Source organism: Caenimonas sp. SL110, assembly GCF_001044395.1.
Classification (GTDB): domain Bacteria; phylum Pseudomonadota; class Gammaproteobacteria; order Burkholderiales; family Burkholderiaceae_C; genus Ramlibacter.
Genome location: NZ_JANU01000006.1, coordinates 109147 through 166817 on the forward strand (window position 1 = coordinate 109147; position 57671 = coordinate 166817).

The following is a 57671-nucleotide window of genomic DNA, read 5'->3' on the forward strand; positions in this document are numbered from 1 at the left end:
CGGTGCCGACCTTCAGGCGCGAACTGCTGCCCTTTTCTGTGTCGACGTCGTCCTGGGTGATTTCAATCGCCTGCTCCATCGGCAGCTTGGCGTCGCTGATGACGAGGCCGGTCATGAGCTTGGTCAGGGATGCGATCGGCAGGACGGCCGAATCGTTCTTCCTGAAAAGAACTTCGCGCGTGTCCTGGTCGATGACGAGTGCCACGCTGGATTTGAGATCGAGAGGATCTTGCGACGCGTGCAGGCCGGCAAGTTGTCCGAAAGAGAGCCGGGCTGGAACAGCTGCGTGAACCACCTGCCGAGCTGAACGCTTGGCGACGATGAAGCTGCGGGAGACGCGCTTGGATTCGTACTTCTTGGCGACGGTGCCTTTGCGAGGCGCTGCCTCGGCGGCAGAGGGAACAAAGCTGATGACTACGGCGACTGTGGCCAGAGCCTGGAGAAAGCGGCTGAGCTTGAACTGCATCGCGTACGAAGCCTTTTGATACATCCGGTAGTCTCCTAAAACGCAACAACGACCGGCAGAGTTTACCCACATCGAAAAAGTTACACAAGATCAAAGACTTGTGTAACTTTCCTAAGGCGACTTCGTGGGCTGTAGGGTATTTCCTACCCCTGAGCAGCAACCCGATCAGCTTTGCTTTGCAACTTGTTGAGTGCGCTTAAATAAGCCTTGGCCGAGGCGACGACGATGTCCGGGTCTGAGCCCACGCCGTTCACAACCCTGCCGGAGTTTTGAAGCCGGACAGTGACTTCGCCCTGGCTTTCCGTCGAGCCACTGATGGCATTGACCGAATACAGCACCATCTCCGCCCCGCTCTTCACATGCGACTCGATGGCCTTGAGCGACGCATCGACTGGACCGTTGCCGTCGGACTCCCCGCGCACTTCCTTGCCATCTACCGTGAAGACAACAGCCGCGTGTGGGCGCTCGCCGGTTTCACTGTGCTGGGCCAGCGATACGAAGCCGTACTGCTCGTTGTCGTGCACGACGCTCTCGTCGGCCACCAGCGCGAGGATGTCCTCATCGAAGATGTCGCTCTTGCGATCCGCAAGTTCCTTGAACCGCGCAAACGCCGAGTTCACGTCCGCTTCGCTTTCCATGGCCACACCGAGCTCCTGCAGACGTGCCTTGAATGCATTGCGTCCTGACAGCTTGCCCAGCACGATCTTGTTCGCGCTCCAGCCCACGTCTTCGGCCCGCATGATCTCGTAGGTGTCGCGAGCCTTGAGCACGCCGTCCTGATGGATTCCGCTGGCGTGTGCAAAGGCGTTTGCGCCCACGACCGCCTTGTTCGGCTGCACGACGAAGCCCGTGGTCTGGCTCACCATGCGGCTGGCCGCGACGATGTGCTTGGTGTCGATGTTCATCTCCAGGCCGAAATAATCCTTGCGCGTTTTCACGGCCATCACGATTTCTTCGAGTGAGCAATTGCCGGCTCGCTCACCCAGGCCGTTGATGGTGCACTCGACTTGCCGCGCGCCGCCGATCTTCACACCGGCCAGCGAATTGGCGACCGCCATGCCCAGGTCGTTATGGCAATGCACCGACCAGATCGCCTTGTCGGAATTGGGAATGCGCTCGCGCAGGGTCTTGATGAACTGGCCGTACAACTCGGGCACTGCGTAGCCGACCGTGTCGGGCACGTTGATGGTGGTTGCGCCTTCGGCGATCACGGTCTCGAGCACGCGGCACAAAAAATCCATCTCGCTGCGATAACCATCTTCAGGTGAAAACTCGATATCGCCGCACAGGTTGCGCGCAAAACGCACGGCCTGCTTCGCCTGCTCATGCACCTGGTCGGGCGTCATGCGCAGCTTCTTTTCCATGTGCAGCGGCGACGTGGCGATGAAGGTGTGGATACGCGCCCGTGCAGCGCCCTTGAGCGCTTCTGCTGCCCGCGAAATGTCGCGGTCATTGGCTCGCGAGAGCCCGCAGATCGTCGATTCACGGATCGCATTGGCGATCGCCTGCACGGCCTCAAAGTCGCCGTTGGAACTGGCCGGAAAGCCCGCCTCGATCACATCGACCCGGAGCCGCTCCAGCTGGCGCGCGATGCGCAGCTTCTCGTCCTTGGTCATCGAGGCGCCCGGCGATTGCTCGCCGTCGCGCAGCGTCGTGTCGAAAATGATCAGTTGGTCTGCCATGCTGCGTCCTTGTTTGCTGCCGTTGCACGCTGGAGGCCAGAAACGATGGCCTTGAGCGAAGCCGAAACGATATTCGAATCCATGCCGACGCCGAACAGGGTTCGTTCGCCGATGCGCAGTTCGAGGTAAGCCACGGCCTGTGCATTGGCACCGGAACCGATGGCGTGCTCATGGTAATCGAGCACACGGATCGATTCGCCGCTGGCCGTGGCAAGCGCCTCGACAAAGGCATCGATCGGACCGTTGCCTGCGCCCTCCACCGTCAGCCGCCGACCTGAAATTTCCACCTCGGCCTTGAGCACCACGCGCTTGCCCTTGCCGGGTTCCGCGGCTTGCACGCCCTCCACTTCCTGGAGCACCTGATGCTCGGGCGCGGCGATGCTGTGGACGCCGTACTCGCGCTCGAACAGGTCGAAGATGTCGTGGGCCGTGAGTTCCTTGCCGGTCGCATCCATCACCGATTGGACGGCCTGGCTGAATTCAATCTGGAGCCTGCGCGGCAGCTCGAGGCCGTATTCGCTTTCAAGCAGGTAGGAGATGCCGCCCTTGCCCGACTGGCTGTTCACCCGGATCACGGCTTCGTAGCTGCGGCCCAGGTCCTTGGGGTCGAGCGGCAGGTAAGGCATGTCCCAGATGTCGCCTTCCTTGCGAGCAGAGAAGGCCTTCTTGATGGCGTCCTGGTGCGAGCCTGAAAAGGAGGTGTAGACCAGATCGCCCGCGTAGGGATGGCGGGGGTGCACCGGAAGCTGGTTGCAGTGCTCGACGGTGCGGCGGATCTCGTCGATGTCGGAGAAGTCCAGGCCGGGGTCGACGCCTTGCGAATAGAGGTTCAAGGCGACGTTGACGAGGTCGAGGTTGCCGGTGCGCTCACCGTTTCCGAACAGGCAACCTTCGAGCCGGTCGGCGCCCGCCATCACCGCGAACTCGCCCGCTGCCGTGCCGGTCCCGCGATCGTTATGCGGATGCACTGAGAGCACGATGGAGTCGCGCCGCGCAAGATTGCAGTGCATCCACTCGATCATGTCAGCAAAGATGTTCGGCGTGGAATGCTCTACCGTCGAAGGCAGGTTGACGATGCACTTGCGCGACGGCGTGGGCTGCCACACATCGGTCACCGCATCCACGACCCGCTTGGAAAACGCAAGCTCGGTGCCCGAGAACATCTCCGGCGAATACTGGAAGGTCCACTGCGTACCGGGCTGCTTCGCGGCAAGTTCCGTGAACAGTCGCGCCTGGCTCGTCGCGAGTTCAACGATGCCGTCTTCATCGAGCCCCAGCACCACGCGGCGCATCACAGGCGCCGTCGCGTTGTACAGATGAACGATCGCCTTCTTCGCGCCTTCAAGCGCTTCGAACGTGCGACGGATCAGGGGCTCGCGTGCCTGCGTCAGCACCTGGATCGTCACATCGTCTGGAATGAGGCTCTCGTCGATCAGCTTGCGCACGAACTCGAACTCGACCTGTGATGCAGAAGGAAAGCCGATCTCGATTTCCTTGAAACCGATCTTCACCAGGGTCTCGAACATGCGCAGCTTGCGCGCAATATCCATAGGCTCGATCAGCGCCTGGTTGCCGTCGCGCAGGTCAACACTGCACCACACGGGTGGACGCGTCAGAACCGCGTCGGGCCAGGTTCGATTGTGAAGTCGCACCGGGGGGAAGGCGCGGTATTTGCTGGACGCTTGCTTCAACATGTTCGTGACTTTCAAGGGAGGCTTCAAAAACCAGCAGCCCAAAGCAAAACGGCCCGCTGCTGGTGCAAACGGGCCGAAGACTGGTTGGATTACTTTTGGGGTAATTGCGCGTGCGCTACCGTCTCCGCCCGTGGGGAGATAGCAGTAGTGCCAGCGAAATTCGGTTCATCTGGGCAATGTAGCACAAGGTCGCGGCAACTTGTCCTAGCGGTGCAGGCCGGTCTCTTCCGGCTCGTCGGTCGATGTGCTGATCACACTGGCGCGCTGTCCCTTGGCACGGCGCCATGCATACACCGCGTAGCCAGAGAAACCGTAAATCACAAACATGCCAAAAAGCACGATGGGCGGATGGATGTTCACGATGGCGATGCCGAGCGCGATCAGCACGACCACGGCAAACGGCACGCTCTTTTTCATCTGGATGTCCTTGAAGCTGTAGAACGGCACGTTGGTAACCATCGTGAGGCCGGCGTACAGCGCCAATGCGAAAACGAACCATGACAGCTGTGGTCCCGCAATGCCCATGTCGTTCATGACCCAGATGAAGCCGGCGAGCAAGGCAGCCGCGGCAGGTGACGGCAGGCCCTGGAAATATCGCTTGTCGACCACGGCCGTATTGACGTTGAAACGCGCGAGTCGCAGTGCTGCGCACGAGCAATACACAAAGGCTGCAATCCAGCCCCAGCGGCCCAGGTCCTTGAGCGACCAGGTGTATGCGATCAACGCCGGCGCCGCGCCGAACGACACCATGTCAGACAGCGAATCCATCTGCTCGCCGAAAGCGCTCTGCGTATTGGTCATACGCGCGACCCGGCCATCGAGGCTGTCGAGCACCATGGCGCAGAAAACGCCGACGGCCGCCTGGTCGAAGCGGCCGTCCATGGCCATCACGATTCCGTAAAAGCCGCCGAAAAGCGCGGCGAGCGTGAAGAGATTGGGCAGGATGTAGATGCCCTTGCGCCGTTTGCGCACCACGACGCCGGGCGTGGACGTGTGGTCGTGGTGATCGTTGCCGTCGTGCATGGCGACGAGTGTAAGAGCAAAAGGAAAGCCGCCCAAAGGCGGCCTGGGAAGCGGTCATCAAAGTGACCACGAAGGCTGTCGGCTTTAGTTGCGGGTCTGGTCGACCAGCTTGTTCTTCTTGATCCAGGGCATCATGGCGCGCAGCGTCTCGCCCACAGTTTCAATCTGGTGCTCGGCCATGAGGCGACGCCTGGAGATCAGGGTCGGCGCTCCGGCGCGGTTTTCCAGGATGAAGCTCTTGGCGTATTCGCCGGACTGGATGTCCTTGAGCACGCGCTTCATTTCCTTCTTGGTCTCTTCGGTCACGATGCGCGGGCCGGTGACGTACTCACCGTACTCGGCGTTGTTCGAGATCGAGTAGTTCATGTTGGCGATGCCGCCTTCATAGATCATGTCCACGATCAGCTTGAGTTCGTGCAAGCACTCGAAGTACGCCATTTCGGGCGCGTAGCCGGCTTCCACCAGCGTCTCGAAACCGGCCTTGATCAGCTCGACGGTGCCGCCGCACAGAACGGCCTGCTCGCCGAACAGGTCGGTTTCGGTTTCTTCGCGGAAATTGGTTTCGATGATGCCGGCCTTGCCGCCGCCATTGGCCATCGCGTAGCTGAGCGCGAGGTCACGCGCCTTGCCCGACTTGTCCTGGCTCACTGCGACCAGGTGGGGAACGCCGCCACCTTGCGCGTAGGTGCCGCGAACCGTGTGGCCCGGTGCCTTGGGCGCAACCATCCACACGTCGAGATCGGCGCGCGGGGTGACAAAACCGTAGTGCACGTTGAAGCCGTGCGCGAACACCAGGGACGCGCCCTGCTTGATGTTGGGCTCGACGTCGTTCTTGTAGACCTGTGCGATCTGCTCGTCGGGCAGCAGAATCATCACGACATCAGCGGACTTCACTGCGTCGGCGACTTCGGCGACCTTGAGGCCGGCCTTCTCGACCTTGGGCCAGGACGCGCCGCCCTTGCGCAGGCCGACGATGACCTTGACGCCGCTGTCGTTCAGGTTCTGGGCGTGGGCGTGGCCTTGCGAGCCGTAGCCGATGATGGCAACCGTCTTGCCCTTGATGAGGCTCAGGTCGCAGTCCTTGTCGTAATAAACCTTCATGGTCTTCTCTCTCTTCAGTTAGTCGATGGTGAATTGTTGCCGTTCGCCCTGAGCCTGTCGAAGGGCTCACTCATGCGCCCGCATTGCTGCGGGGCTTCGACAAGCTCAGCCCGAACGGACGGTGGCTAAGCCCGACACGTTCAGACCCGCAGGATGCGTTCGCCGCGGCCGATGCCGCTGGAACCCGTGCGAACGGTCTCCAGGATCGCGGTGCGGTCGATGGCTTCCAGGAAGGCGTCGTTCTTGCTCTGGTCGCCGGTGAGTTCGATGGTGTAGCTCTTCTCGGTCACGTCGATGATGCGGCCGCGAAAAATATCAGCCATGCGCTTCATCTCTTCGCGCTCCTTGCCCACGGCGCGCACCTTGACCATCATGAGTTCGCGCTCGGTGTACGAGCCTTCGGTCAGGTCGACAACCTTGACGACCTCGATGAGGCGGTTCAGGTGCTTGGTGATCTGCTCGATGACGTCATCCGACCCGGTGGTCTGTATCGTCATGCGCGACAGCGACGGGTCTTCGGTGGGCGCCACCGTGAGCGATTCGATGTTGTAGCCGCGAGCCGAGAAAAGGCCCACGACGCGGGAAAGAGCGCCGGGCTCGTTTTCCAGCAGGACGGCAATGATGTGTTTCATGTTTCTTGATTCCTCTTTTCGCCGGCCTCCCCTGCGCACGGTAATGCGCAGGCTCGCCGGACAATAGATTCGTCTGATTGGGCTGTCATGCCGGACTTGATCCGGCATCCATGAATTCAAGAAGTCATGGATTGCGGGTCAAGCCCGCAATGACAGGACTTGATTTTTACAGGTCTTCCGACCCCAGCAGCATCTCGGTAATTCCCTTGCCAGCCTTGACCATCGGGAAGACGTTCTCGGTCGGATCGGTGCGAAAGTCCATGAACACCGTACGGTCCTTGAGCTTGCGCGCTTCTTTCAGCGCAGGCTCGACGTCGCGCGGATGCTCGATCAGCATGCCCACGTGGCCATACGCTTCTGCGAGTTTCACGAAATTGGGCAATGCGTCCATGTAGCTGCTGCTGTAGCGGCCTTCGTAGTCGATCTCCTGCCACTGGCGCACCATGCCCAGGTAACGGTTGTTCAGCGACACGATCTTGATCGGCGTGTTGTATTGCAGGCAGGTCGACAGCTCCTGGATGCACATCTGCACAGACCCCTCGCCGGTCACGCAATACACCTCGCTGTCGGGTTTGGCGAGCTTGATGCCCATGGCATAGGGAATGCCCACGCCCATCGTGCCCAGGCCGCCGGAATTGATCCAGCGACGCGGCTCGTTGAACTTGTAGTACTGCGCGGCCCACATCTGGTGCTGGCCCACATCGGAGGTGATGTAGGTGTCGGCGTCTTTCGTGAGACCGTAGAGCGTCTCGAGCACGTACTGCGGCTTGATGACGTCCTTGTTGCCGCGGTCGTACTTCAGGCAATCCTTGCCGCGCCATGCATTGATGGTCTCCCACCAGGCGCCCAGCGCAGCCGCGTCGGGCTTGGTGTTGAGCTCCTTGATCATGGCGATCAGTTCGGTGAGCACGTCTTTCACGTCGCCGACGATCGGAATATCGACCTTCACCCGCTTGGAGATGCTGGACGGGTCAATGTCGATGTGGATGATCTTGCGTTCGTTTTGCGCGAAGTGCTTGGGGTTGCCGATCACGCGGTCATCAAAGCGCGCGCCCACGGCCAGCAGCACATCGCAATTTTGCATCGCGTTGTTGGCTTCGATGGTGCCGTGCATGCCCAGCATGCCCAGGAACTTGGGGTCGCTCGCCGGATACGAGCCCAGGCCCATCAGCGTGTTGGTGCAGGGGTAACCGAGCATGTCCACGAGCTGGCGCAATTCGCCGGTCGCATTGCCCAGGATCACACCGCCGCCGGTGTAGATGTAGGGCCGCTTGGCCGCCATCAGCAGTTGCAGGGCCTTGCGGATCTGACCGCCGTGACCCTTGCGCACCGGGTTGTATGAGCGCATCTCGACCTTGTCGGGATAGCCGTGATACGGGGTCTTGTTGAACGACACGTCCTTCGGGATGTCCACCACCACCGGGCCGGGACGGCCGCTGCGCGCAATATGGAACGCCTTCTTGAGCACTTCCGCCATCTGGCGAACGTCCTTGACCAGGAAGTTGTGCTTGACGATGGGACGGGTGATGCCGACGGTGTCGCACTCCTGGAATGCATCCAGGCCGATGGCGGCCACCGGGACCTGGCCCGTGATGATCACCATGGGAATGCTGTCCATGTACGCGGTCGCGATGCCAGTCACCGCATTCGTGACGCCCGGGCCCGACGTGACGAGGGCCACGCCCACATCACCCGTGGCGCGCGCGTAACCGTCGGCTGCGTGCACGGCGGCCTGCTCGTGGCGCACCAATACGTGCTGGATGGTGTCCTGCTTGTAGAACGCGTCGTAGATGTGCAGCACCGCACCGCCGGGATAGCCCCAGACGTACTTGACGTTCTCGGCCTGCAGGGCCTTGATGAGGATTTCGGCGCCGCGAAGTTCGGGCGCAGATGACGATGAAGTCGAAGTGGATGCAGCGTGGGCCGATGCGGCCGCTGCCGAGGTGAGCTCGGCCTTGGAGATTTCCATGATGAACCTTTGTGATTTTCTCTGACGAAAAACCTTGGGTGCCCCTTGCGCGCCCTTGTGAGGCCGGTGCGGGACTTAGAACCACAGACCATGGGCGCGCCTATCGCATCGCCGGATCAGGGCTCGTTTGCCTTTTGAATTGCAGCCGCATTATCGCACTGCAGCACGACAGGCCGGAAGCCACCTGAATTCACGATGCGATAATTTGCAGCTGCAGTTCCAGACATGGCGTCCGCGCCCGCAATAAAAGAGACATCCGGAGCCGTTCCAGGCGCCCCTTCCTTGGCCACAGAACTAGAACTTTCCGACTTCCTCAAGAGCGTGGAGAAGCGCGCATTCAAGCGCTCGGTCTACCACGTGCGCGATGAGGAAGCGGCGCTCGACATCGTGCAGGACAGCATGATGAAGCTCGCCGAGCATTACGGTGACAAGCCGCCCAACGAGCTTCCCATGCTCTTCCAGCGAATCCTGTCGAACTGCACCCTTGACTATTTCCGCAGGAAAAAAACCCGCAACGCGCTTTTCTCCAATCTGGGCGACTTCGAATCGGCCAATGAGGAAGGAGATTTCGACTTGCTGGAAACTTTTGCGTCCGAAGCAGGCTCACAGCAGGCAGAGAGCGCGGAAGACACCACCAGACGGGCGCAGATCTTGCGAGAAATCGAATCGCAGATACAGGAACTGCCGGCCCGTCAACGTGAAGCCTTCCTGATGCGTTACTGGGAGGAGATGGACGTGGCCGAAACGGCGGCGGCTATGGGTTGTTCGGAAGGCAGTGTCAAGACACACTGTTCCCGGGCAGTCCAGGCCCTCAGTAAAGCACTGAAGGCAAAGGGAATACAACTATGACCAACAACCAGCTCCAGACCCCGGCCCAGCTACAGGAAAGCTTTGGCCGACATGTGGCAGCCCGCCTGGCTGCCGGCGCGGCCGAATTGCCCTACGACCTGAGCGAGCGCCTTCGCGCCGCTCGCGTGCAGGCTGTATCGCGCCGCAAACTCGTTGCCGAAATTCGCTACGCACCCGCCGTCAGCATGTCAGGCGGTGCGGCTGCCCTGAATCTGGGCGATGGCGACCAGCGCCAAAGCCTGTGGAACCGGATCGCGTCGGCACTACCGCTCATCGCGCTGGCCGCAGGCCTCATCCTCATCCACAGCATCGAGAACGATCGCCGGGCGAGCGAAGTTGCCGAAGTCGACGCGGCGTTGCTGAGCGACGACCTGCCACCTGCCGCCTACGCTGATCCCGGCTTCATCCAGTTCCTCAAGACAGTAGAGCGTTGAGCGGTTGGGCCGAGCCACCCGACACCTCGTCTACCCATGAAGTCCTGCCGCAGTCTTACCCTGTTGCTGCTCGCGCCGTTGGTGCTGGCTGGTGCCGTGGCACAGACAACGCCGGCACCCCCTACGCTCCCGGCGTTGTCGCCTTCCGCACCTGCGAGTCGGGCCGCGGCACCCAGGCCCGCCAGTGCGCCCGTCAAGGCTGCGGCCAAACGCATCACCAAACCCGCGTGGACCGAGATTTCACCCGCCCAACGTGAAGTGCTCGCACCGCTGGCCGGCACCTGGGACTCGGTCAGCGAAGCGCAAAAGCGCAAATGGCTCGCACTGTCAGACAATTTCCCAAAGCTCGCTCCGGCCGAACAGGCCAAACTGCGCAGCCGCATGACCGAGTGGGTCGGCATGAGCGCGCAACAGCGCTCGCAGGCCCGTCTCAACTTCGGTGAATCCCAGAAGCTCGCACCCGACGACAAGCGGGCCAAGTGGGAGGCCTACCAGGCGCTGCCACCCGAAGAAAAGACCAAGCTCGCCGGGGCCGCAGCTGCTGCCAAGCCGCCTGCAACCGCAGCGGCAGTCAAGCCTGTGGACCCAGACAAGCTCGCCGTCGTCCCGAAATCGGGCAAACCCAAGCCGGACGTGAAGACCCCCCGGATCGCAGTGGCGCCCAACCAGGTTGACCACAACACCCTGTTGCCGCAGCAACCGGGTCCAGCTGGCGTTCCCACCAATTGATGGCGCCGCCGCTCGCCAGACGCATGGCGTGCTGGCTCTATGAAGCCATGCTGCTGTTCGGCATTGCGTTTGCCGCCACCCTCGTGTTCAGCATCGCCGGCCAGATGAAGAGCGGCATGGACGACCGCAGGCCGCTGCTCATCGGCTTTCTGGTGATCGTCTTTGGCATTTACTTCACATGGTGCTGGGCCAAAGGCCAGACCCTGGCCATGCGGACCTGGCGCATTCGCGTTGTGGATCGCAATGGTGCCGCGCCAAGCCAGCTACGCGCGCTCTTTCGATATGCCTGTAGCTGGCTGTGGGTGCTTCCGCCCATCGCGTTTGTCGCACCGCTGAAGTTGAGCGCCACCCAGGTTTCGATCGCCGTGGGCGGCTGGATCGCCGTCTGGGCATTGCTGAGCTTGCTGCATCCCCAACGCCAGTTCTGGCATGACGCGCTCGCCGGCACCCAATTGGTGCCCGTGCAAGACTGAGGCCCCTGTCCAGTCGCCCGTGGGTCACAATCAGGCCCACATCATGACCCAGGGAAACACGTGAGCCAGGCATTTTCGTTATGCGTCTATTGCGGCTCGCGCGGCCCGGCGCAGTTTGAAGGCGTTGCGCGGCAGGTCGGCACCTGGATCGGCCAGAACGGCGGACAACTTGTCTATGGCGGCGGCAACAACGGCCTCATGGGCACGCTGGCCGACGCCACGCTCGCCGCTGGAGGGAAAGTCATCGGCGTCATTCCGCGTGCGCTGGTCGAGAAGGAATACGCCAAGCGAGACTGCACCGAATTGCACATTGTCGAAAACATGCACGACAGGAAACGCATGATGGCCGAGCGGGCCGATGCGTTCCTGGCCCTTCCCGGCGGCATCGGGACGCTGGAAGAATTCTTCGAAGTCTGGACCTGGCGCCAGCTCGGATACCACGACAAACCCATCGGGCTGCTCGATTGGGGCGGTTATTACTCGCACCTGCGGGCCTTCCTGCGTACCGGCGTCGAGCAAGGATTCATGGGCGATTGGCTGATGGACCTGATTCGTGTCGAAACCGACCCGGAGGTTCTCCTGCCCGCGCTGGCAGAAGCCAGCCGGCTTGCGGTTCGCCAAAGCGCGTTGTCGCAGATCTGAACAAGGCAATCCATGCTGGCGGCCGAACGGATCAAACGCCTCAATCGCCTGTATGCCGTGGCCAGCGGCATCAATGAAGCCATCATCCGGATTCCTGGCGAGCAGCAGCTGTACATGGAAGCATGCCGGATTGCGGTTGAGCGCGGCGGCTTCCTGATGGCCTGGGTCGGGCGCAACGACGCGGCGACTCACCAGCTGGTACCGGTAGCGCGATGGGGCAAGGACAACGGCTATGTGGACTCGGTTCGCATCGTCACGGACACGTCCAGCCGCGCTGGCATGGGCCCTGGCGGCACGGCATTTCGCACGGGCGAGGCATCTGTGTGCAACGACATCGAGGCCGACACCGAGTCTTTCGCCTTTCGCAAGGAAGCCCTTCAGCATGGCTATCGCAGTTGCGGCGCGTTTCCGCTGAAGCAGGACGGCCGGCCGGTCGCTGTCTTCTTCGTCTATGCCGCCGAGCCGCTGTATTTCGACGATCACGAACTGACCCTGTTCACATCGCTGGCCGACAATTTTTCTTTTGCCATCGAGGCGCGCGAACGCGAAACCGAGCGCAACCAGATGGACGCCGCCCTGCGTGCCAGCGAGGCACGCATGAGAGCCATGATCGACAACCAGCCGGAGTGCGTCAAGATTCTGGCGCCCGACGGCTGCATCCGCGACATCAACCCGGCCGGGCTGCGCATCCTGCAGGCAGATTCAGCGGCCGAAGTGGTGGGGCGCAACGTCCTGGATTTCGTGCACGAGGAAGACAAAGAGAAGTACCTTGCGCTGCACGAGCAGGTCATGCGCGGAGAGAGCTATCACCTGCAGGCGCGCGCAGTCGGCCTGAAGGGTCGCGTCATCTGGATCGAAACCAACGCGGTCGCCCTGCGTGCGGACGCCGGGGAAATCGACGGCGTGCTCTGCGTCACTCAGGACGTGACCGAATCCCGGGCGCAGCAGCAGGAAATTTTGAGCCTCAATGCCGAACTCGAACAGCGTGTGCGCCATCGCACCGCCCAGCTCGAAGCGGCCAACCAGGAACTGCAGGCGTTTTCGTATTCAGTCGCCCATGACCTGCGCGCACCGCTGACCGCCATCGGCGGATTCAGCCAGGCGCTGGAGGCCCTGCTCTCTCCAACGGCAGACCCCAAGGCCACGCACTACCTCGCACGAATGCACGAGGGCGTGCAGCGCACATCGGAAATGATCGACGCCCTGCTGTCGCTTGCCACGGTGACGCGCACCAAGCTGCGCTGGGAACCGGTGGACCTGAGCGCGATGGCACACCGGGCATTCGAGCATTGCGAGCGCCAGTACCCGCGCCGCGTGTTCAACACGAGGATTCAGCCCGGCTTGATGGCGCAGGGCGACCCGCGACTGCTGCAGCTGGTGATGGACAACCTGATCGGCAATGCCTGCAAATTCAGCGAGAGCCGGCCGGTTGCCGATGTTGTCGTCAGCTCCATGATCGGGCCCGAAGGCGAGATCGTCTATGAAGTTTGCGACAACGGCGTCGGTTTCGACATGGCCTATGCGGGCAACCTGTTCGGTGTCTTCCAGCGGTTGCACAAATCGGCGGAATTTCCGGGCACGGGAATTGGACTGGCCAATGTGCGCCGCATCGTGGCGCGGCACTCAGGCCGGATCTGGGCCGTTGCGAAGCCCGACCAGGGGGCTTCGTTCTACTTCACGCTCGGTGGTGAAGCCGCCTGAGTTCAGACCGCCGACTCGTCGGTCTCGCCGGTACGGATGCGAACGACCCGCTCGACGCTGGTGACAAAAATCTTGCCGTCGCCAATCTTGCCGGTGCGTGCAGACTTGACGATGGCGTCGACACAGCGATCTGCGTCGTCATCCTTCACGACCACCTCCACCTTCACCTTGGGCAGGAAGTCGACCACGTATTCGGCACCGCGATAAAGCTCGGTGTGGCCCTTTTGCCGGCCGAAGCCCTTGACCTCGGTGACGGTGAGGCCGGTAACGCCGCAATCGGCCAGTGCCTCGCGGACTTCTTCGAGCTTGAACGGCTTGACGATGGCGGTGATCTGTTTCATGGGTCTCCTCGGGGACTTGCGTGGTGTTCTACGGATTCGCTCAGGCGCGAAACTTTCCGGTAATAGGATAGCGCCAATCCTTGCCGAAGCTGCGATGGCTGACCCGAATGCCCACAGGCGATTGCCGGCGTTTGTACTCGTTGATGCGAATCAGCCTCGCAACGCGCTCCACCACGGCCCTGTCGAAGCCGGCCGCGATGATCTCCTCGACGCCCTGGTCGTTTTCCATGTAGCGCTCCAGGATGGCGTCCAGGATGTCGTAAGGCGGCAGGCTGTCCTGGTCGGTCTGGTCGGGCCGCAGTTCGGCGCTGGGCGGGCGGGTGATGATGCGCTCGGGAATCGGGTCTATGCCCGTACCGTACGGATCGTGAATGTTGCGCCAGCGTGCGAGCTTGAACACCTGCGTCTTGAGCAGGTCCTTGATCACCGCGAACCCACCAGCCATGTCGCCGTACAGCGTGCAGTAGCCGGTTGCCATCTCGCTCTTGTTGCCGGTGGTGAGCACGATGCTGCCGAACTTGTTGGACAGCGCCATGAGAAACACACCGCGAATGCGCGCCTGGATGTTCTCTTCGGTCGTGTCTTCGGGCAGGCCCTTGAACTCGCCGGCCAGCGAGGCCTTGAACGCCTCGAACTCAGGCGTGATCGAAATCTCGTCGTAGCGCACACCCATGCGCGCCGCCATGTCGCGCGCGTCTATCCATGAAATATCAGCCGTGTAGGGCGAAGGCATCATCACGGCGCGCACCCTGCCCTTGCCGAGTGCATCGACAGCGATCGCCAGCACCAGCGCCGAGTCGATGCCGCCCGAAAGCCCCAGCAACACCCCCGGAAACCCGTTCTTGCCGATGTAGTCGCGCACGCCCAGCACCAGCGCATCCCAGAGGTCTGCCTCGGCAGATCGCTCGGCGACCAGCTTGCCGGTGAGCGCAAGGCTTGCCGGTTGGCCGTCCTGGCGCGTGGCCTCGATAAAGAACAGGTCCTCCTGGAATGAGGGTGCCCGCGCCACCAGTTCGCCGGCAGCGTCGACGGCAAACGAGCCGCCATCGAACACGACTTCATCCTGGCCGCCGACCAGGTGTGCATAAACGACCGGTGCCTCCAGGAAGCGCGCGCGCTCGGCCATCCGGGCGACACGCTCGACACCCTTGCCCACGTGGAACGGCGATGCGTTGAGCACCGCGATCATCTCGGCCCCTGAATTGCGCGCGAGCAGCCCGGGCTCGTCGAACCAGGCGTCTTCGCAGATGAGCAGGCCGACGTTGATGCCTTCGACCTGGAACACGCAGGCACCCTGCCCCGGCGTGAAATAGCGGCGCTCATCAAAGACCTGGTAGTTGGGCAGCTCGCGCTTGGCGTAGGTTTCGAGCACGCGTCCTTCGCTCAGCACGCTGGCCGCGTTGTAGCGGCGCTGCACGGCGACGGACTTGCTGCGCACATCGCCACCGGTCGGATGACCGACGACCACATGCAGCCCCTTTAACCCGGCCAGCTCGCGGGCAACCGTTTTCACGGCATCATCACAGGACGCGATGAATGCGGGGCGCAGGAACAGATCCTCGGCCGCATAACCGCAGATAGACAGCTCGGGCGTGAGCAGCAAGCGCGCGCCCTGCGCGTAGGCCTCGTGTGCGGCTGCAATGATTTTTTGCGCATTACCGACCGTGTCACCCACGAGGAAGTTGAGTTGGGCAATGCAGATTTTGAGAGCCATGGCAGCAGTGAAAGAAGACTCGAACGATTATGTCATCCGGGTGCACGGCTCGCCGCTGGAGCTTGATGCCGGGCAGTGGAACGCCCTGCTCGCACAGCAGGCCGAGCCCAGCCCCTTCATGCGCCACGAGTACCTTGCCGCGCTGCACGAAAGCGGTAGCGCCACTGCCAAATCAGGCTGGAAGCCGCGCTTTTTTACGTTGTCACGCGGCGATGAACTGCAAGCGGCCTGCCCGCTCTACCTGAAGAGCCACTCGTACGGCGAATACGTCTTCGACTGGGCATGGGCCAGTGCCTACGAGCAGCACGGCCTGGCCTACTACCCCAAGGCCGTCATCGCGGTTCCGTTCACGCCCGTGCCCGGCACACGCGTGCTCGCAGTGGATGAGGACGCGCGCGGCCTGCTCATCCAGGCAGCGGTGGCATGGTGCGAACAAGAGGAGGTCTCGTCCCTGCACCTGCTCTTTGGTGCGCAAGCGGACATTGAGGCCTGCGCTGCACAAGAGCTGATGCTGCGCCACACCGTTCAGTTCCACTGGACAAACAGCGGCTGGGCAGACTTTGACGCGTTCCTGGCCAGCCTCGCGCAGGAAAAGCGCAAGAAGATCCGGCAGGAGCGGCGCAAGGTCGCCGAGGCCGGCGTTGCGTTTCGCTGGTCACGCGGCAAGGACATCAGCCCTGACGACTGGGATTTTTTCTACAGCTGCTACGAGCGCACCTACTACGAACACGGCAACGCGCCCTACCTGAGCCGCGAGTTCTTCACCATGATGGCTCGCGACATGCCGGAAAACTGGCTTTTATTCATCGGCGAACGGGCCGATGAAAGCGGCATCCGCCGCCCGATTGCGTGCAGCCTGATTGCGGTTGACGACAGCGGCGCCGCCAAGGTGGCGTACGGCCGCTATTGGGGCGCGATCGAACGTGTCGATTGCCTGCACTTCGACGCTTGCTATTACCAGCCGCTGCAGTGGTGCATAGCGCACGGTTTCGATCGTTTCGAAGGCGGCGCCCAAGGCGAACACAAGATGGCGCGCGCGCTGATGCCAGTCAAGACGACCAGCGCGCACTGGCTCGCGCAGCCCGCGTTCGCCGATGCGGTCGAGCGGTTTCTGGAACGCGAAGGTGCGGGCATAGAGAACTACCTGGGCAGCCTGGAGCAACGCACACCGTTTCGCAACCGCGCGGACCAAGGTGGCCTTTGAACAGCCAAGTCATGGATGCCGGATCGAGTCCGGCATGACAGCCAAAGCACTGTCATTGCGGACTTGATCCGCAATCCATGCGGCGCCTGATCTCCCGCAGGTCGGGTATCACCCTGTACCCGCCTGCATCCTGCCCGGTTAATGTCGCGCGCAGGAGACCCCGATGAAATCACTGAGCGGCCTGGACGCGACGTTCCTGTATCTGGAAACGCCTGAAACCCCGATGCACGTGGGCTCGCTCAATCTCTATGAGTTGCCCAAAGACTTCAAGGGCAGCTTCCACCAGGTGGTGACGCAGCACATCGCAAGCCGCATGCACCTCGCGCCCATCTTCAGCAGGCGGCTGGCCTTCATGCCCCTGAACCTGGGGCACCCGACCTGGGTCGATGCCGATTCAGTGGACCTCACGTTCCACATCCGCAAAGTGCCGGGAAAGAATCTCACGGTCAGGCAAGCCGAGGCCATGGCGGCCAAACTGCACGGCCTGCTCATCGATCGCGAGCACCCCCTGTGGGAGTTCTACATCTTCGACAGCATCAAGCCCGATGCAGGCATGAAGATCGAAGGCAAGCTGGTCGGCTTCTATTCCAAGATTCACCATGCGGCGCTCGACGGAAAAGGCGGCACGGTGCTGGCCAACGCCATCCTCGACGTCAGCCCCACACCCAGGCAGGTACCGCCCCCGGACCCATCACGCAAAAAGCACACGGCCGGCGACCTGAAGATCGGCGAGATGATTGGCGCGGTGTTTTCCAACTCACTGGCGCAGTACGCCAAGCTCGCGCGCTCGCTGCCCGGCGCAGCCAGTTCGGTGGGTGCAGCCGTGATGCGCCAATCGGTCAAGGGTGATGCAGGCAGCAGCAGCCTGCGGCCCAAGTCGCCGCTCGGGCTCGCGCCGCGCACGCCGTTCAACGTCGGCATCACGCGCCACCGCGTGTTCGCCACGGCCAGCCTGCCCTTTGCGCAATCAAAGGCCATGGCCAAAGCCGTTGGCGGATCGTTCAACGACATCGTGCTGTGGATCTGCTCCACAGCCTTGCGCAAGTACCTCGCCAAGCACGCGACCATTCCGAAGAAACCGCTGATCGCCGCCATGCCCGTGAGCCTGCGCGAGGAGAGCAACAAGGAGATGAACAACCAGGCGTCGATGACCGTCGTCGACCTGGGCACGCACCTGGCCAACCCGATGAAGCGCATGAACGCCATCATGGCTTCCACCGGCAAGGTGAAAGAGGCTCTGGTCAACCTGAAATCGGTATTGCCGACCGACTACCCCGGCCTGCTCGCGCCCTGGGTTGTGGGCGGCGCCGCCAAGGCCCTGTTCAAGGGCTATGGCAAGGGCGACATCGCCGACCGGCTGCCTTCGATTGCAAACCTCGCGATCAGCAATGTGCCCGGCCCGCAAGTGCCGCTGTACCTCGCAGGCGCGCGCATGGTCACCTTCCATCCGCTGTCCATCGTGATTCACGGATTGGCGCTGAACATCACGATCCAGACGTACGCAGGCAGCGTTGACTTCGGGATCATCGCGGACAAAAAAGCCGTGCCGCATGTGCAGGACCTGGCCGATGCGGTGCAGCAAGCATTCGATGAGGCACTGGCCCTGTTCGCTGCAACACCCTCACCCTGCGCGCCCGCCGCAAAAAAGAAGGCCGCGCCCCGAAAGACTGCAACAAGGAAGTAACCGCATCACATGGCAACCCGGACACATCCCAACGAAAACCTCAGGGCGCCCAGCCTCGCATTGCTGGCGATGGAGTTTCGCGCGCCGCTTGAATTCGGCGCCGTGCTCCCCGCCTGGCCCGCACTGTCACGCGCCCCGCGTGGCGACGGACATGCCGTGCTGGTGTTCCCGGGCCTGTCGGCCAGCGACGCCACCACCATCCCGCTTCGCACTTATCTCGGCTCGCTCGGCTACAAGACCGAGGGCTGGGCGCAGGGCTTTAACTTCGGCCCGCGCGCAGGCGTGCTGGAGCAAGCCAAACGCAGCCTGACCGAGGCCTTCAACATCTCCGGGCGCAAGGTGAGCCTGATCGGCTGGAGCCTGGGCGGCGTCTACGCCCGCGAACTCGCCAAGGAGCTGCCGGACATGGTGCGCGGCGTCATCACGCTGGGCACGCCCTTTGCCGGGCCGCCGAAGTCAACGAATGCATGGCGCATCTACGAACTCACCAGCGGACGCAGCATCGATCGCGAACATGAGCACTACGATCTCGCGCAGGCGCCACCAGTGCCCACGACCAGCGTCTATTCGCGCAGCGATGGCATCGTGGCGTGGCAGGGCAGCTTCCAGAAACCGTCCGAGCTGCATGGCAACATCGAAAACATCGAGGTTGTCGCCAGTCATATGGGCCTGGGCGTGAACCCCAGCGCGTGGTGGGCATTGGCCGATCGACTGGCCCAGGCTGAGGGTAAATGGCGGCCTTTCGACCGCACCGGCCTGTACGGACTGAAGAGCTTCATCTACCCCGATCCACACCGCAGCTGAACAGGACGCCCAATTAGAATGGCGCCCTATGCTTTCCCCCGACAACTTCAAGCGCGCTCGCCAGCGCCTGGTGCGCATGCATTTCGAAAGTGGTGTCGGGCATCTGGGCGGAAACCTCTCGTCGCTGGACGCGATGCTGGTCGCCTTCCACGAGTACCTGAAGCCAGGCGATCCGTTCATTCTCTCCAAGGGTCATAGCGCCGGCGCGCTTTATGTCGCGTTGTGGAGCGCAGGCCGCCTGACCGAGCAGGACCTCACCACCTTTCACAAGGACGGCACGCTGCTGGCCGGCCACCCGCCTTCACGCGGCATAGCTGACATTCACTTCGCCACCGGCAGCCTCGGCCACGGGCTGTCACTGGCTGCGGGCACCGCGCTCGCATTCAAGCTCAAGGGCAGCACGCAACGTGTCGTGTGCCTGACCTCCGATGGCGAATGGCAGGAAGGCTCGACCTTCGAGGCGCTCGTCTTTGCATGCCATCACCGCCTGGACAACCTGGCCGTGCTGGTCGATCACAACGACCTCCAGGGCTTTGGCAGCACCGCTGAGATCGCATCGATGTCACCGCTGTGGGAGCGCTTGAAGGGCTTCGACGCCGACATCCAGGTGATCGAAGGGCACGATCCACAAGCGATCCTGTCCGCATTGAACCAACAGGGATCTCGCCTGAACATCATCATCATGAAGACCGTGAAGGGCCACGGCGTCTCGTTCATGGAGCGCCGCATGGACTCGCACTACCTGCCCCTGTCCAAAGCCCAGTTCGAGCAGGCCACGCTGGACATCGCCTCGCTGTGAGAAAACAACTTTGCGATTCGCTGGTTGCGCGAGCGGCCAAACCCGGCCTTGTCTTCCTCACCGGCGACCTGGGCTTCATGGCGCTGGAACCCCTGCAGCTGGCAATGGGTGCGCGCTTCATCAACACAGGCGTGGCCGAGCAAAACATGGTGTCCGTTGCCGCCGCAATGGCGCGGCAGGGGCTGGAAGCGTGGGTGTACAGCATCGCGCCGTTTTGCTACGCGCGGCCCTTCGAACAGATTCGCAACGACATCGCCTTTCACGACCTGCCGGTCAAGCTGATCGGCAACGGCGGCGGCTACGGCTACGGCGTGATGGGACCGACCCATCATGCGATCGAAGACTATGGCGTGCTGCTCACGCTGCCGGGTTTTCGGGCGTTTGTGCCGGTGTTCGATGACGACATTTCTGCTGTCATCGACCGCATGGGCGACTGCGCGAATCCGGCGTACTTGCGGCTGGGCCGTGGCGAGCAGCCCGCGGACTTCGCCGTGCCAGCGTATGCGCCGTGGCGTCAGTTGAGCTCGGGCGGTGGCCCGGTCGTGATCGCTGTCGGGCCACTCGCCAGCACCTATATCGCTTCTTTCCTGAAGCTGCCCGAAGGGGCGCGGCCCAAGCTGTGGGCTCTTGCCGAGCTGCCGCTTCAATCCAACCCCATGCCCGCCGAACTGCTCGCGCAGATCGAAGCCGCCCGCGTGATTCATGTGGCCGAAGAGCACGTGCAGCGAGGCAGCTTTGGGGCCGAACTGGCGCTGCACTTGCTGACCGAAACACGCATGCAAGTGCGAATGGTCCACCACTACGCGCGCGCGCACCGGTTCGAGCGCTATGGCTCGCAGAATTACCTGCGCAAGTGCTCGGCGCTCGATGCGGCCAGCATGCTCGCAGCGATAGAAGGTTCCTGACATGCAAGCGCTAGAAGCGAACCTGCGCGCACTGCGCGGACCCATCCTGGTGACCGGTGCGTCCGGCTTCATCGGTGCCAACCTGGTCAAGATGATCGCGGCAGTGCGGTCCGATGTGTATGCAGTGGTGCTGCACGAAAAGAACTGGCGGCTGGCCGAACTAACCGACGAGCAGGTCATTGCCTGCGACCTCAACGATGTGTCGGCCGCCAAAAACCTCGTGGAAAGCGTCGCACCGCAGACTGTCTTCGACTGCGTGGCCTACGGTGCGTATTCGTTCGAGGAAGACCCCGGCCTCATTCACCTGACCAACTACCAGTCGATCGTCAACCTGGTGAACCTGCTGGCGCAGCGCCCATTCGCCGCGTTCATCCACGCGGGCAGCTCCTCTGAATATGGCGAGAACTGCACCGCGCCCGCCGAAGACAGCGTGTGCGAGCCCAACAGCCACTACGCCGCGTCCAAGGTGGCAGCAGCAGGGTTCCTGCGCTACATGGGCAAGAAGCGCGGCTTTCCGTGCGCCAACCTGCGCCTGTATTCGGTGTACGGCCCGCTCGAAGACACATCGCGCCTGATACCCAACCTGCTGCGCCAGGCGCTAAGGGGCAAGCTTCCGCCGTTTGTCGACGGCCGCATCTCGCGCGACTTCGTTCATGTCGACGACGTCTGCGCCGCGTTCATCACGGCTGCGGTGAAGATGCACCCGCAGATCTATGGCGAAGACTTCAACATCGGCTCGGGCATCAAGACCACCATCGCCGATCTGGCCGAGACCGCACGCGAGCTTTTCTCCATCGAAGACAAGCCGCAGTTCGGCTCGATGGAAGGCCGCGCCTGGGATCTCGCGGACTGGTATGCAGACCCCGGCAAAGCCAAGAACGCGTTGGGCTGGCAGGCCACCACGCCGCTTGCCCAGGGCCTGAAGTCCATGTCGGCCTGGGTGGCACAACTGAGCGACGCCGACTTCTCGTCGAGCAGCAAGAAAGAGCCCGCGTCGCGCCGCCGCAGCGTGTCCGCCATCATCGCCTGCTACAAGGATGCGCAGGCCATTCCGGTCATGCACCAACGCCTGACCGATGTGTTTCGCAAGCTTGGCATCGACTACGAAATCATCTTCGTCAACGACGGCAGCCCCGATGACAGCGCGCAGGTGATTCGCGAACTGAGCGCCACCGATCCGCGCGTGATCGGCATTTCGCATTCGCGCAATTTCGGCTCGCAGATGGCGTTCAGGAGCGGCATGGAGCTCTCGACCAAGCAGGCCGTGGTCCTGCTCGATGGCGACCTGCAAGACCCGCCCGAACTGATCGAGCAGTTCCACGAGCAATGGCGCGCGGGCTACGACGTGGTGTACGGACGCCGCGTCAAGCGCGAGATGTCCTGGCGCTGGGGCGTCATGTACAAGGCCTTCTACCGCGTATTCGCAGCCTTCAGCTACGTCAATATTCCGCTGGATGCGGGCGACTTCTCGCTGATGGACCGGCGCGTGGTCGGCTGGTTGCTCAACTGCCCCGAGCGCGACCTGTTCGTTCGCGGCCTGCGCGCCTATGTGGGTTTCCGCCAGACCGGCGTGGACTACGTTCGCCCCGAGCGCATGTTCGGCACCTCGACCAACAGCCTCTTGCGCAACATCGACTGGGCCAAGAAGGGCATCTTCTCGTTCAGCAACACGCCGCTCACCTTGCTCACTGCAACCGGCGTGGTCCTGCTGGGCCTGTCGCTGCTGGCGGCCTTTGTCGTGGCCATGCTCAGAATCCTGATTCCCGACATCGCACCGCGCGGCATCACGACGATGCTGATCACGACGCTGCTGTTCGGCTCGCTCAATCTGTTTGCGATCGGGCTGGTGGGCGAATACGTCGCCAAGATCATGATCGAAGTCAAAGGCAGGCCGCGCCTGATCCGTGCTTCGATGATCCGCAATGGCAAGGCGACCGAACTGCTGCCCGACGGAAAAGCCCGCTGAATGCGTCGAACAAGGGCGACGATGAAAGTGCTTCATGGGTGAAAAGCTTCCGGTGTTGCTGGCTTACGCCGTCATCGGCCTCGTGCTGGCCCTTTGGCCATTGACCCTTCGATGGCAGCGTGCGGCAAGCACGGACATACAGCCGCAACCGCATGGCACGTCGCGTGATGGCGTGGTCGCAGGCTTCGGCGTTGTCGTCGGTTTGCTGGTGTCGACGGTGCTTGCGTGGTGGCGTCACGACGGCGGCTGGGCCATGACGATCACCGGGGGCGAGATCGCAGCCTTTCTCGCGATCGCAGCCCTTCCACTGTTCGTGCTCACGCGGCCGTCTGATGCCCAGGCCCAGGCGATGCCGGCCTGGTTCAAGACGCTGCTGATCGGTATCTTCAGCGCACTGGCTGTGGTGCTCAGTTTCGGCACGGCCACCCAGATCACCACCGATGTCGCATGGCATCACTGGGGCGCCTACATCGGCCCTGCCGAAGTCCTGCTCACCGGCATACGCGCGTTTCGCGACTTTCCGCTGCAATACGGGCTCGGCCCCACGGCACTGATCGCCGCCGCCTGTGGCGAGACCTGCTGGACCGGCGCTTACTACCTCATCGGGCTCACCTCTGTCTTGTATGGCGGCCTCATCGCCAGGCTCGCACTGCGCGTGTCGGCAGCACGAAGCCCCGCCCAGTGGGCCTGCGTGCTGTCGTTGTGCCTGGTCTGCTGCTTTCTATGGACTGCGTACCCACCGGCCCTGACGGTGGTTTCTGCGACCCCCTCGGTCTCCGGCATGCGCTTCCTGCCGGCGCTCATGCTGGCGGCGTTCGTCATTCGCTCAGACCGGGAAGACCGTGAGTTCCCCTATGCGGTCGGCCACATGGCCTGGGGGCTGGCTGCGCTGTGGTCGATCGAGTCGGCGTTCTATGCGACCTGCATCTGGTGGCCCGCCTTCATCCTGATGCAGCAGGCGCGCGCCGCCGACCATGCGACGCCCGCCCCGGTGCTTGCAACACTGCTTCGCAGCGTCGGCACGCTGGTGCTGGTGTCGGCCATCTGGTTGATGCTGTTTTTCGGGGGCTACTGGCTGGTGTACCGCACGACACCGACCCTGCTCGGGTTCTTCGCTTACGTGCTGATGCCACCGGGGGTCTTGCCGATCAACTGGCGCGGCACCATCGTCTTTTTCGCCGCGACGATCGCGGTCGGTGCGTGGGTGAACTGGCGTGCGTTCAAAAGCGATGGCAACGTGCCCGCATCGCGCCACGGGCTCGTGCTGCTGCTGCTCGCCTGGACGACGTTCTCGTACTTCCTGGGCCGCAGCCACGACAACAACATCCTGAACCTCTTACCCATGCTGCTGCTGGTGCTGCTGTATGTGTGGGCGCGGGCGGGTGGCTTTGCGCGCGGACTGTCGGTCGGCCTGATGGTCTGCCTTCTCGGTTGGTCCAGCGTCTTTGGCTGGGCCGCCTGGCGCGCCGCTGCTGCATCGAGCCCCGACACCTGGTTCAACCCACGCTGGATTGGTTCGGTGCTACCGGACGACCCCGCAATCGGCGGTCACCTGCCGCGCGAGGCGCGTGAGGCGATGGCCCTGGCCAAAGCCCGGCGCGCCGACCCGGTCATGCTGCTCGGGCCCTACATCAACCTGCCGACGTCTCGCGCCCGCGAAGTCTGGACGACCCTTCATGCCCCGGCCAACTACTACACCTTTCCGGTCGAAATCCGCATGCAGTTCCTGAAGATGGGCGCGGATGCGCTGCGCCGAAGCGGCTGGCTGATCGTGCAGAAATCGCAGCCCGAAGCGTTCGGCGCGATCGAAGGTTTCGACGCTGTGTTCACACGCTCGCAGACCTTTGAGCACTCGGGATTCGTGGCCATTCACTACGTGCCGCGCCAGCCATGACCCAGCCGCTTCGACCCTGCCCTGTCTGCCATGCCGACGCCTCCCATGCGCGGCTGTTTCTGGAAAGCAGCATCGACGAGGCCAGGCTTTCCGCATCGAGCTTTGCGTCGCGCAAGGTCCCCGAGTACATGAGCCACCGGCTGGTGCAGTGCCAGGTGTGCGACCTGGTTTACGTGGACGCGCCACCTGCCGCCGGTGAGCTGGCTCGCGCCTATCACGAGGCGGACTACGACAGTTCCGAAGAAGCAGATGACGCGGCAGCCGCCTACATACGGGCCGCGCAACCAGCGCTGGCAAAACTTGCCGGACGCAAGTCCGTGCTGGAGATCGGCACCGGCACCGCAACCTTCCTCGAACGCCTGAAGGCCGAGGGATTCGAAACGATGGTCGGTATCGAGCCCTCGACGGCTGCGATCCACGCGGCGCCCGCGCACCGACGCGCCTGGATACGCGAAGGCATCTTTGACGAACGCGATTTCGAGCCCGAATCGTTCGACCTGATCTGCTGCTTCATGACGCTGGAACATGTGCCCGACCCCGGCGTTGTCGCGGCGGCTGCGCTGCGCCTCTTGCGTCCGGGCGGCGCATTCATCGCGGTCACGCACGACTATCGCAGCCTGGTCAATCGCGCGCTTGGCAAGCGTTCACCCATCATCGACGTCGAGCACATGCAGCTGTTTTCGCAGCGCAGCGTGAGGCGTTTGTTCGATGAAGCGGGCTACAAGGACGTCACCGTGAAAGCCTTCGTGAATCGCTACCGTGTGGGCTACTGGCTGCGGCTGGTGCCGATTCCGGGTCCGCTGAAAGCTGCGATTGCGCGCGGGCTGGCCGCAACACGGCTGGACCGCATCCGCCTGGGCGCCAACGTCGGCAATCTGTTCACCGCCGGCTTCAAAAATGGCTGAACACTCCCGCACCCGGTTTGGCGCGATCGGCAAGCTGCTGCACGAAAGCACCTTTGTGCGCTTCCTGGTCGCAGGCGGGGTCAACACGCTCTTTGGCTATGCGGTGTACAGCGCAGCGATCCTGGCTGACTCCCCTGCGTGGCTGGCGCTTTTCATCGGCATGCTGGCAGGCACGGTCTTCAATTTCTTCACCACGGGTGGCTACGCGTTCCGGCAACTGGCGATCAGCCGCTACCCCCGGTTCGTGCTGTGCTACCTGTTTGTTTACGGCGTAAACCTCGTGCTGTTCGCAGGCCTGTCCAGGTACATCGGCGACAAGCTCGTCGTGCAGGGATTGCTGCTGGTCCCGCTCGCCCTGCTCTCTTACTTCCTCATGTCGCGGCTGGTGTTCGCGCCCCGGCCATGAGCACCACCGCCGGCAGTTCTTCCAGGCCACGCCTTGAACTGGCAACGGCGGTGCTGGCATCTGTGTGTGTCGCGCTCGCCGTTGCGACCTTCCTGCGCCTATGGAGCATGCTCGGCATCGGGCTGGAACTGACCGACGAGGCCTACTACCTGCTGGGCGCGCAGCATCCCGAAAGCATCCGCCTGTTTTTCACGGCAGCGCATTGGGTGACCGGGCCGCTCTGGAACGCCACGGGCAGTCTCTACTCATTTCGTGCATCCGGTCTGCTGCTGGTTGCGTTGTCAGGCGTGATGCTCGCTTGGGGCGCGTTGCGGCTGGCACCTCACGCAAACATCGAAGTACCCGCCCGGCGTCTGGGGCAATGGGCAGTCATGGCGGCAGGTGCCAGCGGCGCCCTGCTCTTTGGTTCGCTCCTGAGCTTCACGCCCTCCTACAACCTGATGGCCACAGTCTTCGTCGGTATCGGCATGGGTATCGGGATGCTGTCGATTGCCAGCGAGGGTCGCAAGCAAGGCTTTCTCGAAGCCGCCGCCGGCATCGTGTTCGGCCTCACGGTGCTGTGCAAGTTCTCTGCCGGCATCGGGATGATCGGGTTGCTGGTGGTGCTGCAGGTCGTGTTTTTATGGCGTCGTCCTGCACGTTTGTGGGGGCCGCTCATCGTCATCGTTTTTGCGGTGCTGACCGTGCTCTTGATCGCCGCGCTCAACACCGGTTTACAAGAAGGCTGGCGGCAGTTTCGCGCGGGGCTGGACGTGATCTGGGTCGCCCAGGGCGACAAGGGCATCGTCCCCCGCCTGGTGCGCAGCGCAGGAGACATGGGCGGCTTGTTCGCCGCAGCGGCACTCACCTTCTGGGCACCGATGATCTGCTTTGCTGTCGCGATGTTCTGGCGTCCGCTTCTGGCCGGCAGCCTGGGCGCCGCATGGTTTGCGGTAGCGCTCTGGCTTGGAGGCCATGGCAGCGCAGGCATGGCGCGCTACATGGTCCAGCCGCTTCCCTGGGCCGCATTCCTGTGCGTTGCCGTCCTGTGTGTCGCCACTCGATGGGTACGCAACCCGCGTGCAGTCCTGCTCGCATTGACACTGGCTGTGATGCCGGTCGCCGCAGCGCTGGGCACGTCGAATCCGCTGCAGGTACAGATACTGGGCACGATGGCGCCGTGGGGTGTGTTGCTCGCCCTGGCTGGCTTCAACTGGAGCCGCGATGCCTTGCCGGCGGCCGTCGCCAGCGTGCTGTTCGCAGCGCTCGTGCTGGCGCAGGTGATCGGCAATGGCGCAGCGCCCTATCGCATGCTGCCGCACGCGCAGCAGACACAAGACGTCGCCATCGACGGATTGGGAACAGTGAAGGTCGATGCGCAGACTGCAACGATGGTCCGCGATCTGCAGGCTGCCACCCGCCAGTGCGCCATTGCACCGGGAGCGCCCTTCCTGGATTTCTACAACCTGCCTGGGGTCGGCGTGATCGTGGGCGGCGTGCCGATTGAAACGCCGTGGCTGCTGCACACCACCTATGCGCAAGCGGCTCTCAAGGGGGCCGATCCTGCGGTGCTGCGTCGGGCCGTCGTTGCAGTCGGCCTGAATGCCGCTGGCCAGAGGCCCGCCCCTCCAGCACAGCTTGCGAACTTCCCGCAGGGTTGGCGACTGTGCGGCAAGACCACCAGCCCGCTTGAAAAGTTGCCTGTCGAGCTGTGGGCGCCCGGCCCCTAGGAGTCGCGAGACAGGCCGAGAAGCCGGCCCGACTCACCCACCTGCGCCGATTCAAAAAGCGAAGCGGTTTGCCGATGCGGCAACTCCAGCAGACGCACTGCCAGCTCGGCCAGCGGCCCGCGCTGGATCAGGCGTCTGACTTGCGTGCGCGCCTGATCCAGCAACACAGACAGCGCGGCATCGCTCGCCGGGTCGGCTTCATCTGCCAGCGACGACCACAGGGCCAGCAGGCCGTCCGTCGTATCGACAGACAGGTTGACCTGTGCCGGCGCAAGGTCGCCAATCCATTGTTCGAACAGCGCTTGTAATTTGGCACGCCGACCCTCGGGCGCAGGGTCCTTTTGAATCGCATCCAGCGCCTGTAGAAACCGGAGGTTCTCCAGGCAAAACCGTGCCTTCATCAGCGTTTCGAGCTGGTGCGTCGCCCGTTCGTTTCCAAGCACGTCATGCAGGTCGTCATAAGCGACGCCCACCACCCGAAAAAACACCAGTTCGTTCTGCCCGCCGAGACTGCCCCTACGGCTCGAGCCCGTGCTGTCGCCGCCTGGGCTGGGTCGCGTTTGAAGCTCCCTGGGAAACACGCGCTCATCACTGAGGCTGCCACGTGCCGACCGATAAGGTGGAGTTCGGGGCCCGGACGGCATGTGAATGACGACGGGCGTCCCGGCAGAAGCATCCAGCCGGGACGAGATCACGGTTGGAGAGGACTGAACACGCGGGGCAGCGGGTACAGCCTTTTTGGCTCGGCCGCAAAGTGCCGCGCAGCAACGGCGTAACACGCCGCAGGCTGGGTCGGGTCGCGCCGCAGCGGGGCGCACGTGCTGTTGTGTAGGGGTCATGCCGACTTTTAACAGCCGGCGCGCACCCGCGCCAGACCCACACAGCTGTGCGCTGCGGCGCGGGCTCAGGCCGCTTGCTGGCGCTTGTAGTTCTCGATGCCGTCGAGCACTTCTTTCTTCGCAGCTTCCGGGCCTTCCCAGCCCAGAATCTTGACCCACTTGCCGGGCTCGAGGTCCTTGTAGTGCTCGAAGAAATGCGCGATGGTTTTCAGCCGCAGCGGATTGAGGTCTTCGGGCTTTTGCCACTGCGAGTAGATCGACAGGATCTTGTCGACCGGCACGGCCAGCACCTTGCCGTCCTGCCCTGCTTCATCTTCCATCTGCAGGATGCCGATGGCGCGGCAAGTCACGACCACACCGGGGATGAGCGGCACCGGCGTGATCACCAGCACATCGACAGGATCGCCGTCGCCGCTGATGGTCTTGGGCACATAGCCGTAGTTGGTCGGGTAGTGCATGGACGTGCTCATGAAGCGGTCCACGAAAATGGCGCCCGTCTCCTTGTCGACCTCGTACTTGACGGGATCGGCATTCATCGGGATTTCGATGATCACGTTGAATGCGTCGGGAACGTTCTTGCCGGGGGAGACTTGGTCGAGGGACATGATGGGGTACGAGTGAAAGATGGGCGCCGAAGCGCATCAGGGAAAACCCCGGATTATCCCCCGGGTCGCTTGCTCGCGGCTTTCACCCGCGCTGCAAGCTCGGTTTGCTGCACGGGGCTCAAGGCATTCGAGCCGGCTTGCGCAAGGATCGCCTGGACCCACTCCTCGATGTCGATGTTTTTCGCATACCGGAGACCCTTTTGGCGGGTGTAGTCGAAGACATCGACCGGCTTGCCAGAGTTTTCGAGATGCACGACGTGCGAATGCACAAATTGCTCCAGGGAAAGACCCCTGCGGGTGTCCCTCAAGGGGCCGTCCGGCCGCGCTGCGAGGTGCTCTTTCAGCAGCATCGGACCCTGCGCCATTTTCGCGACCTCCGGCAATCCCGGCGTGGGGATGAAAGCATCGAATGACGATTGCTCCATGCGCGTCCTTTCCATCTCGCCCATGAGATCGGGAATCAGGAAATCGCCAAAACTGCCATCTTCGTGACGGATGCGCCGGGTCAGCGTGACTGCTGCCTTCATCGACTGCACGAAACACGAATGGGAATCTGTCTGCGTCGGAATGGCTTGGCGGTAGACGGGAATGTCCCGGCCGATCTTGCGCACGGCGTCCTGGACGATCGCCGCTGCAGATGTCTGTCCCGACCCGATGAACGAGTCAAAAAAGAACAGGGCCTCCTTGCCTTGCTTTCGGACATAGACCGCGCATACGCCGTGACGGACTCCGAAGGTCAGGCCAGCTCGAATCTCCCGCGCATTGGCAGCCGTGCGCTCAATCAGTCCGGCCAGCACACCGGAGGCGCTGTCCATGTCCGGATGCACTTGAATCGAGGCGCCCCATTTGCGGTTCAGGTAGGTCGCCAGCAGCTTGCGGCCGTTTTGCTCCAGTTGGACCCCCAGGCTGACTTTCGGATCGTCCCACTTTGCATAGAAAGTAGAGAAAAGCTTATAGGTGTCATCCGTACCGGGGACCATGCTTTCCACCATCCGCGCGATGTCGTGCAGCTGCATGTCAGCCAGGGCGCTCAGCACATGCCGCTTCAGATCCGGCAAGCGGGCATCGACGGCAATGGCCGTCAGCTCTTCGGGCTCGCAACACTTGCGCAGGAGCTTCCAGGATTCACTGGCTGCGATCACTTCGCGTAACGGGGAGCACGCGACGACCGGGGAGTGCAAGATGCTCTGGGCAAATTGGTAGACATCTTCATGCAATGGGACGCCGGGCCCGGGGACGTGCGCTTGAACGTATTCGTCAAGTGCCGCGAGTGCCTCCGTCAGCCGGTTGCACCCCAGAAAAAGCAGGACCCGGTTGGCCGGGTCATGAATGCCGGGGAGCGCCTTGTCGACTGCAGCAGGGTCACCGCCGGCGTGGCTGACCAAGGCCTGGAGCATCACTGAGACCTCATCGTAGAGGTAAGGCTCGAGCGCTCCCAACTCCCGCTTTGCGTTCGGATCGCCCGCAAGTGCCTGCGCCAGGGCCGCCATCCACGCGATCTCGGCGGTGGTCTCCTCGGACATGTCCTGTCGATCCAGGCGCGCCCGATTGATGGCGTCCATCGCCGCCAGCGGTTGCCCGGCATCAAGGCACAAATCCGCCAGCTTCATGAGCTCCGGCAACTGCTTGCGCCTGGCGGTTGTAAATCGCAGGATCTGCCGCTGCAGGGCAATGGCTTGCCCCGGACGGCCCAGCTCGATAAGCAGGTCGCGGGTGTGCATCAACGCAGCCGGATTGAACGCATCGAATGATTCGTTGGCCTGGCTGGCCTCGATCCGCATGGTCGCGACGAATTCGGCCATTTGCGGGTCCATCTGCGGGTCCATCGGCGCGTGGGCGCGGGTCTGTGCCGCACGCGCATCCTGGCTGTGCGGCCCCAGGGGCTCAAGTCCTGCCGCAGGTGCGTCCTTCACAACAGGCGGGCCGAACGCCAATTCGCCAATTGCCGCAGCTTCAACTGCATCGCCCTGCTGCGCAGGCAACGCGAATGTGGCGGCGGCAGCAGCATCAGTGGGAAGGGAGAATCGGCGCTGCCCCGCATCGGAGGTTTCCATGGCGTGAATCCGTCGATATCGACGATCCCGCGCCAGTTGTTTTTCTTGTTGGCCGCGCGGGTCGAGTCAGTTTTTGACTCCCTGCAGACTTGGTGACAGCAATGGCCCGCTCGTTCCATGAGGAACAGGGCATGTACGCCGGATGTGTAACCCCCGCCCCGCAACCGTGCCTTCCAGCCACGAGTCCGCTAGGGAGTAACCCTAGATTTGCGCGCGAAGAACCGCCCAGCTCGATCCCTGCGGAAAACCGTCACGATTTGCCCTTATATTCCGGCCGTTGGCCAATCGTCTCCAGACCGTCTGTGGAGCAACGAGGAAGCAACGCAGCGGGGGTGCCGCTAGCGTTGCACCCCCTCCAAGCGAAACAACGGCAAGAGGAGAAACTACACATGAACGGCAACTCGGCGCTGATACTGGCGCTCGTCTGCGGCTTTGCAGCCGTGGCTTACGGATTCTGGGCGCGCAGCTGGATCCTTTCGCAGGACGCGGGCAATGCCCGCATGCAGGAAATCGCCGCCGCCATCCAGGCCGGCGCAGCCGCGTATCTCGCGCGGCAATACAAGACCATCGCCATCGTCGGCGTGGTGCTGGCCATCCTCATCGGCGTCTTCCTGGACATGCAGACGGCAGTCGGGTTCATCATCGGCGCGGTGCTCTCGGGCGCTTGCGGCTTCATCGGGATGAACGTGTCGGTTCGCGCCAATGTGCGCACGGCGCAAGCTGCAACGCGCGGCATCGGCCCCGCGCTCGATGTCGCATTTCGCGGCGGCGCCATCACCGGCATGCTGGTGGTCGGCCTGGGCCTCCTGGGCGTCACGGCGTTCTACTGGTTCCTGGTGGGCAACGGCAATTTCACGCCGGACCGCAAGCTGGCAACCCTGCTCAATCCGCTGATCGGCTTTGCCTTCGGCTCTTCTCTGATCTCGATCTTTGCCCGTCTGGGCGGCGGCATCTTCACCAAGGGCGCTGACGTCGGCGCCGACCTGGTGGGCAAGGTTGAAGCCGGCATCCCCGAAGACGACCCACGCAACCCTGCCGTGATCGCCGACAACGTCGGTGACAACGTCGGCGACTGCGCGGGCATGGCCGCCGACCTGTTCGAAACCTATGCCGTGACGCTGATCGCGACGATGGTGCTGGGCGCCCTGCTGCTGTCCAGCTCCGGTGCGACGGCCGCGCTCTACCCGCTCGCGCTGGGCGGTGTGTCGATCATCGCGTCGATCATCGGCTGCTTCTTCGTCAAGGCCAAACCCGGCATGACCAACGTGATGCCCGCCCTGTACAAGGGCCTGGCCGTCGCCGGTGTCCTGTCGCTGATCGCGTTCTACTTCGTGACGATGTGGCTCATGCCCGACAACGCAGTGACCGCCACCGGCACGCAGATGCGCCTGTTCGGTGCCTGCGCCGTGGGCCTGGTCCTGACCGGCGCGCTGGTCTGGATCACCGAGTACTACACCGGCACGCAATACGCACCCGTGCGCCACATTGCATCGGCCTCCACCACCGGCCACGGCACCAACATCATCGCGGGCCTGGGCGTCTCGATGCGTTCCACCGCATGGCCGGTGATCTGCGTGTGTATCGCCATCCTGGCTTCGTTCCAGCTGGCGGGTCTCTACGGCATCGCCATCGCTGCAACCTCGATGTTGAGCATGGCCGGTATCGTGGTCGCGCTCGACGCCTACGGCCCCATCACCGACAACGCCGGCGGTATCGCCGAAATGTCGAACCTGCCCGATAGCGTTCGCGCCGTCACCGATCCGCTCGACGCCGTGGGCAACACGACCAAGGCCGTGACCAAGGGCTACGCGATCGGTTCTGCCGGTCTTGCAGCACTCGTGCTGTTCGCCGACTACACGCACAAGCTCGAAAGCTATGGCCGCTCGATCAGCTTCGACCTGAGTGATCCGATGGTGATCGTGGGCCTGTTCATTGGCGGCCTGATCCCTTACCTGTTCGGCGCGATGGCGATGGAAGCGGTCGGCCGCGCTGCGGGCTCAGTGGTGGTCGAAGTGCGCCGCCAGTTCCGCGAGATCAAGGGCATCATGGAAGGCACGGCCAAGCCGGAATACGGCGTTGCCGTGGACATGCTGACCAAGGCTGCGATCAAGGAAATGATGATTCCGTCGCTGCTGCCGGTGGTGGTGCCCATCGTGGTGGGCCTGGTGCTCGGCCCGAAGGCCCTGGGAGGCTTGCTGATGGGAACCATCGTGACGGGCCTGTTCGTCGCGATCTCCATGTGCACCGGCGGCGGTGCGTGGGACAACGCCAAGAAGTACATCGAAGACGGCAACCACGGCGGCAAGGGCTCGGAAGCCCACAAGGCTGCCGTGACCGGTGACACGGTGGGCGATCCGTACAAGGACACGGCCGGCCCGGCAGTGAACCCGCTGATCAAGATCATCAACATCGTCGCACTGCTCATCGTGCCGCTGGTGGTGAAGTTCCATCCGGGCGATGTGTCGGCTCCCGGCGCGGCGCAAATGTCGCCGCCTGCTGTGACGGCGCCGGCGATGGCTGCGTCAAAGTAAATGGATGCCGGGTCAAGCCCGGCATGACAGCCAAAAAGCAAAAGGCCCGCATTCGCGGGCCTTTTCACTTGCTGCCAGTCACCGCCCTCACCAGCTGGCTCGCCGGCGCAACAAGATCCGGCAGTTTCCCCACCCTGTCCTGCTCGATGTACTCCAGCACGAGCTCATTGATGCCACCCACCACAGCCATCGCCATGCCCGGCGACAAGGGCGCAGCGCGCTTGTGTCCTGCATTGGCGCCATTGACCACGCCGAGCATGAAGTCCGCAATCTCCTGGTTCATGCGGCGTCGCACCTGAAGCCCCTCAGCGCCCAGGCCCAGGATCTCGATGAACAAGGTGCGCATCAACACGGGGTTCTGCGCCATGCAGGTGAGATACGCGGTGAGCGCGCTTTCGATCTGCGTCTCCCATTCGTGCTCGGTATCGATTGCCTCACGCAGCACCCGCAGCGAGTTGTGGCTGGCCGCCTCGTAGAGCGCGATCAGGCACTCGGCCTTGGTTGAAAAGTGCTCGTAAAACGTGCGGCGCGACACGCTGGCCTCACGCACGATGTCGGCAATGGTGGTGTCCGGATAGCCCTTGGCTGCCACCGCGTGGGCCATGCCTTCAAGCAACCGGTGACGGTGCTCGTGAACTTCGGTGTCGGGTAAATTTGCGATCTCAGCCATGCGCCAATTCTCGGCGGGTTAACTCACGGTACTTGACAGTACCTGCATCTGTCCGCATCATCCGGCAGTCTGTACCTGCTCCTGCCCAACCATTTCCAAACCACATGACCGATCTCGTTGTCCGCCGCCTCCTCGTTGACATGGAAGCACCGATTGCGCGCCACTGGTGCGGCAACGATGCTTTTCGCTCGGCGCTGTTCAATGCCCTGTCGATGAGTTTTCCGGTGGGCGAGCAGTTCTTCATCGACTCGGTCCGCAATGGCTTCAAGGTGCTTCCCGCTGACAAGCAGGATGCCTTCAAGTCCGAAGTGCAGGGCTTCATCGGGCAGGAAGCCACGCACCGGCGCCTTCACGCGCTCTTCAACGGCCACCTCGAAAAACTCGGCCTGGTCAACGCATGGGCGCCGCGCGCAGAAAAGCGCATGAAGCTGCTGGACGGCATCGATCCGCGCCACGCCCTGGCGATCACCGCCGCCAACGAACACTTCACTGCAATCCTGGCCGACTGGATGCTGAACAACCCCGACCTGGTCGGCAGCAGCGACACGCGCCTCACAACCCTGTGGCTCTGGCACAGCGCCGAAGAGTCAGAGCACAAGTGCACCGCGTTCGATCTGTACAAGGCGCTCGGCGGCAACGAAGAGTGGCGCCTGACCTGGTTTCGCCGCATCACCACCGTCTTCCTGGGCGACACCTTGCGCCAGACGGTGAGAAACCTCAAGGACGACGGCACGCTGTGGAAGTGGAGCACCTGGAAGAGCGCGGCTTCTTACCTGTTCGGAAAGCGCGGACTGGTGCGCCTGACCTACAAGCCGTGGCGCGAATACCTGCGCGCCGACTTTCATCCGTCGCAGCAAGACAGCCGCGCATCGCAGGAGTGGCTATCGACGCACAGCGACCGCTACACACCGGTCGGCGCGGCGGCCTGAGCCTCGGCGCAACCACGCCGTTTATCTGGCAGGCAGCCCCTGCCACGGGTCCATCGCGTCCCACTGCGCAGGCATCTGCAAGATCACCTTGTCGAGCGTTGATCGCTCGCGCAGGAACGCCATCGACTCCGAGAACCTGTCCAGCGGAATCGGCATCGGCTTCATCGGGCCGTCTGAAGGGATGAAGAAATCATCCCAATGAATCGGAATCACCCGGCGTGCCTTCACGCTCATCACCGCTTCGCGCCAATAGGCATCCCGGTACGCCGCACTGCGCATGCCCAGGCCGCCGATTCCCATCAGGACCACATCGGCGCTGACGCCCTGCAGCGCACCGGGCTCGAACCCGGCGCTGCCGTTGATCAGCAGTGAGCGACCGTCGTGTTGCACCAGCACCGCATAGCTTTGCCCTTCTTTGTAAGCAGATGCACGCGCAGGCGGTACCAGCGGCTTGTCGATGGTGCCGCCGGTGAAACCCGTCGGTGAGTGGCGCGAGGCCAGCAGCGTGACCGTGAAGCGGCCGAACTTCATCATCTCGTTGAGCCTGGCGACCTTGATCTGAGCCTCGGGCAACTTCCATCCACGCCCGATATTGGCGGTGGATTGCGACCCCAGCAAGATGGCACCGGTGCGCCGCGCGACTTCGGGCGCGTCCATCGCATGGTCGAAGTGCGAGTGCACCGGGATCACTGCTGCGAGCCTTGTCACGCCCGCGCGCTTGAGGCCACGCTCGATGGCGGTGATGTCGGGTTCGACCCGTCCGGCCAGCGACTTGAGCTTGCCGGGTCGCGAGAAAAAGCCGTCGGTCATGATCGCCGTCTCGCCGTCGTCCAGCAAGACGGTTGCCACGCCCAGGAACTTCACCTTCAAGGGGGTCGCGGCAGGTGCCTGGGGCAAGGCCAGCGGCAGGTACGCATCCATCGAAGGGTGGCTGTTGACGATCAGCGCGAGCGCGGCCACGATGCTCAACACGACCACCAGCACACCCGCGAATACTTTTTTAAGCATGGCGTGCATGGTAGCCGCGCAGCAACATGGGGAGCAAAATAAGAGGATGCAATTCAACTACATCGGCAACGAAGCCCGGCCTTCTTCTTCCGATCGCTCCATCCCGGTGATCGATCCTTCGGATGGGCAGGTCTTCGACGAAATCCAGAGAAGCAACGCATCCGACATCGATGCAGCCGTCGCAGCCGCTCGCAAATGCAATGACTCGGTCTGGAGCAAGCTCAGCGGTGCCGAGCGCGGCCGCCTGCTCATGCGCCTGTCGAACAAGGTTGCCGAGCACGCTGAAGAACTCGCACTCATCGAGCAACGTGACTGCGGCAAGCCCACCAAACAGGCGCGCGCCGATGCACTGGCGCTGGTGCGCTACTTCGAGTTTTACGCGGGCGCTTGCGACAAGCTGCACGGCACCACGATTCCCTATCTCGACGGCTACAGCGTGCTCACCTGGCGCGAGGCACATGGCGTCACCGGCCACATCATTCCCTGGAACTACCCGATGCAGATCTTCGGGCGCAGCGTCGGCGGCGCGCTCGCTGCGGGCAACGTGTGCGTGGTCAAGCCATCGGAAGATGCGTGCCTGTCGCTGATTCGCGTGGCGCAGCTGGCTGAAGAAGCAGGCTTTCCGGCCGGCGCGATCAACATCGTCACTGGGTACGGCCACGAGGTGGGCGATGCACTCGCGCGCCATCCCGGCATCGATCACATCAGCTTCACCGGCAGCCCCCGGGTGGGCACGCTGATCCAGCAGGTCGCCGCCGAGCGCCACTGCCCTGTGACGCTGGAACTCGGCGGCAAGAGCCCGCAGATCATCTTTGCAGACGCTGACCTTGACGCGGCCATTCCGATGGTCATCAACGCCATCGTGCAGAACGCGGGACAGACGTGCTCGGCCGGTTCGCGCCTGCTCGTGGACCAGGCCATCTACGAGCCCTTGCTCGACCGCCTGGGCAAGGCCTTCACCAACCTGCGTGTCGGCCCCGCCGTGATGGATCTCGATGTGGGCCCACTGATTCGCGCGAGCCAGCAGCAGCGCGTGTGGGATTTTCTTTCGGATGCGCAGGTGGCCAACATCGCGATGGTTGCGCAGGGACAGGTTGTGGACGAAGCGCCAGAGACCGGCTTCTACCAGGCGCCCACGCTCTTGCGCGATGTGCCGGTAGACCACCGCCTGGCGCAGGAAGAAGTCTTTGGCCCCGTGCTGTCGGCGATGAGCTTCAAGGACGAAGACGAGGCCATCGCGCAAGCCAACGCCACCCAGTTCGGCCTGGTCGCCGGCATCTGGACGCGCGATGGATCACGGCAACTGCGCATGGCCAAGCGCGTCAGGAGCGGCCAGGTGTTCATCAACAACTATGGCGCCGGTGGCGGTGTCGAGCTGCCCTTCGGCGGCGTCAAGTCCTCAGGCTACGGGCGTGAAAAAGGCTTCGAGGCGCTGTACGGATTCACCACCGTCAAGACGGTGGCGATCAAGCACGGGTGACAGTGCTCAAAGGCTCACCCGTTCGTCCGCTCACCCGCGAATCTTCGCCGTCCTGATCACCGCTTCGGCCATCGGCAACAGCCGCGGATAGAACGACATGCGCGGCGCGGCGAAGGTCGCGGCGTACATCTCGCCCTTGTGCACCGCGACCCAGCCGACGCCCTTCAGGATCACATCATCGGCCCGACGGGCAAGCGTGAATTCGAATCGCACACCCTTGGCGCCTGCGAACACCGTGGGTTCCACGCGCGTGATGTTGACGACGCCCTCGTTCGCATAGATGGCCTCGAACAGGCTCACCAGTTTGTCCGCCGGGAGTGCCGCCTCGAAGGTCGGAAAGCGCGGGTCCCTTTCGCCGGGTGAGCGAAACCACACCGTCGGCTTGGTGACCAGCGTCGCGCCCGAAGGCACGCCCGCCCACAGGCGCAGATGGTCCAGCGGCACGCCTTCCTGCGTCCACATGTCGTAGGGCTCGCGGTCCCAGGCGCTGTTGACCTTGTTCCATGCAGCAGAGACCTGCACCTGCATCTTGCCGTTGACCACCTGCTCGCCTTCGACCCTGGCGATCGTCATGCACGCGGTCAACAGCAAGGCGAGCAGCAGTGAAACGAGCGTCTTCATGGCTTCAACTCCGACAGGTACGACTTCACCATGCCGCCGTCGGGCGCATCGGGCATGAGTGACAGGTACTTCTCGAAAGCCTGCACGGCTGCAGGCGAATCCATGCGCTGCTTGTGCAACAGGCCGAGCGACCGGTACGTCTCCACCGGCGTCTTGTCCGGCGCGAGGCTGGCCGCCTTCTGGAAGTCATCCAGCGAATGGGCGAGATCGTCTTTTTCGGCGCGCTGGCGGTACACCTCGCCGCGCGCATAGAGCACCTGCGCATCCTGCGGATTGCGCTTGACCAGCCGGTCGAACAGAACCACGCTTTCCTCGAACTGGCCGCGCCTGATCTCGTCCTGCAGCCAGCCAAAGCGCATCGGCGCGATCACCTTCTGGAACTCGGCTGCGCCCAGGTTGCCGCCCGAATCGCCCGCGAGCTTAAGCAAGTCGTCGCGCCGCGTGCCCACCGGCGGATGCGTCGCGAACATCGCGTTGCGCTGGCCGACTTCATCGCCACCGGTGATCTTCAGTTCGCCGAGCAGGTTGTCCCAGACGGTCGCAGCCTGGCGGCCGTCGTAGCCCGCCTGTTTCATGAGCCGCATGCCCATCTGGTCGGCGCGCGCTTCATGCTCGCGCGAGAAGGCGAACATGCTGGCCATGATGCCGATCCGCCCAACCGCACCCGCCACGCCGCCGACCAGGCCGATGATCTGCGCGAGCATCGCCTTGTCCTTGGCGTCGCGCAGTTGTTCGAGCTGGTGGCGCTCCAGGTAGTGGCCCAGTTCATGTCCCACGATCGCGGCGAGTTGCGCTTCGTTTTCCACGCGCAGAAGCAGGCCGCTCCAGACCTGCATCATCCCGTTGGGCGCCATCGTGGCGTTGAACATCGGCATGCGCATCACATGCACGCGGATATCCGGGCAATGGCCGTCGGTGAGCCGGCAGGTCAGGTCCGTGAGGTACTTCGTGAGGGCCGCATCCTTGATGGCGAGCGGACTGCGGCGCAGCTTGGTTTCTTCGCGGTCCATCATGTTCCACAGGCCGCCTTCTTCCGTGTCGATCGCGGGACGGCTGAAGCGGCTGGGCATCTTGAAGGTGGAAGCCGGCGCGGCCTCTTGCGCCAGGGCTGCGGTACCGGACAACAGTGCGCCCAGACCCAGGCAATGCTTGCAGGCCGAAGCCAGAAATCCCCGGCGAGGCAATGTCGGATGGTTCATTTCAGCTCCGGAAAATCTTTGAGCAGCGCTTGGACGGTCTCGGTGGCAGAAGACGCCTCACGCAGGTCACCCGACATGCGCTGCAAGTCGTTGAACCACACCACGCGGCCGGTATTGAGATCAACCAGCGACGCATAGCCCATCTGGTAGCCGCCCATCTGAAACGACCCCAGCAGCGCCATGCCGATCATCACGGCCTTGCGTTCGCCGCTGGCGTAGCTGTCGCGAAACCAGGTGAACAGGGCGTAGTCGGCGCCGGTGCGGTCCTTCAGCGGCTTGACCGAATCCGCGCCCAGCGTCCAGTCGAGCTGCTCATTCTTGGTCGGCAGCTTCAGGCCCGAATTGGCGTGGTGGACAAAGATCGCTTCGGCGACTGCGCGGTGCAAGGCGTGCAGCTCGGCAAAGTCGTCCAGCACAGTCTCGGGCATGTCGGAGGCGTTGGCGCCCAGCAGATTGCGTCGTGCGTCGAGTGCGGTTTTGAAGTTCTTTTGCGCCGCCTCCGTCCAGTCGGCCCGGGGCTCGGAAACCCCACCGGCGCTGATAGAAAAAAGTTCCATGTCCGATGGCACGATCACCAGTTTCGAGGTTGCCGGGCGCGCGGCAAAACCGGGTGCGAGATGCTTGGTGGTGCTGGACGACGACAGGAATGCCGGCACTTGCGCCTGCGCGCCGCTTGCCAGCAGCATCCCGGAAAGCACAGCGGGCAGCACGAACAAAAAGCGAAACGATTTGGGCATGTGGAACTCCTGCCTCTGGTGATTGAACTCTGGCGAAAGCAAGTCTGGTCAGACCCGGTCAAACCCGCAACTGAAATCAGCAACAATGGCCACGTGAGGCCGCAGTGTGTGAAATGGTTCAGCTAGTGGCCGTTGTTACAAGCCGGGTATTCACAAAAATCTGAGGAGCAAGACATGCGGGTCAAGGACAAGTCGGTCATCGTTACAGGTTCGGGCGGCGGCATTGGCGAAGGCATCGCCAAACGGCTGGCGGCCGAGGGCGCGAAAGTCATCGTCAACGACATCAACACCGCGCTCGGCGAAAAGGTCGTGGAGCAGATCAAGGCTGCAGGCGGAGAAGCATCGTTCTTTGCCGCGGACGTTACCAAGTCGGCGGACGTGAAAGCGCTGGTCGATGCGGCCGTGCAGCGATACGGCAAGCTCGACGTGATGGTGAACAACGCAGGCTGGACCCACCGCAACCGCCCTGCGCTGGAAGTGAGCGAGGAAGAATTCGACAAGTGCTTCGCGGTGAACATGAAGAGCATTTACCTCTCCACGATTCACGCGGTGCCGGTTTTTCGCGCCAACAAGGGCGGCAGCTTCATCAACATCGCATCCACCGCCGGTGTACGCCCTCGCCCCGGTCTCAGCTGGTACAACGGCTCCAAGGGCGCGGTCATCACCACCAGCAAGTCGCTGGCAGCCGAGTTCGGCCCGGACAACATTCGCGTGAACTGCATCAACCCGGTGTTCAATCCCGACACGGGCCTTTCAGCGGAATTCGCAGGCGGCCCGGTCGATGACGCACGCCGCGCCAAGTTCCTGGCGAGCATCCCGCTGGGGCGCTTTTCGACTGCGCTCGATGTTGCCAACGCAGCGCTTTATCTCGCGAGCGACGAGGCATCGTTCATCTCGGGCGTCTGCATCGAAGTCGACGGCGCACGCTGCGTGTAGGGCTTTAGCCGCGCAACGACAATAGCCAGATGGCTGAACGCGTGATTCCCCTCGTCGACCAGCGCGTGGCAGCGCTGCGGGCCAGCGTGCCTGAGCAAGCTATCCCTGCCAGCGGCCTGCTGGTCGATTCGCTGGGCCGGCCGCTGCGCGACCTGCGCATCAGCGTCACCGACCGCTGCAACTTTCGCTGCAGCTATTGCATGCCCAAGGAAGTGTTCGACAAGAACTATCCCTACCTGCCGCATGCATCGCTGCTGACCTTCGAGGAAATCACCCGGCTCGCGAAGCAATTCGTCGCGCACGGCGTGCAGAAGATCCGGCTCACCGGCGGCGAGCCGCTGCTGCGCAAGAACATCGAAATCCTGATTGAGCAACTCGCGCAACTGCGAACGGTTGAAGGCGAGCCGCTGGACATCACGCTCACCACCAATGGTTCGCTGCTGGCGCGCAAGGCACGCGCCTTGAAGGCTGCGGGATTGCAACGCGTCACCGTGAGCCTGGACGGCCTGGACGACACCGTGTTTCGCAGCATGAACGATGTGGATTTTCCGGTGGCAGAAGTGCTGGCCGGAATCGAAGCGGCGCGCGAAGCGGGGCTGGGTCCTATCAAGCTGAACATGGTGGTCAAGCGCGGCACGAATGACCACGAAATCCTCACGATGGCCCGACACTTCAAGGGCACGGGCGTGGTGTTGCGCTTCATCGAATACATGGATGTGGGCGCAACCAACGGCTGGCGCATGGATGAAGTCATGCCGTCTGCGGAAGTCGTCGCGCGCATCCACGCCGAGCTGCCGCTGGTGCAACTGGAACCGAGCGCACCCGGCGAGACGGCAGAGCGCTGGGGCTATGCCGATGGCGGCGGCGAAATCGGCGTCATCAGCAGCGTGACGCATGCCTTTTGCGGTGAATGCAACCGGGCGCGCCTTTCGACGGAGGGGCAGCTGTATCTGTGCCTGTTCGCGACGCAGGGGCATGACCTCAAATCACTGCTTCGCGCAGGCGCAAGCGACGCCGACATCGCATCGGCCATAGGCCACATCTGGCATGGCCGCAGCGACCGCTACTCTGAACTTCGCGCCACCCTGGCGCCTGATACCGGCACCGGCCAACGCCGTGTCGAAATGAGCTACATCGGAGGCTGATTGATAGAGACAGCAGACATCACGGGCGTGATCCTGGCGGGCGGGCGCGGCTCGCGCATGGGCGGCGTCGACAAGGGCCTGCAGAACTTCAACGGCATGCCGATGGCGATGCACACCCTGATGCGCCTGCAGCCGCAGGTCGGCGAGATCATGATCAACGCCAATCGCAACCTCGGTGCGTATGAATCGTTCGGCGTGCCGGTCTGGCCCGATGTGATCGGCGACTATGCAGGGCCGCTGGCGGGCTTTCTGACGGCACTGGAACGCTGCGAAACCGGCTGGCTGGTGACGACGCCTTGCGACTCGCCGCTGTTTCCGCAGGATCTGGTCGCGCGCCTGGCCAAGGCCGCTTCGGACCAGCAGGCAGAAATTGCAATGGCGGCTGCGCCTGAAGAAGACGGACAACTGCGTACGCAGCCGGTGTTCTGCCTCTTGCGCGTGGACCTGCTGGAAAGCCTGGTGGCGTTCACCCATGGTGGTGGCCGCAAGATCGACGCATGGACCGCGCAGCACAAGACGGTGACTGTGCCCTTCGACCAGCCGGGGGACGATCCGCGGGCGTTTTTCAACGCGAACACGCTGGCCGAATTGCATAGGCTCGAACAGACATGAAGTCGCTGGACCAGATCGCGGCCGAGTTGCAGGGCTACGACCCGCAGGCGCTCAGTGCGCAGGGCGTGAACGACTTTCTTGCACGGCTGGTCGAACCGGTTGGCGAGATGCAATCGGTCGCGATCATGGAAGCGCTCGGCCGCGTGCTGGCTGCGGATGTCATTTCGCCGGTCGATGTACCGCCGCACGACAACTCCGCCATGGACGGCTTTGCATTCGATGGATCGCAGTTGGGCGATGGTGAATTGACACTGGAAGTGATCGGGACCACGTTGGCAGGCAAGGCATGGCAAGGTAGCGTGGGCCCCGGCCAGTGCGTCAAGATCATGACGGGCGCGATCATGCCTGCCGGGCTCGACACGGTGGTGCCGCAGGAATTCACCAAGACCGCTACAGATGGTCGCATCGTCATTCCGGCGAAGCTGCTGGCCGCAGGCGATAACCGGCGTCTTGCGGGTGAAGACATCGCGCGAGGCAAGCCTGCGCTATTGCGAGGCGACCGTCTCACTCCGGCTGCTCTCGGTCTCGCAGCAAGCCTGGGAATTCCGACGGTGCCTGTTGTGCGCCGGGTGCGAGTCGCGTATTTTTCCACCGGCGATGAAATCCTGAGCCTGGGTGATGCGCCTCGCGAAGGCGCGGTGTACGACAGCAATCGCTACACCGTGTTCGGTTTGCTCACGCGCCTGGGTTGCGAGGTGATCGACCTGGGTGTCGTGCGCGATGAACCTGCTGCGCTGGAGGCTGCATTCACCGATGCGGCATCAAGGGCTGACGCCATCATCACCAGCGGCGGTGTCAGCGTGGGTGAAGCCGACTACACCAAGGCCATGATGAAGAAGCTGGGCGATGTCGCGTTCTGGCGCATCGCGATGCGTCCGGGGCGGCCGATGGCTGTCGGGCGCATCGAGTCGGGAGATGCGAAGCGGCCCGGCGCAGTGCTGTTCGGCTTGCCCGGTAATCCGGTCGCTGTGATGGTGACTTTTCTTGCGTTCGTACGCCCTGCCCTGTTGCAGCTGATGGGCGCGAAAGCCGAGCAACCGCCGCTGCTCAAGGCGCGCAGCGAAGAGGCGATCCGAAAGAAGGCGGGCCGCACCGAATACCAGCGCGGTTGGGTCAGCGTTGCTGCCGATGGATCGCTGCAAGTGCGCACCACGGGCAACCAGGGGTCCGGCGTGCTCAGTTCAATGGTGCAAGCCAACGGGCTCATCGTGCTGCACCACGCGCAAGGCAATGTGGCTGCGGGCGATCCGGTGGACGTGATGATGTTCGAAGGCGTGATTTAGGCTGGACTTGCCTTGCTCCCTCCCCCGCTGGGGGAGGGTTGGGGTGGGGGCACAGCGGCCCTCGCAATGAGAGAGTCTTGCAGGAACTTTAGTAGGCATTCGGTTACATATCCAAGAGCAATTTTGCTCGTCCCGAATGATTGGAGTTCCCTTGCCGAGTTCAGTTTCTTCCACCAAGTCCGTGCGCGTCGCCGTACCGGAAAACAATCCCGCCCCGAATGACGCATCGCAACCCGCCGATGAGCCGCAAATTCAGAAGTTGACCCTGCAGCCACACGGCTTTCAGAAGCTGCCGGGCTCGCTTCTCACGCTCAACGGCATGTTGTCGGTGCCCGATATCGCTCAGGTCAAGCCAGTCGATAAGTTTCTGAACGAGGGCTTGGATGGTACGAACGTCCATCCGACTTTGGCCGCTGCGATTGACGCGGGGCAGACGGTCAAGACCCGGGAAACGCTTGCCGCAGAGGCGGCCAGGATCTCGGCCGCCAGGCCGAACGATCCGAAATGGAAACGCATGTATTACGAGTTGAATGAAAAACTAGCCGTGGCCAAGATCAGTTTGGCGAGCGCCCAAGACGCAGCGCTACGGGCTGACCGTACACGGCCTATCGCACGCGCCCGACATCTGCAACTGATCGAGCTGGCCCAGCAGCTCAAAAACACACCCGACTCGCCTGAGGCACTGCGCTCGGCTCACTCACTGCTGCGAAAGTGCTTCAAACATGAGCAGGCGTTTCTTGCGCAGAAACACTACATCGCCTTCTCACGCAAGAGCCGCGAAGACCTTGATGTCGACGCTTATCGGGCGTTGGTGGGCCAGCACTTCCTGGCTTACGGCGCTCAGGCAACGATCAGATTCATGAACGAGCTGTTCGAAGCGCTTGAGTACTCCTTCACCTTCACGGCCGAACGCAGGCTCGCCATCCGGAGCGCTTTCGAGCCGGTGCGGTTGCGCGTCGAAGTGCTCTGCAACAGGGCGGACGCACGAACACCGCACATCCTGACCGAAGCGCAGCGGACCGACGACACGATGCTGATTGCTGCAGCTAAATCGAATGCGGGGCAAATGGATATCGCAGGCCTGCAGGCCCTGAGCCCGATCGACGCAACCGGCCTTTTCATGTTCATGGTAGATCTGCGAGCGGTGGGCAAAGCGGAGAACGTCCGGCGCACACTTCCTGCCACGGGCATGGACGATGCCAGGCTGGACCCGGTGCGAGATCAACTGGTGCTGAACCCTCTGGTCCTTTGCCGGCCCAACCAGTCAATGCGCAGCATTGAGCCCTGGCAGCGTCTGGAGGAGGCGTGCGGCGCGTTCGAGGATCTCGCCGATTTACCCTTCGAATTCACTTTCGAAGACATGTCCAACGAGGAAATCGTGCGCAGGGGTGGTTTGCCCCCATTCGATTTCGCCTGAGCAAAACGAGGGAGGCGGAGATCGTCGGTAGCTTCTTCAGGGGGGAGCTGCGGTTCCCATCGCCGCCGGCCCCCATCCCGGCCTTCCCCCAGCGGGGGAAGGAGAGACAGCCGATCAGGTCGTGGCTACCCTTACGACCGCGATTGGGGGCAAGTCCCGCGACAGGCATTCCCACTTCGTCCCGCCATCCTCGCTGACCCACAAGCCACCGGTCGTCGACCCCATCGCCAACGTGTTCCCATCGCCAGACACAGCCAGGCCATGCCGATAAACCAGGTGATACGCATCCTGCTGCGGCAAGCCTTCACCATGCGCAACGAATGTCGCGCCACCATCGCGCGTCTCGTTCACCACCACACGACCATCCACCGGCACGCGCATCGCATCGGCTTGCGCCGGCACGAACCACGCGCGATTTGCATCGGCCGGATGCGCGACCACCGGGAATCCAAATTCGCTGGGAGCAGGCGCCGCAATCCGGTCCCACTTCATCCCGCCATTGGCCGAGCGGTACATGCCGCCGTGATGCTGCATCCACAACACATCAGGGTCTGCGACACACTGCGCCAGGCAATGCACGTCCTGGATGTTGGGGTCTTCGCGGCGCTCGGGCGGCATGAAATCGGCCACCATGCCGACGGAGGTATTGGCCCAGGTCGCGCCGCCGTCAAAGGTCTGCCAGACACCGCCGCACGAAATGCCGATGCTCACATGGTTGGCATTGCGCGGGTCCACGATGATCGAATGAATGCCCGGATGGTCGTAGCCACCGCCGAACCACATCGCGCGCTCGGGCCGGTCCCACAGGCTCTCGACCAGCTTCCAGCTTTTTGCGCCGTCATCGGACACGAACAAACCGGCTGGAATGCACCCCGCCCACAGCCTACCGTCGCGCCCTGCCGCCAGACCCCAGATGACATCGACGCTCCACGGCATCGGGTCGTCTTTCCAGGTGCCTTCGGTCGGCTTGGGCGGAAAGGCCGGCGCGGCGACCTCGGTCCAATTCGCGCCCTGGTCAGTGGTCTTCCAGAGCTTGACGCCAAAGTGCCCCAGCCGCAGCGCTGCGTACCACGCGCCGCTCACCGGGTCTTGCAGGAAATGCGTTACGGGCTCGCCGGCAAATGCGGGCTTGCCGATACGCCAGCTACCGGCTTCACGCCTGACGGTGAAGAGCCCCTTGCGCGTGCCGACCCAGATCGTTGCTGCCATGCCTAACCTCCAGTCAGTGCCTGAATGACCATCACCTTGTCTTCGGGTTGCAGCGCGATGTCGAGCGCTGCGCGGTCACGAATCATTTGCGCATTCACAAACACCGCGACGTGCTTGCGCACCGCGCCTTGCTCATCGAGCACATAACTGCGAAGGCCCGGTGCAGCCAGCAATGCGTTGTCCAATGCAGCGCGCAAGGTCGACGCATCAACCACCTGCGGCGGGCACGCCACATGGCGCGTCAGTGCGGGTGCGAACGCGACTGACGGCATGTCTGCAAATTATTTCGCGATGAGGTCCGGGTGATGCACGACGGCTTCTTCGTGCGTCACCGCATGATTGGCGCCCGGCACCTTCTGCCGCGCGAAGAGCAGGTACATCGTCGGCACCACGAACACGGTGAGCAAGGTGCCCAGCGACATGCCACCCACGATGACCCAGCCGATCTGGGTGCGGCTTTCGGCACCGGCGCCGGTGGCCAGCGCCAGCGGCAAGGCACCCAGCACCATCGCGCCGGTCGTCATCATGATCGGGCGCAGCCGCTGCGAAGCCGCCTTCACCACCGCATCGACAACACCCAGCCCCGCCTCGCGCAACTGGTTGGTGAACTCGACAATCAGAATGCCGTGCTTGGTGATGAGGCCCACCAGCGTGATCAGGCCAATCTGCGAATACACGTTGAGCGATCCGCCCGACCACTTGAGCGCAAGCAGCGCGCCAATCATCGACAGCGGCACCGACAGCATGATCACCAGCGGATCGACAAAGCTCTCGAACTGCGCGGCCAACACCAGAAAGATGAACAGCAGCGCCAGCACGAACACGATGGCGAGTGCGCCCTGCGACGCCTTGAACTCACGCGAGGTGCCGTTCAGGTCCGTCGTGTAGCCCGGCTTGAGCACCTTTGCCGCCGTGGCATCCATGAAGGTCAACGCCTGGCCGAGCGAATACTCGGGCGAGAGGTTGGCGGTGATCGACACCGAACGGCGCTGGCCGAAGTGATTGAGCTCGCGCGGGCTCACGCTCTCGCGCACCTTCACCAGCGCAGACAGCGGAATCATCGTGTCGTTGCGGCCACGCACGTTGATGCTGTCGATGTCTTCGGGCGTGGAGCGGCCCGACGCCTGCGTCTGCACGATCACGTCGTACTGCTCGGCGTCACGCTTGTAGCGCGTGACCTGACGGCCGCCCAGCATGGTCTCCAGTGCCTTGGCAACGACCTCGACCGAGATGCCCAGGTCAGCCGCCTTCTCGCGATCGACTTCAATGCGCAGTTCGGGCTTGTTCAGCCGCAGGTCCACGTCGGGTGAGACGATGCCGGGGTTCTTGGCGATCTCGTCGAGCATCTGGCGCACGACACGGTTGAGGTTGTCGTAGCTGTCGGAGGTCTGGATCACAAAGTTGAGCGGCCGTTCGCGAAAGCCCTGCCCCAGCGACGGCGGCGTGATCGCGAATGCATTGACACCGGGCAGGTTGTTGAATTTCGGCCCCATCTCACGCGCGATATCGAGCGTCGAGCGCTTGCGGTTTTCCCAGTCCACCGTGCGATACACCACGCTCGCCTGCGACACCGTCGGGTTACCGACGTTGGCAAAGATGCGGTCGAATTCAGGGTACTGCTGGCCGATCTGTTCCAGCGCCCGCGCATAGCGATTGGTGTATTCGAGCGTCGAGCCATCGGGCGCATTCACGCTCGCCAAAATCGTGCCACGGTCTTCCAGCGGCGACAGCTCCTGGCGCATGGTGGGCCAGACCAGCGCAATGCCCGCCGCGCTCGCCAGCATCACGCCGATCACGATCCAGCGCGCCTGCATCAGCTTCGACATGAAACCCGCACGCCGCGGGTCGCCGCCAGCGGGTTCCCAACGCCGCACCAGCAGCCAGCGCAGCGTAGTGGCGTATCGCGACTCCAGCCTGAACAAAAGCCGCTCCATCGTGCGGTCGAACCATCCGGGATTGGGGTTGTGCTTGAGCAGCTTGGAACACATCATCGGCGTGAGCGTGAGCGCGACGAAACCCGACACCAGCACCGCGCCGGCCAGTGCCAGCGCGAACTCGACAAACAATCGCCCTGTGCGCCCCGGCGTGAAGGCCAGCGGCGCATACACCGCCACCAGCGTGAGGGTCATCGTGATGATCGCGAAGCCGATTTCACGCGCGCCCTTGATCGACGCAGAGAACGGATCGAGCCCTTCCTCGATGTGCCGGTAGATGTTCTCCAGCATCACGATCGCGTCGTCCACCACCAGCCCGATCGCCAGCACCAATGCAAGCAAGGTGAGCGTGTTGATCGTGAAGCCAGCCAGCGCCATCAGCGCGAAGGTGCCAACCAGGCTCACAGGAATCGTGACGATAGGAATGATCGAGGCCCGCATCGTTCGCAGGAACACGAAGATCACCAGCGCCACCAGCACGATAGCCTCGACGATGGTGCGGAACACGTTCTTGACCGAGCGGTCGATGAACAGCGAGTTGTCGTTGGCGATTTCGATGGTGACGTCCGGCGGCAAGTCCTGCTTGAGCTTGGGCAGCATGTCGCGCACGCCCTGCGACAGGGTCAGCGGATTGGCGGTTGCCTGCCGGATCACGCCCGCAGAAATCGCCTGGCGACCGTTCAGCCGCACCGAACTGCGCTCGTCAGCCGGTCCTTCTTCGACCCGCGCCACGTCCCGCAACTTGATGGGGAAGCCATTGACGTTGCGTATCACGATCTCGCGAAACTGCGCCGGGCGCACCAGGTCGGTCTGCGAGGTCACGCTGAATTCACGCTGCTGCGATTCGATGCGCCCTGCGGGCAGCTCCAGATTGCTGCGGCGGATCGCGTCTTCGACGTCCTGCGTGCTCATGCGGTAGCCCGCGAGCTTGTCAGGGTCCAGCCACACGCGCATCGCGTACTTGCGCTCGCCGAAAATCCGAACATCGGCAACCCCGGTCACAGTCTGCAACCGGGACTTCACGATCCGGTTGACCAGGTCGTTGATCTGCAGCGGGTTGAGCGTGTCGCTGGTAAACGCCAACCAGATCACGGGGAACGCGTCTGCCTCGACTTTGGCGATCACCGGTTCTTCGATCTGTTGCGGCAGGCGGTTGCGCACGCGCGAGGTCCGGTCCCTGACTTCAGCGGCAGCGGCGTCCGCATCTTTTTCAAGCCGGAAGCGAACCGAAATCTGGCTCTGCTCGGCGCGGCTGATGGAGGTAATCACGTCCACCGCATCAATGCCTGCGATGGAATCTTCCAGCGGCTTGGTGACCTGCGTCTCGATCACCTCGGCCGAAGCGCCGGGGTACCGCACGCTGACGGTGACGACCGGCTCGTCGATCTTGGGATATTCGCGCACGGCCAGCCGGTTGAAGCTCACTGCGCCGATCAGCACGACCAGCAGCGACAGCACGGTGGCGAACACCGGACGTCGGATGGCTATTTCCGGGAGTTGCATGGTTGTCGCCCTGCTGGATCAGGAGCGCGACGCGCTCTTGCGGGGGGCTTGGCCGCCTTGCGCTGGGCCGGCAGCGACCAGGCACGGGTTAGGCCCACTCAGGACCGGAACCGCAACGACGGCAAGTTCGGGTGCGCGCCTGGCTGTCGGCGCAAGGCCCGCCTCAGCTGGTGCAGCGGCTGCACCTGAGGCCGCGCCGCTGGCGGGTGCCGCCTTCGCCACCACAGGCGTGCCCGAAGCCGAAGCAGCATTGGCCGCCCCACCCTGTCGACCACCGCCGGACGGACGATTCAGATCAAGCACGCGAACCGGCATGCCGTCTTTCTGGATGCGTTGCTGGCCCGCGGTGACGACCGTATCGCCGACCTGCAGGCCTTCGGTCACTTCCACGCGGCCGGGCCGGCGAATGCCGACCTTTACCTCGACGCGCTGCGCAATGCGCGTGTCCTGGTCGGGGCCGTCCACCAGCTTGTAGACAAACTGGCGGCCCTGCTGCGGCACGATGGCCTCTTCGGGAATCACGCGGGCGTTGTCCCGCTCGCCGAACACCGCATTGACCCGCGCGAACATGCCGGGCCTGAGCGCGAGCTGGCGGTTGTCGATGCAGCCGCGTATGCCGACCGATCGGCCGTTGGCATCGACCAGCGGATCGATCGCCTGGATCACCGCCGTGAAGCGCCGGCCGGGCAGCGCGTCGAGATCGACGAGTGCAGTCTGGCCGCGCGAGATCTTGGACTGGAACCGCTCGGGCAGGCGGAAGTCCACGAACATCGCGTCCAGGTCCTCCAGATTCACGATGTCCGCGCCATCCTTCAGGTAATCGCCAACGCTCACCGTACGAATACCGGCGATGCCGTCGAACGGGGCCACGATGCGAAGCCGCGATGCTGTGGCACGCGCCAGCGACAGCTTGGCCTGCGACACCTGCAGGTTCGCCGCGCTCTCATCCACCCGTTGCTTGCTGATGAAGTTCTGCGCCACCAGTTCCTGGTTGCGGTTGTGGTTGGCCTGCGCGATCGACAGTTCGGCCTGGGCCTGCTGCACCTGCGCCATCGGCAACTGGTCGTCGAACTGCACCAGCAACTGCCCGCGCCGCACGCGATCGCCGTCGCGGAAATTGAGCTTGGTGACGCGTCCGCTGACCTCGGGGCGCAGCACCACGCTCTGGCGCGAACGCAGGCTGCCGACCGCCTGCGCGTCGTCGGTAAGCTTGATCAGTTCGACCTTGGCGACTTCAACTGCCGGGGGCCGGGCCGGACCGCCCGGACCACCCGCCGAAGGGCCACCCCCGCCCGCACCCGAAGACGCGAGCGGCGCTGAAGACGCAGGTTTGGAGGATTTGTTCTGGTACCACCACGCCGCGCCCGAAGCGGCGGCGATGCCGACGACGGCGACCACGGTGTAGATTGCTTTCGATGCCATGTAATGCTTGTGGCCGGACGCGTCGCGCGCCAGCATCTGGTGATGGGATGAAACCAACCTGCCAATGTATCAGCCATGTGACACACCGGCATTCGCGTTGTTCCCTAAGCCATCGCTTTTGGTGGCTATTGGCCGCTTTTGCATTACCCCGGCGCGCCCTGCCGGAGCGCCTTTACCGCCTCTTTACATCGAGGCCTGGCGCTGACCCAGGGCAACTTCCACACCCAGGTTGGCCAGCACATCCGCACGCTCGTTGCCCGGGTCGCCGTTGTGGCCGCGCACCCAGCGCCACTCGATCTTGTGGCCGGCCCCGTTGACCTGGGCGTCCAGCGCCTGCCACAGGTCTACGTTCTTGACGGGTTGCTTGGCCGCCGTGCGCCAGCCCTTGGCCTTCCAGCCGGCCAGCCACTCGGTCATGCCCTTGAGCACGTACTGGCTGTCCACGTGCAGCGTCACCGCGCAGGGGCGCTTGAGCGCTTCCAGCGCGCGGATCACGGCCAACAGCTCCATGCGGTTGTTGGTGGTGGGTGTCTCGCCGCCAAAAAGCTCTTTTTCGGTGCCGCCCGACTTGAGCAGCACGCCCCAGCCGCCGGGGCCGGGATTGCCCTTGCAGGCGCCATCTGTGTAGATATCGACAGGATTCAAACGTTTTCTTCCAGGTAAGAGATGGGTGTTCTGTTCGTGACGGGAACGGGCGCGGCGGTGATGCCGGCGGGCGTCTTCCAGGCTTTGCCGATCAGCTTGATGCCGCGCACCCGCTTGACCGCGACGATGAAATAGACCGCGCCGAATATCGGCCACCACCGCTCGCCGGGCCCGTCCAGCCAATCGTAGCGGCTCAACCACTTGTCGGTCTTCATGGCGGGGCGGTAGCAGCCGAAAGTGCCGCTTTCGACCTCAAAACTCAGCAGTCGCAGCCAGTCGCGCAGCCGCCAGTAGCCAATGAACTCACCGGCATCCGGCAAGAACAGGTCACCGAAGCCGAATCGCCGGTACAGATGCGCACGCCTTTGGCGCAGGCCCCAGAGGCTGGCCGGGTTCAGGCAGCAGATCACGACCTTGCCTTCGGGCACCAGCACCCGCTCGACCTCGCGCAGCGTGGCATGGGGGTCCACATTGAGTTCCAGCGAATGGGGCAACACGACCAGGTCGATGCTGTTCGATTCGAACGGAAGCGCGGTGAAATCGGTGACGAGGGCGGGCTCCACCCCTCCTGCGGACAAGACACCCTGGGAATGCTGCACTGCAACCCATTTGTGTGGCATGCGATTGGATTCGAGGGCATCGAGCATCGGCAAACCGAGCTGCAGGGCGTGGTAACCAAAGATGTCACCGACAACGCGTGCAAACTCTGCCCGCTCCCATGCCAATAGATAGCGTCCGGGCGGGGTTTCAAACCACTGCTGCATTCCTATAATCGGGTCGCTCATGAATCGGTCCTGCGGGATTCTAGTCATGGGCCGGAACCTCGCACTGCTGATCTGATCAATGAGGGGCAGCGCTTCACAGAATGAGCGCGCCGGGACTTGTGCCTTAACGATGCGGCCACCGCATCTGCCCTACAGAAATACCTAAAGATGAAGTTACACGCTCTCGGACTCACCTGCATCCTGCTGCTCGCAGGTTGCGCCACGACACAATCACCGACAGCCTCTACCCCCAGCGATCCTTCTTCCCCCAATCCCTCATTCGCCCGGTCCCCCTCCGCCCCGCTGCCCGCAGTGATCCCCAGCGGCCCGCTGGACCCTATCGCCACATCCACCGCATCGTCGCGCAGCGTCGCCCATCTGCAGCCGCCGGCCGACCTGTGGGACCGCATCCGGCGCGGCTTCAAGATGAACAACCTCGACTCCGACCTGGTGCGCCAGCAGGAGCAGTGGTACGCGACCCGGCCCGATTACATGCAGCGCATGACGGAGCGCTCGCGCAAATACCTGTTCCACATCGTCGAGGAGCTGGAGCGCCGCGACATGCCCACCGAGCTGGCACTGCTGCCGTTCATTGAAAGCGCGTTCAATCCGCAGGCCGTCTCCAGCGCGCGCGCTGCGGGCATGTGGCAGTTCATGCCCGCCACCGGCACCTACTTCGAGCTCAAGCAGAACGTGTTTCGCGACGATCGGCGCGATGTGCTGGCATCGACCCGCGCCGCGCTCGACTACCTGCAAAAGCTCCATGGCATGTTCGGCGACTGGCATCTGGCGCTTGCGGCCTACAACTGGGGTGAAGGCAGTGTCGGACGCGCCATCGCCAAGAACCAGCGGTCCGGCCTGGGCACGACCTACGTGGACCTGAACATGCCCAACGAGACGCGCTTCTATGTGCCCAAGCTGCAGGCCGTGAAGAACATCGTGGCCAACCCCGACACGTTTCGCACCGAGCTGCCGCTGATCTACAACCACCCGTACTTCCAGAGCGTCACCGTGACGCGCGACATGGATGTGCAGCTCGCGGCCCGCCTGGCCGACATTTCGCTGGAGGATTTCAAGGCGCTCAATCCTTCGATGAGCCGTCCGGTGATCCTGGCTGCAGGCACACCGCAGATCCTGCTGCCCTGGGACAACGCCACCGTGTTCAAGCGCAACTTCGAAGCACACGCCGCCGGGCAGTACGCCAGCTGGACGGCATGGAGCGCACCCAGCACGATGAGTGTTTCGGATGCGGCCCGCCGCGTCGGCATGAGCGAAAACGACCTGCGCAGCGTCAACACGATTCCTCCGCGCATGTTGATCAAGGCCGGTTCGGTGCTGATCGTGCCGCGCTCCGCTGCCAAGCAGGATGACGTCGCTTCCCACGTGGCCGATAACGGCCAGCTGAGCCTGGAGCCCGAGATCGTCACCCGCAAGACGACCGTGAAAGCAGGCAAGCGCGACACCGTGAAGTCGATTGCAAGCCGCTATCGCCTGAATGCTTCAGACGTTGCGCAGTGGAACGACACCAGCGCGTCGTCGGCTTTCAAGGCGGGCCAGCAAGTCGTCGTGTACCTGCCGATCAGAAACATGTCGACGCGCGCCTCGGCGCGTTCAAGCGCGCACAGCTCGAGCGTTGCGACCCGCAAGACCGCGCCTTCGAAAGTGGCGAAGTCGTCACGGCAAGCGCAGCCGCAACTCAAGCGAGTCGCTGCCAAGGCGTCCAGTAAATCCGCCGCCAGGCCTGCAGCCAAAGCCCGCTGAGCTACATCCAGCTACATCGGGACACACTGCGGTTCGCAGGACTCCTCCGACGGAGCAAGCCGCCCCGGTCTGATGGCCGGGGCGTTTTCTTTTGGGCACAGTGGCTTCAACACTTCCCGAAAGGAGTCCTCCATGACATTCAAGAAATCGCTTCTCGCCGTAGCAGTGGCAGCAGGTTCGGTACTGACCCTGGCCCCTATGGCCGCCAACGCACAGCTGGTTGTGCAAGTCGCCCCGCCTTCTCCCGTGTATGAGGCCGTTCCGGCCCCGCGCAGCGGCTACGTCTGGGCACCGGGCCACCATGAGTGGCGCAATGGCCAGTACACCTGGGTGCAAGGTCAGTGGATGCAGCAGCGTCCCGGCTATGCCTATGTCGCACCCCGCTGGGTCGAACGTGGCAACGGCCAGTGGTACATGGTCGGCGGCAACTGGGAGCGTGGCCCCAACGGCGACCGGGACCATGACGGCATTGCCAACCGCTATGACCGCGACCGCGATGGCGACGGCATCCCCAATCGCTATGACAACCGTGGCCGCAACAGCGACCAGTGGGCTCGCAATCGCTTCGGTCCCATGGGCGACCTGGACCGTGACGGCATCGTGAATCGCGACGACCGCGACCGTGACGGCGACGGCGTGCGAAACCACCGTGACCGTTGGCCCAACGACAGCCGCCGCAGCTAATTCGCGCTAGTCTCTGAAACACACGCCCGGATCAGTCCGGGCGTTTTTTTGCCTAGAGCTTTTCGGTTTCACCCTGGCGCGGCTGCCACTTCATCAGGTGTTTTTCGATGCGGCCCACGATGCCGTCGAGCACCAATGCAAATGCCGTGAGCACCACGATGCCGGCAAACACCGTGTTCACATCGAACGTGCCCTCGGCCTGGAGAATCAGGTAGCCAACACCGCGTGCCGACCCCAGGTATTCACCGACGACAGCGCCCACAAAAGCCAGCCCCACCGAGGTGTGCAAGCTGGAGAAAACCCAGCTCGTCGCGCTCGGCAGGTACACCGTGCGCAGCAACTGCTTGCGGTTTGCGCCGAGCATCCGTGCATTGGCGAGCACGACCGGGCTCACTTCTTTCACGCCCTGGTAGACGTTGAAGAACACGATGAAAAACACCAGCGTCACGGCCAGCGCCACCTTGCTCCAGATGCCCAGGCCCAGCCACATGCCGAAGATCGGCGCGAGGATCACGCGCGGCATCGAGTTGGCGGCCTTGATGTACGGGTCGAGAATCGCGCTCGCGGTGGGCGCCAGCGCGAGCCACAGGCCAAAGACAAGGCCCAGGATGGTGCCGATGAAGAACGCAAGCACCGTCTCCAGCAGGGTCACGCCCAGGTGCTGGTAGATGTCCGCGCGACCGGGCAAGCCTTCCGGGAACAACGCGTTGGCCTGGATGGCATAGGGCATGAACCATGACCACACACGGCCCGCGACCTTGACCGGCTCACCGATAAAAAACGCGTACTGGTCGTTGCGCGACACCAGGTGCCACAACAGCATCACGCCGATAAAGAGCCCGACCTGCCAATAGCGCAGGTTCTTGCTGGAAGGCTTGAGCGCGTCGAACACAGGCTACGCTGCCTTTTTCAGTTGCTGCGCATAACCCTTGAGCACTTCTTCGCGAAGCACCGCCCAGATCTGCTTGTGCAACTCGATGAAGCGCGGGTCGGACCGCACCTCGGCCACGTCGCGCGGACGCGGCAGGTCGATGGTGAATTCGCCGATCGGCCGGGTCGCCGGACCTGCAGAGAGCACCACCACGCGATCGCTCATCGCAATCGCTTCGTCCAGGTCGTGGGTGATGAAGAGAACCGCTTTTTTCTTCGCGGCCCACAACTCCAGCACTTCGTTTTCCATCAGCTGGCGGGTCTGGATATCGAGCGCGCTGAAGGGCTCGTCCATGAGCACGATGTCCGGGTCGAGTGCCAGCACCTGCGCGAGCGCGGTGCGTTTGCGCATGCCACCGGAAAGCTGGTGCGGATAGCGATCGCCGAACTCCGACAGGCCGACACGCTCCAGCCATGCCTGCGCCTGCGCGCGCGCCTCGGTGTCTGGAATGCCCCGGTATTGCAGCCCCACCATCACGTTGTCGATGGCGCTGCGCCAGGGCATGAGCGCCTCGGTCTGGAACATGTAACCCGCGCGCTTGTTGATGCCCACCAGCGGCTCGCCAAACACCTTGACATCGCCCCACGAGGGCGCAAGCAATCCAGCGCCGATATTGAGCAGCGTCGATTTGCCGCAACCGGTAGGTCCAACCACCGACACGAACTCACCCGCTTCAATCCGCAGGTTGGTATCGCCCACCGCCGTGTAGCGCTGTGAAGGCGCATCCGGCGACTGAAAGGTGACGGTGATCCGGTTGAATTCGAGCGCGGGTGCTGACATGCGGTGGCCTGGGCCTGAGCCTGGAACAGTCAGCCCTTATGCCTTGAACCGGTCCTTGGCGCGGCGCGCGAATTCGTTGGTGAAGGTCCTGGACAAGGTGATCTTGTCGGCCTTGATCGCCGGATCGAAACTCTCCAGCGCCTTGAGCGCCGTGCGGGTGCCCTCTTCTGCGATCACCCCATCGAGCGAGATGGCTTCGCGCACCTTGTTGAACGACGCGAGGTACAGGCCCCGGTCGCCAAGCAG

The 57671-nt window shown here is 63.2% G+C and carries 52 protein-coding genes, 1 tRNA gene and 1 pseudogene (2 of these 54 only partly in view); 26 read left to right on the top strand and 28 right to left on the bottom strand.

The features are described 5' to 3' along the window. The 7 genes from pbpG to AQ12_RS04240 all read right to left on the bottom strand — a co-directional run. Positions 1-490 carry the 5' end (the start) of a D-alanyl-D-alanine endopeptidase gene (pbpG, locus tag AQ12_RS04210; RefSeq protein ID WP_369798959.1) on the bottom strand. 554 nt of this gene lie to the left of the window's left edge, so 490 of the gene's 1044 nt are visible here — the first part of the coding sequence; it begins with the start codon at positions 488-490; its stop codon lies off the left edge, out of view. Positions 491-609: 119 nt separating this feature from the next. Further along, the gene (locus AQ12_RS04215; RefSeq protein ID WP_048438607.1) at positions 610-2148 is read right to left on the bottom strand and encodes a 2-isopropylmalate synthase; all 1539 of its coding nucleotides are present in this window, start codon (positions 2146-2148) and stop codon (positions 610-612) included. Then, on the bottom strand, positions 2133-3842 hold the full coding sequence (gene leuA, locus AQ12_RS04220; protein WP_048438608.1) for a 2-isopropylmalate synthase: 1710 nt from the start codon (positions 3840-3842) through the stop codon (positions 2133-2135). Before leuA ends, AQ12_RS04215 begins: the two co-directional genes overlap by 16 nt. 204 nt (positions 3843-4046) lie before the next feature. After that, positions 4047-4865, bottom strand: a complete 819-nt coding sequence (pssA, locus tag AQ12_RS04225; RefSeq protein WP_048438609.1) for a CDP-diacylglycerol--serine O-phosphatidyltransferase — start codon at positions 4863-4865, stop codon at positions 4047-4049. Positions 4866-4949: 84 nt separating this feature from the next. Next, on the bottom strand, positions 4950-5966 hold the full coding sequence (gene ilvC / locus AQ12_RS04230) for a ketol-acid reductoisomerase (RefSeq protein WP_048438610.1): 1017 nt from the start codon (positions 5964-5966) through the stop codon (positions 4950-4952). 140 nt (positions 5967-6106) lie between these two features. Continuing rightward, entirely contained in the window at positions 6107-6598 is a 492-nt protein-coding gene (gene ilvN, locus AQ12_RS04235) for an acetolactate synthase small subunit (RefSeq protein WP_048438611.1), read from the bottom strand. Positions 6599-6764: 166 nt separating this feature from the next. Then, the gene (locus tag AQ12_RS04240; RefSeq protein ID WP_048438612.1) at positions 6765-8567 is read right to left on the bottom strand and encodes an acetolactate synthase 3 catalytic subunit; all 1803 of its coding nucleotides are present in this window, start codon (positions 8565-8567) and stop codon (positions 6765-6767) included. A 282-nt stretch (positions 8568-8849) separates the two neighbouring features. Here AQ12_RS04240 and AQ12_RS04245 point away from each other — a divergent pair, with 282 nt between their 5' ends. From AQ12_RS04245 to AQ12_RS04270, 6 genes are read left to right on the top strand one after another with little or no spacing between them, the layout of a single operon-like run. Next, positions 8850-9416, top strand: a complete 567-nt coding sequence (locus AQ12_RS04245; RefSeq protein WP_048438737.1) for an RNA polymerase sigma factor — start codon at positions 8850-8852, stop codon at positions 9414-9416. After that, complete coding sequence (locus tag AQ12_RS04250; protein WP_048438613.1) at positions 9413-9850, top strand: DUF3619 family protein; 438 nt, start codon at positions 9413-9415, stop codon at positions 9848-9850. Before AQ12_RS04245 ends, AQ12_RS04250 begins: the two co-directional genes overlap by 4 nt. 36 nt (positions 9851-9886) lie before the next feature. Beyond that, a complete protein-coding gene (locus AQ12_RS04255; protein ID WP_048438614.1) occupies positions 9887-10579 on the top strand; it encodes a DUF3106 domain-containing protein in 693 nt (230 codons plus the stop codon). Then, positions 10579-11052, top strand: coding sequence for an RDD family protein (locus tag AQ12_RS04260; protein ID WP_082151402.1), 474 nt, complete (start codon positions 10579-10581; stop codon positions 11050-11052). Before AQ12_RS04255 ends, AQ12_RS04260 begins: the two co-directional genes overlap by 1 nt. A 60-nt stretch (positions 11053-11112) precedes the next feature. Continuing rightward, positions 11113-11694, top strand: a complete 582-nt coding sequence (locus AQ12_RS04265; protein ID WP_048438616.1) for a TIGR00730 family Rossman fold protein — start codon at positions 11113-11115, stop codon at positions 11692-11694. 12 nt (positions 11695-11706) lie between these two features. After that, a complete protein-coding gene (locus tag AQ12_RS04270; RefSeq protein WP_053076551.1) occupies positions 11707-13395 on the top strand; it encodes a GAF domain-containing protein in 1689 nt (562 codons plus the stop codon). Positions 13396-13397: 2 nt separating this feature from the next. Here AQ12_RS04270 and AQ12_RS04275 read toward each other — a convergent pair whose 3' ends face one another. After that, complete coding sequence (locus AQ12_RS04275) at positions 13398-13736, bottom strand: P-II family nitrogen regulator (RefSeq protein WP_048438617.1); 339 nt, start codon at positions 13734-13736, stop codon at positions 13398-13400. A gap of 40 nt (positions 13737-13776) precedes the next feature. Next, the gene (locus AQ12_RS04280; protein WP_048438618.1) at positions 13777-15450 is read right to left on the bottom strand and encodes an NAD+ synthase; all 1674 of its coding nucleotides are present in this window, start codon (positions 15448-15450) and stop codon (positions 13777-13779) included. Here AQ12_RS04280 and AQ12_RS04285 point away from each other — a divergent pair. The 10 genes from AQ12_RS04285 (at position 15449) to AQ12_RS04330 (ending at position 27726) form a co-directional block, all read left to right on the top strand. Beyond that, a complete protein-coding gene (locus AQ12_RS04285) occupies positions 15449-16654 on the top strand; it encodes a GNAT family N-acetyltransferase (protein WP_048438619.1) in 1206 nt (401 codons plus the stop codon). The two genes, AQ12_RS04280 and AQ12_RS04285, sit on opposite strands and share 2 nt — an antisense overlap. A gap of 163 nt (positions 16655-16817) precedes the next feature. Then, a complete protein-coding gene (locus AQ12_RS04290; RefSeq protein WP_053076552.1) occupies positions 16818-18338 on the top strand; it encodes a wax ester/triacylglycerol synthase family O-acyltransferase in 1521 nt (506 codons plus the stop codon). A gap of 9 nt (positions 18339-18347) precedes the next feature. After that, on the top strand, positions 18348-19142 hold the full coding sequence (locus AQ12_RS22645) for an alpha/beta hydrolase (RefSeq protein ID WP_048438620.1): 795 nt from the start codon (positions 18348-18350) through the stop codon (positions 19140-19142). Between the two features lie 28 nt (positions 19143-19170). Beyond that, positions 19171-19941 carry a 1-deoxy-D-xylulose-5-phosphate synthase N-terminal domain-containing protein gene (locus AQ12_RS04300; RefSeq protein ID WP_048438621.1) on the top strand — a complete coding sequence of 257 codons (771 nt, stop codon included), beginning with the start codon at positions 19171-19173 and terminating at the stop codon, positions 19939-19941. Continuing rightward, positions 19938-20846, top strand: a complete 909-nt coding sequence (locus tag AQ12_RS04305) for a transketolase (protein WP_048438622.1) — start codon at positions 19938-19940, stop codon at positions 20844-20846. The genes AQ12_RS04300 and AQ12_RS04305 overlap by 4 nt, the downstream gene beginning before the upstream one ends. Before the next feature lies 1 nt (position 20847). Continuing rightward, positions 20848-22812: an NAD-dependent epimerase/dehydratase family protein gene (locus AQ12_RS04310; protein ID WP_048438623.1), complete on the top strand. Its 1965-nt coding sequence runs from the start codon at positions 20848-20850 to the stop codon at positions 22810-22812. Positions 22813-22846: 34 nt separating this feature from the next. Further along, a complete protein-coding gene (locus tag AQ12_RS04315) occupies positions 22847-24706 on the top strand; it encodes a hypothetical protein (protein ID WP_048438624.1) in 1860 nt (619 codons plus the stop codon). After that, complete coding sequence (locus AQ12_RS04320) at positions 24703-25611, top strand: class I SAM-dependent methyltransferase (RefSeq protein WP_048438625.1); 909 nt, start codon at positions 24703-24705, stop codon at positions 25609-25611. Before AQ12_RS04315 ends, AQ12_RS04320 begins: the two co-directional genes overlap by 4 nt. Then, positions 25604-26017 (top strand): GtrA family protein, encoded by a 414-nt coding sequence (locus AQ12_RS04325; protein WP_048438626.1) that lies wholly within the window; start codon positions 25604-25606, stop codon positions 26015-26017. Before AQ12_RS04320 ends, AQ12_RS04325 begins: the two co-directional genes overlap by 8 nt. Next, positions 26014-27726 (top strand): hypothetical protein, encoded by a 1713-nt coding sequence (locus AQ12_RS04330; RefSeq protein ID WP_048438627.1) that lies wholly within the window; start codon positions 26014-26016, stop codon positions 27724-27726. The genes AQ12_RS04325 and AQ12_RS04330 overlap by 4 nt, the downstream gene beginning before the upstream one ends. Here the strand turns inward: AQ12_RS04330 and AQ12_RS04335 are convergent. The 3 genes from AQ12_RS04335 to AQ12_RS04345 form a co-directional block, all read right to left on the bottom strand. Continuing rightward, the gene (locus AQ12_RS04335; RefSeq protein ID WP_152682666.1) at positions 27723-28214 is read right to left on the bottom strand and encodes a hypothetical protein; all 492 of its coding nucleotides are present in this window, start codon (positions 28212-28214) and stop codon (positions 27723-27725) included. The two genes, AQ12_RS04330 and AQ12_RS04335, sit on opposite strands and share 4 nt — an antisense overlap. A 416-nt stretch (positions 28215-28630) precedes the next feature. Beyond that, entirely contained in the window at positions 28631-29170 is a 540-nt protein-coding gene (gene ppa / locus AQ12_RS04340) for an inorganic diphosphatase (RefSeq protein WP_048438629.1), read from the bottom strand. A 53-nt stretch (positions 29171-29223) separates the two neighbouring features. Continuing rightward, positions 29224-30780 (bottom strand): hypothetical protein, encoded by a 1557-nt coding sequence (locus AQ12_RS04345; protein WP_152682667.1) that lies wholly within the window; start codon positions 30778-30780, stop codon positions 29224-29226. Positions 30781-31613: 833 nt separating this feature from the next. Here AQ12_RS04345 and AQ12_RS04350 point away from each other — a divergent pair. Beyond that, positions 31614-33755, top strand: a complete 2142-nt coding sequence (locus AQ12_RS04350) for a sodium-translocating pyrophosphatase (protein ID WP_048438631.1) — start codon at positions 31614-31616, stop codon at positions 33753-33755. Between the two features lie 64 nt (positions 33756-33819). Here the strand turns inward: AQ12_RS04350 and AQ12_RS04355 are convergent, their stop codons facing one another. After that, positions 33820-34425 carry a TetR/AcrR family transcriptional regulator gene (locus tag AQ12_RS04355; RefSeq protein ID WP_048438632.1) on the bottom strand — a complete coding sequence of 202 codons (606 nt, stop codon included), beginning with the start codon at positions 34423-34425 and terminating at the stop codon, positions 33820-33822. A gap of 104 nt (positions 34426-34529) precedes the next feature. Between AQ12_RS04355 and AQ12_RS04360 the strand changes: the two genes are divergently transcribed. Continuing rightward, positions 34530-35354 (top strand): metal-dependent hydrolase, encoded by an 825-nt coding sequence (locus AQ12_RS04360; RefSeq protein WP_048438633.1) that lies wholly within the window; start codon positions 34530-34532, stop codon positions 35352-35354. 21 nt (positions 35355-35375) lie between these two features. Here the strand turns inward: AQ12_RS04360 and AQ12_RS22650 are convergent, their stop codons facing one another. The 3 genes and pseudogenes from AQ12_RS22650 to AQ12_RS23500 form a co-directional block, all read right to left on the bottom strand. Next, complete coding sequence (locus AQ12_RS22650; protein WP_152682668.1) at positions 35376-35654, bottom strand: hypothetical protein; 279 nt, start codon at positions 35652-35654, stop codon at positions 35376-35378. Between the two features lie 25 nt (positions 35655-35679). Continuing rightward, positions 35680-35753: transfer RNA gene (locus tag AQ12_RS22655), tRNA-OTHER, on the bottom strand. A gap of 237 nt (positions 35754-35990) precedes the next feature. Next, positions 35991-36371: pseudogene (locus AQ12_RS23500) on the bottom strand (hypothetical protein); the annotation flags it as partial. Positions 36372-36408: 37 nt separating this feature from the next. Here AQ12_RS23500 and AQ12_RS04370 point away from each other — a divergent pair. Continuing rightward, entirely contained in the window at positions 36409-37842 is a 1434-nt protein-coding gene (locus AQ12_RS04370; protein WP_048438634.1) for an aldehyde dehydrogenase family protein, read from the top strand. Positions 37843-37872: 30 nt separating this feature from the next. Here the strand turns inward: AQ12_RS04370 and AQ12_RS04375 are convergent, their stop codons facing one another. Genes AQ12_RS04375 through AQ12_RS04385 form a run of 3 tightly spaced genes read right to left on the bottom strand, consistent with a single transcriptional unit; the run spans position 37873 to position 40399 of the window. After that, positions 37873-38463 (bottom strand): hypothetical protein, encoded by a 591-nt coding sequence (locus AQ12_RS04375; protein WP_048438635.1) that lies wholly within the window; start codon positions 38461-38463, stop codon positions 37873-37875. Continuing rightward, on the bottom strand, positions 38460-39662 hold the full coding sequence (locus AQ12_RS04380; protein ID WP_053076553.1) for a M48 family metallopeptidase: 1203 nt from the start codon (positions 39660-39662) through the stop codon (positions 38460-38462). The genes AQ12_RS04375 and AQ12_RS04380 overlap by 4 nt, the downstream gene beginning before the upstream one ends. Then, on the bottom strand, positions 39659-40399 hold the full coding sequence (locus tag AQ12_RS04385; protein WP_152682669.1) for a hypothetical protein: 741 nt from the start codon (positions 40397-40399) through the stop codon (positions 39659-39661). Before AQ12_RS04385 ends, AQ12_RS04380 begins: the two co-directional genes overlap by 4 nt. A gap of 174 nt (positions 40400-40573) precedes the next feature. On the opposite strand from AQ12_RS04385, the gene AQ12_RS04390 reads away from it, so the two are divergent. From AQ12_RS04390 to AQ12_RS04410, 5 genes are all read left to right on the top strand, one after another. Next, a complete protein-coding gene (locus AQ12_RS04390) occupies positions 40574-41335 on the top strand; it encodes an SDR family oxidoreductase (protein WP_048438636.1) in 762 nt (253 codons plus the stop codon). Positions 41336-41364: 29 nt separating this feature from the next. Then, positions 41365-42480, top strand: coding sequence for a GTP 3',8-cyclase MoaA (gene moaA, locus AQ12_RS04395; RefSeq protein WP_048438637.1), 1116 nt, complete (start codon positions 41365-41367; stop codon positions 42478-42480). Next, a complete protein-coding gene (mobA, locus tag AQ12_RS04400) occupies positions 42481-43092 on the top strand; it encodes a molybdenum cofactor guanylyltransferase MobA (protein WP_048438638.1) in 612 nt (203 codons plus the stop codon). Next, entirely contained in the window at positions 43089-44375 is a 1287-nt protein-coding gene (gene glp, locus AQ12_RS04405) for a gephyrin-like molybdotransferase Glp (RefSeq protein ID WP_048438639.1), read from the top strand. Before mobA ends, glp begins: the two co-directional genes overlap by 4 nt. Positions 44376-44526: 151 nt before the next feature. Then, positions 44527-45792 (top strand): hypothetical protein, encoded by a 1266-nt coding sequence (locus AQ12_RS04410; protein ID WP_193387957.1) that lies wholly within the window; start codon positions 44527-44529, stop codon positions 45790-45792. Between the two features lie 114 nt (positions 45793-45906). Here the strand turns inward: AQ12_RS04410 and AQ12_RS04415 are convergent, their stop codons facing one another. The 6 genes from AQ12_RS04415 to AQ12_RS04440 form a co-directional block, all read right to left on the bottom strand. Then, the gene (locus tag AQ12_RS04415) at positions 45907-47001 is read right to left on the bottom strand and encodes a hypothetical protein (RefSeq protein WP_048438641.1); all 1095 of its coding nucleotides are present in this window, start codon (positions 46999-47001) and stop codon (positions 45907-45909) included. A 2-nt stretch (positions 47002-47003) separates the two neighbouring features. Then, positions 47004-47273, bottom strand: a complete 270-nt coding sequence (locus AQ12_RS04420) for a MoaD/ThiS family protein (RefSeq protein WP_048438642.1) — start codon at positions 47271-47273, stop codon at positions 47004-47006. 9 nt (positions 47274-47282) lie between these two features. After that, the gene (locus tag AQ12_RS04425) at positions 47283-50438 is read right to left on the bottom strand and encodes an efflux RND transporter permease subunit (RefSeq protein ID WP_048438643.1); all 3156 of its coding nucleotides are present in this window, start codon (positions 50436-50438) and stop codon (positions 47283-47285) included. Between the two features lie 18 nt (positions 50439-50456). Further along, positions 50457-51860 carry an efflux RND transporter periplasmic adaptor subunit gene (locus AQ12_RS04430; RefSeq protein ID WP_048438743.1) on the bottom strand — a complete coding sequence of 468 codons (1404 nt, stop codon included), beginning with the start codon at positions 51858-51860 and terminating at the stop codon, positions 50457-50459. Positions 51861-52043: 183 nt separating this feature from the next. Then, positions 52044-52505: a ribonuclease HI gene (rnhA, locus tag AQ12_RS04435; RefSeq protein WP_048438644.1), complete on the bottom strand. Its 462-nt coding sequence runs from the start codon at positions 52503-52505 to the stop codon at positions 52044-52046. Continuing rightward, positions 52502-53290, bottom strand: a complete 789-nt coding sequence (locus AQ12_RS04440) for a class I SAM-dependent methyltransferase (RefSeq protein ID WP_238587645.1) — start codon at positions 53288-53290, stop codon at positions 52502-52504. The genes rnhA and AQ12_RS04440 overlap by 4 nt, the downstream gene beginning before the upstream one ends. Before the next feature lie 147 nt (positions 53291-53437). Between AQ12_RS04440 and AQ12_RS04445 the strand changes: the two genes are divergently transcribed. Together AQ12_RS04445 and AQ12_RS04450 are read left to right on the top strand one after the other, a co-directional pair. After that, entirely contained in the window at positions 53438-55030 is a 1593-nt protein-coding gene (locus tag AQ12_RS04445; RefSeq protein WP_048438646.1) for a transglycosylase SLT domain-containing protein, read from the top strand. A gap of 132 nt (positions 55031-55162) precedes the next feature. After that, the gene (locus tag AQ12_RS04450; RefSeq protein ID WP_048438647.1) at positions 55163-55714 is read left to right on the top strand and encodes a thrombospondin type 3 repeat-containing protein; all 552 of its coding nucleotides are present in this window, start codon (positions 55163-55165) and stop codon (positions 55712-55714) included. A 52-nt stretch (positions 55715-55766) separates the two neighbouring features. Here AQ12_RS04450 and AQ12_RS04455 read toward each other — a convergent pair whose 3' ends face one another. The 3 genes in view from AQ12_RS04455 to AQ12_RS04465 are tightly spaced (at most 36 nt apart) and all read right to left on the bottom strand, a layout consistent with a single transcriptional unit that may run on beyond the window. Further along, entirely contained in the window at positions 55767-56606 is an 840-nt protein-coding gene (locus AQ12_RS04455; protein ID WP_048438648.1) for an ABC transporter permease, read from the bottom strand. A 3-nt stretch (positions 56607-56609) separates the two neighbouring features. Further along, positions 56610-57425 (bottom strand): ABC transporter ATP-binding protein, encoded by an 816-nt coding sequence (locus tag AQ12_RS04460; RefSeq protein ID WP_048438649.1) that lies wholly within the window; start codon positions 57423-57425, stop codon positions 56610-56612. Positions 57426-57461: 36 nt separating this feature from the next. After that, positions 57462-57671, bottom strand: the end of a protein-coding gene (locus AQ12_RS04465) for an ABC transporter substrate-binding protein (RefSeq protein WP_048438744.1). It continues 825 nt past the right edge of the window; only the last 210 of its 1035 coding nucleotides appear in the window; its start codon lies off the right edge, out of view; it ends in the stop codon at positions 57462-57464.

Coding starts and splice junctions, on each gene's coding strand:
- AQ12_RS04415 (WP_048438641.1), bottom strand. CDS start 47,001: ATGGCAGCAACGATCTGGGTCGGCACGCGCAAGGGGCTCTTCACCGTC.
- AQ12_RS04390 (WP_048438636.1), top strand. CDS start 40,574: ATGCGGGTCAAGGACAAGTCGGTCATCGTTACAGGTTCGGGCGGCGGC.
- AQ12_RS04355 (WP_048438632.1), bottom strand. CDS start 34,425: ATGGCTGAGATCGCAAATTTACCCGACACCGAAGTTCACGAGCACCGT.
- AQ12_RS04270 (WP_053076551.1), top strand. CDS start 11,707: ATGCTGGCGGCCGAACGGATCAAACGCCTCAATCGCCTGTATGCCGTG.
- AQ12_RS04360 (WP_048438633.1), top strand. CDS start 34,530: ATGACCGATCTCGTTGTCCGCCGCCTCCTCGTTGACATGGAAGCACCG.
- AQ12_RS04345 (WP_152682667.1), bottom strand. CDS start 30,780: ATGAAGCTGGCGGATTTGTGCCTTGATGCCGGGCAACCGCTGGCGGCG.
- AQ12_RS22645 (WP_048438620.1), top strand. CDS start 18,348: ATGGCAACCCGGACACATCCCAACGAAAACCTCAGGGCGCCCAGCCTC.
- AQ12_RS04300 (WP_048438621.1), top strand. CDS start 19,171: ATGCTTTCCCCCGACAACTTCAAGCGCGCTCGCCAGCGCCTGGTGCGC.
- ilvC (WP_048438610.1), bottom strand. CDS start 5,966: ATGAAGGTTTATTACGACAAGGACTGCGACCTGAGCCTCATCAAGGGC.
- ilvN (WP_048438611.1), bottom strand. CDS start 6,598: ATGAAACACATCATTGCCGTCCTGCTGGAAAACGAGCCCGGCGCTCTT.
- AQ12_RS04290 (WP_053076552.1), top strand. CDS start 16,818: ATGAAATCACTGAGCGGCCTGGACGCGACGTTCCTGTATCTGGAAACG.
- AQ12_RS04350 (WP_048438631.1), top strand. CDS start 31,614: ATGAACGGCAACTCGGCGCTGATACTGGCGCTCGTCTGCGGCTTTGCA.
- AQ12_RS04330 (WP_048438627.1), top strand. CDS start 26,014: ATGAGCACCACCGCCGGCAGTTCTTCCAGGCCACGCCTTGAACTGGCA.
- pssA (WP_048438609.1), bottom strand. CDS start 4,865: ATGCACGACGGCAACGATCACCACGACCACACGTCCACGCCCGGCGTC.
- AQ12_RS04430 (WP_048438743.1), bottom strand. CDS start 51,860: ATGGCATCGAAAGCAATCTACACCGTGGTCGCCGTCGTCGGCATCGCC.
- AQ12_RS04260 (WP_082151402.1), top strand. CDS start 10,579: ATGGCGCCGCCGCTCGCCAGACGCATGGCGTGCTGGCTCTATGAAGCC.
- AQ12_RS04315 (WP_048438624.1), top strand. CDS start 22,847: ATGGGTGAAAAGCTTCCGGTGTTGCTGGCTTACGCCGTCATCGGCCTC.
- glp (WP_048438639.1), top strand. CDS start 43,089: ATGAAGTCGCTGGACCAGATCGCGGCCGAGTTGCAGGGCTACGACCCG.
- AQ12_RS04450 (WP_048438647.1), top strand. CDS start 55,163: ATGACATTCAAGAAATCGCTTCTCGCCGTAGCAGTGGCAGCAGGTTCG.
- AQ12_RS04445 (WP_048438646.1), top strand. CDS start 53,438: ATGAAGTTACACGCTCTCGGACTCACCTGCATCCTGCTGCTCGCAGGT.
- leuA (WP_048438608.1), bottom strand. CDS start 3,842: ATGTTGAAGCAAGCGTCCAGCAAATACCGCGCCTTCCCCCCGGTGCGA.
- AQ12_RS22650 (WP_152682668.1), bottom strand. CDS start 35,654: ATGGGAATCGGCGGCCTGGGCATGCGCAGTGCGGCGTACCGGGATGCC.
- AQ12_RS04440 (WP_238587645.1), bottom strand. CDS start 53,290: ATGAGCGACCCGATTATAGGAATGCAGCAGTGGTTTGAAACCCCGCCC.
- AQ12_RS04420 (WP_048438642.1), bottom strand. CDS start 47,273: ATGCCGTCAGTCGCGTTCGCACCCGCACTGACGCGCCATGTGGCGTGC.
- AQ12_RS04325 (WP_048438626.1), top strand. CDS start 25,604: ATGGCTGAACACTCCCGCACCCGGTTTGGCGCGATCGGCAAGCTGCTG.
- AQ12_RS04425 (WP_048438643.1), bottom strand. CDS start 50,438: ATGCAACTCCCGGAAATAGCCATCCGACGTCCGGTGTTCGCCACCGTG.
- moaA (WP_048438637.1), top strand. CDS start 41,365: ATGGCTGAACGCGTGATTCCCCTCGTCGACCAGCGCGTGGCAGCGCTG.
- AQ12_RS04215 (WP_048438607.1), bottom strand. CDS start 2,148: ATGGCAGACCAACTGATCATTTTCGACACGACGCTGCGCGACGGCGAG.
- AQ12_RS04375 (WP_048438635.1), bottom strand. CDS start 38,463: ATGAAGACGCTCGTTTCACTGCTGCTCGCCTTGCTGTTGACCGCGTGC.
- AQ12_RS04460 (WP_048438649.1), bottom strand. CDS start 57,425: ATGTCAGCACCCGCGCTCGAATTCAACCGGATCACCGTCACCTTTCAG.
- AQ12_RS04255 (WP_048438614.1), top strand. CDS start 9,887: ATGAAGTCCTGCCGCAGTCTTACCCTGTTGCTGCTCGCGCCGTTGGTG.
- ppa (WP_048438629.1), bottom strand. CDS start 29,170: ATGTCCCTCGACCAAGTCTCCCCCGGCAAGAACGTTCCCGACGCATTC.
- AQ12_RS04310 (WP_048438623.1), top strand. CDS start 20,848: ATGCAAGCGCTAGAAGCGAACCTGCGCGCACTGCGCGGACCCATCCTG.
- AQ12_RS04275 (WP_048438617.1), bottom strand. CDS start 13,736: ATGAAACAGATCACCGCCATCGTCAAGCCGTTCAAGCTCGAAGAAGTC.
- AQ12_RS04380 (WP_053076553.1), bottom strand. CDS start 39,662: ATGAACCATCCGACATTGCCTCGCCGGGGATTTCTGGCTTCGGCCTGC.
- AQ12_RS04385 (WP_152682669.1), bottom strand. CDS start 40,399: ATGCCCAAATCGTTTCGCTTTTTGTTCGTGCTGCCCGCTGTGCTTTCC.
- AQ12_RS04280 (WP_048438618.1), bottom strand. CDS start 15,450: ATGGCTCTCAAAATCTGCATTGCCCAACTCAACTTCCTCGTGGGTGAC.
- AQ12_RS04320 (WP_048438625.1), top strand. CDS start 24,703: ATGACCCAGCCGCTTCGACCCTGCCCTGTCTGCCATGCCGACGCCTCC.
- AQ12_RS04285 (WP_048438619.1), top strand. CDS start 15,449: ATGGCAGCAGTGAAAGAAGACTCGAACGATTATGTCATCCGGGTGCAC.
- AQ12_RS04240 (WP_048438612.1), bottom strand. CDS start 8,567: ATGGAAATCTCCAAGGCCGAGCTCACCTCGGCAGCGGCCGCATCGGCC.
- AQ12_RS04250 (WP_048438613.1), top strand. CDS start 9,413: ATGACCAACAACCAGCTCCAGACCCCGGCCCAGCTACAGGAAAGCTTT.
- AQ12_RS04370 (WP_048438634.1), top strand. CDS start 36,409: ATGCAATTCAACTACATCGGCAACGAAGCCCGGCCTTCTTCTTCCGAT.